At 62.1% G+C, this 54,231-nt stretch carries 55 protein-coding genes, 4 tRNA genes and 1 pseudogene (1 of these 60 only partly in view); 37 read left to right on the forward strand and 23 right to left on the reverse strand.

Annotation, left to right across the window (positions count from 1 at the left end; all coding sequences use genetic code 11):
* Positions 1–120 precede the first annotated feature (120 nt).
* Positions 121–2,292: a polyphosphate kinase 1 gene (gene ppk1 / locus PSUB009319_RS10555; protein WP_124382192.1), complete on the reverse strand. Its 2,172-nt coding sequence runs from the start codon at positions 2,290–2,292 to the stop codon at positions 121–123.
* A 168-nt stretch (positions 2,293–2,460) separates the two neighbouring features.
* On the opposite strand from ppk1, the gene ppx reads away from it, so the two are divergent.
* Positions 2,461–3,999, forward strand: a complete 1,539-nt coding sequence (ppx, locus tag PSUB009319_RS10560; RefSeq protein ID WP_124382193.1) for an exopolyphosphatase — start codon at positions 2,461–2,463, stop codon at positions 3,997–3,999.
* A gap of 84 nt (positions 4,000–4,083) precedes the next feature.
* On the opposite strand, the gene PSUB009319_RS10565 is transcribed toward ppx, so the two are convergent.
* From PSUB009319_RS10565 to PSUB009319_RS10585, 5 genes are all read right to left on the reverse strand, one after another.
* On the reverse strand, positions 4,084–4,929 hold the full coding sequence (locus PSUB009319_RS10565; RefSeq protein WP_124382194.1) for a GNAT family N-acetyltransferase: 846 nt from the start codon (positions 4,927–4,929) through the stop codon (positions 4,084–4,086).
* 126 nt (positions 4,930–5,055) lie between these two features.
* Positions 5,056–5,529, reverse strand: coding sequence for a phosphohistidine phosphatase SixA (gene sixA / locus PSUB009319_RS10570; protein WP_124382195.1), 474 nt, complete (start codon positions 5,527–5,529; stop codon positions 5,056–5,058).
* A 128-nt stretch (positions 5,530–5,657) separates the two neighbouring features.
* Positions 5,658–5,734 (reverse strand) — tRNA-Pro (locus tag PSUB009319_RS10575).
* A 35-nt stretch (positions 5,735–5,769) separates the two neighbouring features.
* Positions 5,770–6,591, reverse strand: coding sequence for a sulfite exporter TauE/SafE family protein (locus PSUB009319_RS10580; protein ID WP_124382196.1), 822 nt, complete (start codon positions 6,589–6,591; stop codon positions 5,770–5,772).
* Between the two features lie 2 nt (positions 6,592–6,593).
* Positions 6,594–6,977: a metalloregulator ArsR/SmtB family transcription factor gene (locus PSUB009319_RS10585; protein WP_124382197.1), complete on the reverse strand. Its 384-nt coding sequence runs from the start codon at positions 6,975–6,977 to the stop codon at positions 6,594–6,596.
* 109 nt (positions 6,978–7,086) lie between these two features.
* Here PSUB009319_RS10585 and PSUB009319_RS10590 point away from each other — a divergent pair, with 109 nt between their 5' ends.
* Both PSUB009319_RS10590 and PSUB009319_RS23245 read left to right on the forward strand, forming a co-directional pair.
* Positions 7,087–7,947 (forward strand): MBL fold metallo-hydrolase, encoded by an 861-nt coding sequence (locus PSUB009319_RS10590; protein ID WP_124382198.1) that lies wholly within the window; start codon positions 7,087–7,089, stop codon positions 7,945–7,947.
* A 26-nt stretch (positions 7,948–7,973) separates the two neighbouring features.
* Positions 7,974–8,075: pseudogene (locus PSUB009319_RS23245) on the forward strand (amino acid transporter); the annotation flags it as partial.
* Positions 8,076–8,081: 6 nt separating this feature from the next.
* On the opposite strand, the gene PSUB009319_RS10600 reads toward PSUB009319_RS23245, so the two are convergent.
* Together PSUB009319_RS10600 and PSUB009319_RS10605 are read right to left on the reverse strand one after the other, a co-directional pair.
* Positions 8,082–8,318 carry a hypothetical protein gene (locus tag PSUB009319_RS10600; RefSeq protein ID WP_124382199.1) on the reverse strand — a complete coding sequence of 79 codons (237 nt, stop codon included), beginning with the start codon at positions 8,316–8,318 and terminating at the stop codon, positions 8,082–8,084.
* A gap of 337 nt (positions 8,319–8,655) precedes the next feature.
* Positions 8,656–9,114 carry a MerR family transcriptional regulator gene (locus tag PSUB009319_RS10605; protein ID WP_124382200.1) on the reverse strand — a complete coding sequence of 153 codons (459 nt, stop codon included), beginning with the start codon at positions 9,112–9,114 and terminating at the stop codon, positions 8,656–8,658.
* A gap of 98 nt (positions 9,115–9,212) precedes the next feature.
* On the opposite strand from PSUB009319_RS10605, the gene PSUB009319_RS10610 reads away from it, so the two are divergent.
* Positions 9,213–10,448: an NADH:flavin oxidoreductase/NADH oxidase family protein gene (locus tag PSUB009319_RS10610; protein ID WP_124382201.1), complete on the forward strand. Its 1,236-nt coding sequence runs from the start codon at positions 9,213–9,215 to the stop codon at positions 10,446–10,448.
* A 90-nt stretch (positions 10,449–10,538) separates the two neighbouring features.
* Entirely contained in the window at positions 10,539–11,372 is an 834-nt protein-coding gene (locus PSUB009319_RS10615) for an aldo/keto reductase (protein ID WP_124382202.1), read from the forward strand.
* Between the two features lie 4 nt (positions 11,373–11,376).
* Here PSUB009319_RS10615 and PSUB009319_RS10620 read toward each other — a convergent pair whose 3' ends face one another.
* Both PSUB009319_RS10620 and PSUB009319_RS10625 read right to left on the reverse strand, forming a co-directional pair.
* Complete coding sequence (locus tag PSUB009319_RS10620) at positions 11,377–11,796, reverse strand: hypothetical protein (RefSeq protein WP_124382203.1); 420 nt, start codon at positions 11,794–11,796, stop codon at positions 11,377–11,379.
* A gap of 156 nt (positions 11,797–11,952) precedes the next feature.
* Positions 11,953–12,969 (reverse strand): 1-aminocyclopropane-1-carboxylate deaminase, encoded by a 1,017-nt coding sequence (locus tag PSUB009319_RS10625; RefSeq protein WP_124382204.1) that lies wholly within the window; start codon positions 12,967–12,969, stop codon positions 11,953–11,955.
* A gap of 145 nt (positions 12,970–13,114) precedes the next feature.
* Between PSUB009319_RS10625 and PSUB009319_RS10630 the strand changes: the two genes are divergently transcribed.
* Complete coding sequence (locus PSUB009319_RS10630) at positions 13,115–13,636, forward strand: Lrp/AsnC family transcriptional regulator (protein WP_124382433.1); 522 nt, start codon at positions 13,115–13,117, stop codon at positions 13,634–13,636.
* Between the two features lie 4 nt (positions 13,637–13,640).
* Here PSUB009319_RS10630 and PSUB009319_RS10635 read toward each other — a convergent pair whose 3' ends face one another.
* Positions 13,641–15,119, reverse strand: coding sequence for an aminotransferase class V-fold PLP-dependent enzyme (locus PSUB009319_RS10635; protein WP_124382205.1), 1,479 nt, complete (start codon positions 15,117–15,119; stop codon positions 13,641–13,643).
* A 144-nt stretch (positions 15,120–15,263) separates the two neighbouring features.
* Between PSUB009319_RS10635 and PSUB009319_RS10640 the strand changes: the two genes are divergently transcribed.
* The gene (locus tag PSUB009319_RS10640) at positions 15,264–15,734 is read left to right on the forward strand and encodes an Lrp/AsnC family transcriptional regulator (RefSeq protein WP_124382206.1); all 471 of its coding nucleotides are present in this window, start codon (positions 15,264–15,266) and stop codon (positions 15,732–15,734) included.
* A gap of 337 nt (positions 15,735–16,071) precedes the next feature.
* Here PSUB009319_RS10640 and PSUB009319_RS10645 read toward each other — a convergent pair.
* Positions 16,072–16,148: transfer RNA gene (locus PSUB009319_RS10645), tRNA-Arg, on the reverse strand.
* 657 nt (positions 16,149–16,805) lie between these two features.
* On the opposite strand from PSUB009319_RS10645, the gene PSUB009319_RS10655 reads away from it, so the two are divergent.
* A complete protein-coding gene (locus PSUB009319_RS10655) occupies positions 16,806–17,009 on the forward strand; it encodes a hypothetical protein (protein ID WP_124382208.1) in 204 nt (67 codons plus the stop codon).
* Between the two features lie 9 nt (positions 17,010–17,018).
* Here the strand turns inward: PSUB009319_RS10655 and PSUB009319_RS10660 are convergent, their stop codons facing one another.
* The 3 genes from PSUB009319_RS10660 to wrbA are packed head-to-tail and all read right to left on the reverse strand — an operon-like array spanning position 17,019 to position 19,420.
* Positions 17,019–18,431: an FAD-binding oxidoreductase gene (locus PSUB009319_RS10660; protein ID WP_124382209.1), complete on the reverse strand. Its 1,413-nt coding sequence runs from the start codon at positions 18,429–18,431 to the stop codon at positions 17,019–17,021.
* 6 nt (positions 18,432–18,437) lie between these two features.
* Positions 18,438–18,830: a DUF2069 domain-containing protein gene (locus PSUB009319_RS10665; RefSeq protein ID WP_124382210.1), complete on the reverse strand. Its 393-nt coding sequence runs from the start codon at positions 18,828–18,830 to the stop codon at positions 18,438–18,440.
* Positions 18,827–19,420: an NAD(P)H:quinone oxidoreductase gene (gene wrbA, locus PSUB009319_RS10670; protein ID WP_124382211.1), complete on the reverse strand. Its 594-nt coding sequence runs from the start codon at positions 19,418–19,420 to the stop codon at positions 18,827–18,829. The genes PSUB009319_RS10665 and wrbA overlap by 4 nt, the downstream gene beginning before the upstream one ends.
* Before the next feature lie 79 nt (positions 19,421–19,499).
* Between wrbA and PSUB009319_RS10675 the strand changes: the two genes are divergently transcribed.
* Complete coding sequence (locus tag PSUB009319_RS10675) at positions 19,500–20,831, forward strand: YihY family inner membrane protein (RefSeq protein ID WP_124382212.1); 1,332 nt, start codon at positions 19,500–19,502, stop codon at positions 20,829–20,831.
* 4 nt (positions 20,832–20,835) lie between these two features.
* On the opposite strand, the gene PSUB009319_RS10680 is transcribed toward PSUB009319_RS10675, so the two are convergent.
* The 3 genes from PSUB009319_RS10680 to PSUB009319_RS10690 are packed head-to-tail and all read right to left on the reverse strand — an operon-like array spanning position 20,836 to position 23,346.
* Positions 20,836–21,153 (reverse strand): Mpo1-like protein, encoded by a 318-nt coding sequence (locus PSUB009319_RS10680; RefSeq protein WP_124382213.1) that lies wholly within the window; start codon positions 21,151–21,153, stop codon positions 20,836–20,838.
* 22 nt (positions 21,154–21,175) lie between these two features.
* A complete protein-coding gene (locus tag PSUB009319_RS10685; protein ID WP_124382214.1) occupies positions 21,176–22,012 on the reverse strand; it encodes an alpha/beta fold hydrolase in 837 nt (278 codons plus the stop codon).
* Complete coding sequence (locus PSUB009319_RS10690) at positions 22,012–23,346, reverse strand: O-acetylhomoserine aminocarboxypropyltransferase (protein ID WP_124382215.1); 1,335 nt, start codon at positions 23,344–23,346, stop codon at positions 22,012–22,014. The genes PSUB009319_RS10685 and PSUB009319_RS10690 overlap by 1 nt, the downstream gene beginning before the upstream one ends.
* 239 nt (positions 23,347–23,585) lie before the next feature.
* On the opposite strand from PSUB009319_RS10690, the gene PSUB009319_RS10695 reads away from it, so the two are divergent.
* From PSUB009319_RS10695 to aroC, 4 genes are all read left to right on the forward strand, one after another.
* The gene (locus PSUB009319_RS10695; protein ID WP_124382216.1) at positions 23,586–24,041 is read left to right on the forward strand and encodes a CBS domain-containing protein; all 456 of its coding nucleotides are present in this window, start codon (positions 23,586–23,588) and stop codon (positions 24,039–24,041) included.
* Between the two features lie 82 nt (positions 24,042–24,123).
* Positions 24,124–26,031: an MFS transporter gene (locus PSUB009319_RS10700; RefSeq protein ID WP_124382217.1), complete on the forward strand. Its 1,908-nt coding sequence runs from the start codon at positions 24,124–24,126 to the stop codon at positions 26,029–26,031.
* A 90-nt stretch (positions 26,032–26,121) separates the two neighbouring features.
* Positions 26,122–26,538, forward strand: coding sequence for an FKBP-type peptidyl-prolyl cis-trans isomerase (locus PSUB009319_RS10705; protein WP_124382218.1), 417 nt, complete (start codon positions 26,122–26,124; stop codon positions 26,536–26,538).
* 84 nt (positions 26,539–26,622) lie between these two features.
* Positions 26,623–27,723 carry a chorismate synthase gene (gene aroC / locus PSUB009319_RS10710; RefSeq protein WP_124382219.1) on the forward strand — a complete coding sequence of 367 codons (1,101 nt, stop codon included), beginning with the start codon at positions 26,623–26,625 and terminating at the stop codon, positions 27,721–27,723.
* A 75-nt stretch (positions 27,724–27,798) separates the two neighbouring features.
* Here the strand turns inward: aroC and PSUB009319_RS10715 are convergent, their stop codons facing one another.
* A complete protein-coding gene (locus tag PSUB009319_RS10715; protein ID WP_124382220.1) occupies positions 27,799–29,484 on the reverse strand; it encodes an electron transfer flavoprotein-ubiquinone oxidoreductase in 1,686 nt (561 codons plus the stop codon).
* A 210-nt stretch (positions 29,485–29,694) separates the two neighbouring features.
* Here PSUB009319_RS10715 and PSUB009319_RS10720 point away from each other — a divergent pair, with 210 nt between their 5' ends.
* A complete protein-coding gene (locus tag PSUB009319_RS10720; protein WP_124382221.1) occupies positions 29,695–30,480 on the forward strand; it encodes an SDR family oxidoreductase in 786 nt (261 codons plus the stop codon).
* 10 nt (positions 30,481–30,490) lie between these two features.
* On the opposite strand, the gene PSUB009319_RS10725 is transcribed toward PSUB009319_RS10720, so the two are convergent.
* Entirely contained in the window at positions 30,491–31,036 is a 546-nt protein-coding gene (locus tag PSUB009319_RS10725; protein WP_124382222.1) for a LuxR C-terminal-related transcriptional regulator, read from the reverse strand.
* 167 nt (positions 31,037–31,203) lie between these two features.
* Here PSUB009319_RS10725 and PSUB009319_RS10730 point away from each other — a divergent pair, with 167 nt between their 5' ends.
* The 15 genes from PSUB009319_RS10730 to PSUB009319_RS10800 all read left to right on the forward strand — a co-directional run bounded on the left by PSUB009319_RS10730 (position 31,204) and on the right by PSUB009319_RS10800 (position 45,375).
* Entirely contained in the window at positions 31,204–31,905 is a 702-nt protein-coding gene (locus PSUB009319_RS10730) for a CoA transferase subunit A (protein ID WP_124382223.1), read from the forward strand.
* A gap of 10 nt (positions 31,906–31,915) precedes the next feature.
* A complete protein-coding gene (locus PSUB009319_RS10735; RefSeq protein ID WP_124382224.1) occupies positions 31,916–32,551 on the forward strand; it encodes a 3-oxoacid CoA-transferase subunit B in 636 nt (211 codons plus the stop codon).
* Between the two features lie 14 nt (positions 32,552–32,565).
* Positions 32,566–33,345, forward strand: a complete 780-nt coding sequence (locus PSUB009319_RS10740; RefSeq protein WP_124382225.1) for a 3-hydroxybutyrate dehydrogenase — start codon at positions 32,566–32,568, stop codon at positions 33,343–33,345.
* A 145-nt stretch (positions 33,346–33,490) separates the two neighbouring features.
* A complete protein-coding gene (locus PSUB009319_RS10745) occupies positions 33,491–34,360 on the forward strand; it encodes an alpha/beta fold hydrolase (protein ID WP_124382226.1) in 870 nt (289 codons plus the stop codon).
* 27 nt (positions 34,361–34,387) lie between these two features.
* Entirely contained in the window at positions 34,388–34,756 is a 369-nt protein-coding gene (locus PSUB009319_RS10750; RefSeq protein WP_124382227.1) for a RidA family protein, read from the forward strand.
* A 27-nt stretch (positions 34,757–34,783) separates the two neighbouring features.
* Positions 34,784–37,021: a bifunctional (p)ppGpp synthetase/guanosine-3',5'-bis(diphosphate) 3'-pyrophosphohydrolase gene (locus tag PSUB009319_RS10755; protein ID WP_124382228.1), complete on the forward strand. Its 2,238-nt coding sequence runs from the start codon at positions 34,784–34,786 to the stop codon at positions 37,019–37,021.
* Between the two features lie 22 nt (positions 37,022–37,043).
* Positions 37,044–37,120, forward strand: a tRNA-Val gene (locus tag PSUB009319_RS10760).
* 378 nt (positions 37,121–37,498) lie between these two features.
* Positions 37,499–39,406 (forward strand): threonine--tRNA ligase, encoded by a 1,908-nt coding sequence (gene thrS, locus PSUB009319_RS10765; RefSeq protein WP_124382229.1) that lies wholly within the window; start codon positions 37,499–37,501, stop codon positions 39,404–39,406.
* 42 nt (positions 39,407–39,448) lie between these two features.
* Positions 39,449–39,970, forward strand: a complete 522-nt coding sequence (gene infC / locus PSUB009319_RS10770; RefSeq protein WP_185453454.1) for a translation initiation factor IF-3 — start codon at positions 39,449–39,451, stop codon at positions 39,968–39,970.
* Between the two features lie 179 nt (positions 39,971–40,149).
* Positions 40,150–40,347, forward strand: a complete 198-nt coding sequence (gene rpmI, locus PSUB009319_RS10775; RefSeq protein WP_004636003.1) for a 50S ribosomal protein L35 — start codon at positions 40,150–40,152, stop codon at positions 40,345–40,347.
* A 28-nt stretch (positions 40,348–40,375) separates the two neighbouring features.
* The gene (gene rplT, locus PSUB009319_RS10780; protein WP_012762124.1) at positions 40,376–40,732 is read left to right on the forward strand and encodes a 50S ribosomal protein L20; all 357 of its coding nucleotides are present in this window, start codon (positions 40,376–40,378) and stop codon (positions 40,730–40,732) included.
* 130 nt (positions 40,733–40,862) lie between these two features.
* A complete protein-coding gene (gene pheS / locus PSUB009319_RS10785; protein WP_124382231.1) occupies positions 40,863–41,897 on the forward strand; it encodes a phenylalanine--tRNA ligase subunit alpha in 1,035 nt (344 codons plus the stop codon).
* A 63-nt stretch (positions 41,898–41,960) separates the two neighbouring features.
* Positions 41,961–44,390: a phenylalanine--tRNA ligase subunit beta gene (pheT, locus tag PSUB009319_RS10790; protein ID WP_124382232.1), complete on the forward strand. Its 2,430-nt coding sequence runs from the start codon at positions 41,961–41,963 to the stop codon at positions 44,388–44,390.
* Between the two features lie 78 nt (positions 44,391–44,468).
* Entirely contained in the window at positions 44,469–44,885 is a 417-nt protein-coding gene (locus tag PSUB009319_RS10795; RefSeq protein ID WP_124382233.1) for an integration host factor subunit alpha, read from the forward strand.
* A 58-nt stretch (positions 44,886–44,943) separates the two neighbouring features.
* Complete coding sequence (locus PSUB009319_RS10800; RefSeq protein WP_124382234.1) at positions 44,944–45,375, forward strand: MerR family transcriptional regulator; 432 nt, start codon at positions 44,944–44,946, stop codon at positions 45,373–45,375.
* Positions 45,376–45,469: 94 nt separating this feature from the next.
* On the opposite strand, the gene PSUB009319_RS10805 is transcribed toward PSUB009319_RS10800, so the two are convergent.
* Positions 45,470–45,546: transfer RNA gene (locus PSUB009319_RS10805), tRNA-Pro, on the reverse strand.
* Positions 45,547–45,709: 163 nt separating this feature from the next.
* On the opposite strand from PSUB009319_RS10805, the gene PSUB009319_RS23250 reads away from it, so the two are divergent.
* A complete protein-coding gene (locus tag PSUB009319_RS23250; RefSeq protein ID WP_124382235.1) occupies positions 45,710–45,985 on the forward strand; it encodes a hypothetical protein in 276 nt (91 codons plus the stop codon).
* Here PSUB009319_RS23250 and PSUB009319_RS10815 read toward each other — a convergent pair whose 3' ends face one another.
* The gene (locus tag PSUB009319_RS10815; protein ID WP_124382236.1) at positions 45,986–46,927 is read right to left on the reverse strand and encodes an AraC family transcriptional regulator; all 942 of its coding nucleotides are present in this window, start codon (positions 46,925–46,927) and stop codon (positions 45,986–45,988) included. It abuts the gene before it with no gap.
* A 118-nt stretch (positions 46,928–47,045) separates the two neighbouring features.
* On the opposite strand from PSUB009319_RS10815, the gene PSUB009319_RS10820 reads away from it, so the two are divergent.
* Positions 47,046–47,381, forward strand: coding sequence for a carboxymuconolactone decarboxylase family protein (locus tag PSUB009319_RS10820; protein WP_124382237.1), 336 nt, complete (start codon positions 47,046–47,048; stop codon positions 47,379–47,381).
* Between the two features lie 20 nt (positions 47,382–47,401).
* Here the strand turns inward: PSUB009319_RS10820 and PSUB009319_RS10825 are convergent, their stop codons facing one another.
* Complete coding sequence (locus PSUB009319_RS10825; protein WP_124382434.1) at positions 47,402–48,340, reverse strand: aldose epimerase; 939 nt, start codon at positions 48,338–48,340, stop codon at positions 47,402–47,404.
* A 314-nt stretch (positions 48,341–48,654) separates the two neighbouring features.
* Here PSUB009319_RS10825 and PSUB009319_RS10830 point away from each other — a divergent pair, with 314 nt between their 5' ends.
* The 6 genes from PSUB009319_RS10830 to PSUB009319_RS10855 form a co-directional block, all read left to right on the forward strand.
* The gene (locus PSUB009319_RS10830) at positions 48,655–49,032 is read left to right on the forward strand and encodes a hypothetical protein (protein ID WP_124382238.1); all 378 of its coding nucleotides are present in this window, start codon (positions 48,655–48,657) and stop codon (positions 49,030–49,032) included.
* Between the two features lie 131 nt (positions 49,033–49,163).
* Positions 49,164–50,288 (forward strand): DNA polymerase IV, encoded by a 1,125-nt coding sequence (gene dinB / locus PSUB009319_RS10835; protein WP_124382239.1) that lies wholly within the window; start codon positions 49,164–49,166, stop codon positions 50,286–50,288.
* A 190-nt stretch (positions 50,289–50,478) separates the two neighbouring features.
* The gene (locus tag PSUB009319_RS10840) at positions 50,479–51,909 is read left to right on the forward strand and encodes an amino acid permease (protein WP_124382240.1); all 1,431 of its coding nucleotides are present in this window, start codon (positions 50,479–50,481) and stop codon (positions 51,907–51,909) included.
* 531 nt (positions 51,910–52,440) lie between these two features.
* Complete coding sequence (locus PSUB009319_RS10845; RefSeq protein ID WP_124382435.1) at positions 52,441–52,731, forward strand: DUF1488 family protein; 291 nt, start codon at positions 52,441–52,443, stop codon at positions 52,729–52,731.
* 189 nt (positions 52,732–52,920) lie between these two features.
* A complete protein-coding gene (locus PSUB009319_RS10850) occupies positions 52,921–53,682 on the forward strand; it encodes a fumarylacetoacetate hydrolase family protein (RefSeq protein ID WP_124382241.1) in 762 nt (253 codons plus the stop codon).
* On the forward strand, positions 53,679–54,231 hold the 5' portion of the coding sequence (locus PSUB009319_RS10855) for a fumarylacetoacetate hydrolase family protein (RefSeq protein WP_124382242.1). Its footprint extends 218 nt past the window's final position; 553 of the gene's 771 nt are visible here — the first part of the coding sequence; its start codon is at positions 53,679–53,681; the stop codon falls past the right edge of the window. Before PSUB009319_RS10850 ends, PSUB009319_RS10855 begins: the two co-directional genes overlap by 4 nt.

A 54,231-nucleotide genomic window follows, 5' to 3' on the forward strand; every position in this document is an offset into this window, starting at 1 on the left:
AGGGCTGAGTCCTGTGCAATACAGAACTCAGCCCTGTCAGGCCTAGCCTTACGAACCGTCCAACTTTACGGGGTCAGTTCAGTTGAGCGTGCGTTTTTCATTTGCAGGCCAGCCGGCCGATCAGCCCGCAGAAATCTCGACCGGCGCCCGCACCGTCGGTTCAGCGGCCGTTGCCGCTGCCACCGCAGCGGCCGTCTCTGCCGCAGCAGCGGCTTGCGGCGAGAAGTGGTTGAGCAGTTCCAACTGGCTGATGCGCACGTGCTTGCCGCGTGTCTGGCGTTGCACATAGCGGCCATCCTGTTGCATGACCCACGCCGATGCGTTGTCGCGCAAATGCACCTGCAGACTTTCTTTGATGACGCGTGCCTTGAGCTTGCGATCAAGCACAGGGAAGGCCACTTCCACGCGGCGGAACAGGTTGCGGTCCATCCAGTCAGCGCTGGAGAGGTAGACGACCTCTTCACCGCCCGCATGGAAGTAGTAGACGCGATGATGCTCCAGAAAACGCCCGACGACGGAGCGCACGCTGATGTTCTCCGACAGCCCTGGCACGCCCGGCTTGAGCGCGCACACACCGCGCACGATCAGGTCGATCTTCACGCCGGCGCGCGATGCCTTGTACAGCTCATCGATGATGGTAGGTTCCAACAGCGCGTTCATCTTGCCGATGATGCGTGCACGTTTGCCTGTACGGGCGGCGCGTGCTTCGGCGCGGATGTGCTCGATCAGGTTGTCGTGCATCGTGAACGGCGAGTGCCACAGATGATGCAGCTTGATTTGCGCGCCGGTGCCGGTGAGCAACTGGAACACGTGATGCACGTCTTCGCAGATCTGCTCGTTGGCCGTCATCAAGCCGAAATCGGTGTAGAGCCGGGCGGTCTTGGGGTGGTAGTTGCCGGTGCCCAGGTGCGCGTAACGGCGTAGCTTGACCGCCTTGCCCTTGCCTGACACTTCGCGGCGGACCACCAGCAGCATCTTCGCGTGGCACTTGTGGCCAACCACGCCGTATACCACGTGTGCACCGGCCGATTCGAGCTGGTCTGCCCAGTTGATGTTCGTTTCTTCGTCAAAGCGCGCGAGCAGCTCGACGACTACAGTCACTTCCTTACCGTTGCGAGCCGCCTTGATGAGCGCTTCCATCACCGTGGATTCGTTGCCGGTGCGGTAGACCGTCTGCTTGATGGCGACCACGTCAGGGTCGCGCGCCGCTTGCTGCAGCAACTCCAGCACGGGCGTGAAGCTTTCGTATGGATGGTGCAGCAGGATGTCGCCCTGACGAATGGCGTCGAACACGTTTGAGCTGTTCGCCACCTGCTTGACCGTTGCCGGCACGTGCGGCGGGTACTTCAGCACAGGCTTGTCAACCATGTCAGGCACCTGCAGCAGGCGCACCAGGTTCACCGGACCTTTCACGCGGTAGCAGTCTGTTTCGGTCAGGCCAAACTCCTGCAGCAACCGAAGCACCAATGTCGGCGACGTGTCATGCGCGATTTCCAGGCGCACCGCATCGCCAAAGTGGCGCGTGGACAGTTCGCCCTGCAGTGCCTCGCGCAAGTCTGTGATTTCATCTTCCGACACGAACAGATCGGAATTGCGCGTCACGCGGAATTGATAGCAGCCATGGACGTCGATCTGCGGGAACAGCTCGTGCACAAAGCCCTGCATAAACGACGACAGCAGCACGAACCCATACGGATAACCCGACAGCTCCGGCGGCATCTGCACGAGCCGGGGCAGGGCACGCGGCGCCTGCACGATGGCCAGTTCAGCCTCGCGGCCGAAGGCGTCCTTGCCCGACAGCTCGATGATGAAGTTCAGACTCTTGTTGAGCACGCGCGGGAAGGGGTGCGCGGGGTCCAGCGCCATCGGCGTCAGAATGGGCACCAGTTCGTGCTGGAAGAAACTGCGGCACCAGGCGCGCTGGGTTTCATTCCAGTTGGTGGTCATGTGGAAGAAGACGCCTTCCTTCTCCAGCAAAGGCAGGATGTTGTCCTGCAACATGGCATACTGTTGCGCGACCAGTTGCCGTACCTGCTCAGAGACCACGCCAAACGCCTGCTGCACTGACAGCCCGTCGGGCGTGACCGACGAAGGGTTGTCGCGCATCTGCTCCTTCAACCCGGCAACGCGGATTTCAAAGAACTCATCGAGATTGCTCGACACGATGCAGATGAATTTCAGCCGCTCCATCAACGGCACGCCCGGGTCAGCAGCCTGGGCAAGCACGCGGGCGTTGAATTCCAGGATGCCCAGTTCGCGATTGAGCAGATCGCCCGCGGGCAATGTCGACATGTTGTGTTCAGACGGATGGCGATCGGGCCACTTTTTCATAGTTCGGTGTCAAATTTGTGACACATTGGAATTGTCACGTTAGGGACACAATAAATACATATTTTGTTGCGCATCGTTTCGAACGACAATACTCCGCGCTACGATTTTGCTCCTCACCCGTTTTCATTCATGAGTCCCACCCCCCGTCTGCTGGCCGCTGTCGACATGGGCTCCAACAGCTTCCGGCTGATGATCGGTCGCGTTGACGAAACCACTGGCGCCAATGGCGTCAGCAGTACCCAGATTTTCCAGGTCGATGCGCTGCGCGAACCGGTGCGTTTGGCCGCCGGCCTTACGCAAGATAAATACCTGGATCAGCCGGCGCGCCGGCGCGGTGTTGACGCCCTGCGCCGCTTTGGCGACCGCCTGCGCGACTTCGCCCCCGAACATGTGCGTGCCGTGGCCACCAACACCTTGCGCGTGGCCAAGAACGCGCAGGAATTCCTGATCGAGGCCGAGGCCGCGCTCGGGTTCCCCATTGAGGTGATTGCGGGTCGTGAAGAAGCGCGATTGATCTATCTCGGTGCATCGCATGATGCACCGGCGTGCCAGGGCAACCGGCTCGTTGTCGACATCGGCGGCGGCTCCACCGAGTTCATCATCGGCAATGGCTACAAGCCCAAGCTGATGGAGTCGCTTTACATCGGCTGCGTTTCGCACAGCCGGCATTTCTTCCCGAACGGCAACGTGGACGAGTACGCGATGAAGCAGGCCGAGCTGGCCGCGCGTCGCGAGATCCAGGTGCTTGTGCAGCAGTACCGTACGGCGGGCTGGAACCAGGCGGTGGGGTCATCGGGCACGGCCCGCGCGCTGGCTGAGCTGATCGAGCTGAACGGCTTCAATGACAAGAGCAACGAACACGGCATCACGCGCGAAGGGCTGGAGCGCCTCAAGCGGGCGCTCGTCAAGTCCGAGAACACCAACCGCCTGAAGCTTAATGGCCTGAAGTCGGATCGGATTCCGGTGCTGCCGGGCGGGCTGTCGATCATGCTGGGCGTATTTGCCGAACTCGATGTCGACCGTATGGACGTGACCGACGGTGCGTTGCGCCTGGGCGTGCTGTATGACCTGCTCGGCCGCACGCATCATGAAGACATGCGCACGGTGACGATCGAGCAGTTCATGCGCCGCTACAGCGTTGACCGCGCGCAGGCGAGCCGCGTACGTGATGCGGCGACGGCGCTGTTGTCGCAGTTTCCCGATCCGCCCGACGAGCGTCGCGAAGACAATCTCGCGCTGCTGGGCTGGGCGGCAAGCCTGCACGAGATTGGCATGAGCATTTCACACAGCGGATATCACAAGCACTCGGCGTATATCTCCAGCCATGCGGATATGCCGGGCTTCTCCAAGACGGATCAGGCGCGCCTGGCAACGCTGCTGCTGGGCCATGCCGGCAAGCTGGGCAAGCTCTCGGGCGGCGGCAAGTTCCCGGATTGGCGGATGCTGTTCAGCCTGCGTCTGGCGTTCGTGCTGTGCCGTCGGCGTGGCGCGATCCAACTGCCGGGCCTGCGCGTGCGTCACAGCGAGGGCGAACTCAACGAAGGCGGTTTCGAGGTCGAACTGCCCAAGAGCTGGATCGAGCAGAACCCGCTGGTGGAATACAGCCTCATGAAAGAAGCGGACGAGTGGCAGCGTATTGGCCGCCGCTACAAGGTCGTGTACGTGTAACGGTGCGTCGCAGCACCCAATGCAAAACGGCCCGGAGTGTTCCGGGCCGTTTGCTTTGGTGCGGCGACTGTTTGTCGTGCTACATCAACCGCGCAGGAAGTGGCGTGCGTAGCGGGGGTTGATGTCCGACAGACGCAGCAGCGTGAGAAAGTCGGCGACGTTGAAGTCAGGGTCCCATGCCGGTGCGCCGCAGATGCGTGCGCCCAGGCGCAGATAACCCTTCACGAGCGCAGGCGGCTCGACCTCGAGATTCTGGTTCAACTCGTCTACCGGCAGCGCTACGCGCGGGAAGGCGTGGTACTCGATCGGCGCAAGCGACCCGTCGTCGACGAAGCTGCGATACAGGCTTGCGGCAAAGTGGCCGCCATCGCCCATCGACACGCTTGCGCAACCCAGCATCGATTCGAAGCCGTAGCGCTGCATGTATTCGCCCAGGCCGGCCCACAGCGCCATGATGACGCTGCCCGAGCGGTAGTCGCGGTGCACGCACGAGCGGCCCAGTTCGACCATCTTCGGGCGCAGGTGTGTCAGGCGCACGAGGTCGAATTCGGATTCGGAGTACAGGCAACCGATTTTCTTGGCGGCATCCGGGCGCAGCACGCGATAGGTGCCGACCACGCGCAGCGTTTTCTGGTCGCGCACGATCAGGTGATCGCACACGGCGTCGAACATGTCGACGTCCAGTTCGGTATGCGCCGAGGGCAGGCGGGCGCCCATTTCCTCTGCAAACACCTTGTAGCGCAGGCGCTGCGCTTCGGTCACTTCATCCTGGTGGCGCGCCCACGAAATGGCCAGAACAGGCTTGTCACGCGTCGGAACAGCTTCGGGTGAGCGAGGAAGGCCCCTCCGTGCAGATTGACCGAGATTCGCCAGATTCAGGCTCGGCAGTGCATCGATCAACGGCTGGGTGGGCGTCGGCAGGTCTCGCATTCGGATCCCCAAGGGTGGATTTCGAGGCGATTCTAGAGACACTACATGACAGATCGCTGACAAAAGCGTGTCAATCGTGACTGTTGCGTGAATTTTGCATGGCGATACTGTGACGAGAGCGATGTGTCACGCAAACTCGGGATTCACCACGGCGCGTAGCACCGTTTGTGCTTCGTCTTCGCGCATGCGACGGCATAGCCACCATACGGCGGCTTTCTTTACGCTCCAGTCCATTTCCGTGCCCGCAATGAGCAGGCTGGCCAAGCGGCCCAGCCATGGCTGATGACCGACCAATAGCAGGTTGGTGTTCGACGGCCAATCGAGTGCGTCGAGGATTGCGCTCACGTCGGCCCCGGGCGCAAGCGCGGTCAGCGTTTGAAAATGCTCGGTGAGCGCGCGTGCGGTCTGCTGGGTGCGCACGGCGGGGCTGGCGAGGACGAGCGTGTCTTCGGGCAGGCGAGGGCGCAGCCAAGCGGCCATCTTCTCCGCCTGCTTGTGGCCGCGCTTGGTGAGTTCGCGCTGGAGATCGGTGTTGCGCTGAATGCGCAAGGACGCGGCTACGTCTTCGGCTTCGGCGTGGCGCCACAGGATGAGATTCATGGGGACGGTGAGCGGCGTTGCATGATGCGGATGCCGTCTTTATAGCACCGTCAGATGACATCGCCAGCCGCCTCAAAACAAAACGGCTTACGTGGTGAACGTAAGCCGTTTTGTTTGCTGCTGAATGCTGGTCGGGGCGGCAGGATTTGAACCCGCGGTCTTCCGGTCCCAAACCGGACGCGTTACCAGACTACGCTACGCCCCGAAGAACGCGATTGTACCGCTTTCGCAACAACTCGGTCAAATCAGTGTTCGGACGATCATGCCCAAGGCTACAGCGCCCGCAAACGCGGCAAATCCTTGCTGCAGCGCCGGCCCTGCCAAATGCCGTGCAAAGCGCCGCCCTAGCAGCATGCCGGTCAGCGCACCTGCGGCGAATGGCAACGCGATATGCCAATCGACATGCCCGCCGATGGCCGAGGCGACCACGCCGCCGGCGGACACCAGCGCGATCACCGCCAGCGAGGTGGCGACGATGGTCTGCATCGGCAGATCGGTTGCGCGGCGAAGGGCGGGCACGATGACGAAGCCGCCGCCCACGCCCAGCAATCCGGAGAGGAACCCCGCACCCGCGCCGGACGCGGCCAGTGCGCGTGCGCACGGTAGCGTCCAGACCAGCTTGGCGGTGGTGGTATCGAGATGACAGGGCGGTGCCATCCGTCTTGGCTGGGGCTCGGTTGACGGTACGGCGCGCGCTTGCCGGAACATGCGCATCGCCACATAGGCGAGCACCGCTGCGAACAGCAGCGTCAGCGGCGTGTTGGGCACGCGGTGCGCAACCCAGATGCCGAATGGCGATACCACCACACCGCACAGCGCCATCAGTCCCGCAGCCTTGTAGCGGACCTTGCCCTCACGCAAGCCGAGCATCGCACCGAGTCCGGCGGACAGCCCCACAGCCAGCAGTGCAATCGGCGCGGCTTGCGACACCGACAGATGCAACCCAAAGATCAGCAGCGGCACCGCGACAATGGCGCCGCCCGCGCCCGTCAACGCCAGGATGAGCCCCACCACCGAGCCCAGCCCTGCGCTGATGATCCAACCCGCTTCCATTGGTGACATGGTCAACGCTCCGCCGGGGTGGATATCTTCTTCAAGACCTTGCCGCAATACAGTTCGGAGAGCGTCTGCATGATCTGGATGACCTCGAAGCTGGCGAGCCGGTAGTAGATGTATTTGCCTTCGCGCCGTGTGGTGACCAGACCTTCGTCGCGCAGCACGCCCAGTTGCTGGGACAGGCTGGGCTGGTGCAGGCCCACCAGCGCTTCCAGTTCACCGACGTTGCGCTCGCCTTGCGTGAGTCGGCAGAGCAGCAGCAGGCGGTCTTCGTGGGCCATGGCCTTGAGCACGGCACACGCCTGCGATGCAGACGCGCGCAGCATGGAAATGGCCGCCTCGGGCAGCGGCACAACGTTGGGGTCGGTAGTCGGGGCGATCGAATCGGTCATTGGGGCACGGTACTGCGTTCTCTGCTTCTCTTCGTTCTATTTGCGCTATTGGCAGACAGAATGCCAGGCGATATTCTATAAAAATATAGATTGTTTGCGAAAGCCCGCCATGCATGCCCAGATCGAACCCTTCTACGACCCCGATACCTGCACCATGACTTATGTGGTGCACGCAGGGCCCGGCACACCATGCGCTGTGATCGATTCGGTACTCGACTACGATCCAAAATCGGGCCGTACGACGACCCGTTCAGCAGATCGCGTTGCCGCATTTATCGAAGCGCAGGACTTGCGCATCGAGTGGCTGCTGGAGACCCACGCGCATGCCGATCACCTGTCGGCCGCTCCGTACCTGCGTGGGCGCTTCGGCGGGCGCATTGCCATTGGCGAGCGCATTAGCGTGGTGCAGGGCGTGTTCAAACCGGTCTTCAATCTCGAGCCGTCGTTCCAACTTGATGGCTCGCAGTTTGATCACCTGTTTGCGCCTGACGAGGTCTTCCATATCGGCAATCTGGAAGCAAAGGCGCTGGCCGTGCCGGGTCATACGCCGGCCGACATGGCTTATCAGGTGGGCGACGCGGTGTTTGTGGGCGACACGCTGTTCATGCCGGACGTGGGCACCGCGCGCTGCGATTTTCCCGGCGGGGATGCTGGCACGCTGTACCAGTCGATTCGCAGTCTGCTGGACTTGCCGCCGCAAACGCGGCTCTACATGTGCCACGACTATCCGCCCGCCGGCCGTGAGGCCATATGCCACACCACGGTGGCCGAGCAGCGCCGCGCCAACATCCACGTGCGCGATGGCGTGACCGAAGCCGAGTTCGTGCAGATGCGCACCACCCGCGACGCGACGCTCGGCATGCCGACGCTGATGCTGCCGGCCATCCAGGTCAACATCCGCGCAGGCATATTGCCGCCGGCTGAGCAGAACGGCGTGCAGTACCTCAAGATTCCGCTGAACGCGCTGTAGCCGCTTAGGGGGGCGAATAGCGCGGGTTTGCCCGGCCGAAGGCGTGGCAGGTGTTGGATGGGCTGATTGGCATAACGATGCCGGCGCTGTCTGCCTTGCTGCTGCGCCACGCCGTGGGTGGACTCTAACTCCGTCTACCGCAGAGCCACCGTCGCCAGCGTGTCCTTGCGCGCGCGGAGCACCCCCAGCGATTTCAACAACGCATGCCCCTGCTGCGTGACGCGCGGCTCGCTCACGCCAGGGCTCGGGCGTTCCAGCGTAATGAGCTGAAGCGCCAGCAGCGTTTCAATATCCACCGTATCCAGATCGCGCGGCTGCGAGTCGCCACACACCAGAACCAACGTCGCAATTTCGTGGGGGCTCAACATCATTGTCTCCAGCTGTTCTGTCGCGCAAATGGCTTTTATACAAAGCCGCGCGTAAGCGCTACTGCATGGCTCGTGTCAGAAACGCCAACAGCGGTCCTGCGGGTGCTGTCAGGCGATCTAAAGTGCGTTGCCTTTTGCCCCGATGCCAGCGCTTCCGGCATCGGGCGCGGGGGAGGACGCAATTGCCATTCCCACGACGAGAATATGGTGCTCGCGAAGGGGTACGTGTTCTCCCTGCCCACAGCAGGCTCAGCAGGGCAAGGGGGCGAGATAGCCACCCGGACGGCCCCACGCGGTGATGACCAACACAGATACATTCAAACGGATCCAAACAGGCCACTCAGCCGCGCCCTCTTGCAGGGCGCGCTTGCGGCTCTGCGGCGGGCTGCTTGAGCGGCCTCAGATTCATCTTGTTGATTACGCGGCGGGCGCGCTCGGTGCAGTCTTCACCGTCGGGCTGGTGATCGACTTCGCGAATCAGCGCAAGCAGATCACGCTTGTTTTGCGCCAGGCGCTGTTCCAGCACATTGATTTCTTCGACTTTGTTGCGCAGCGCTTGCAGGAGTTCTTCGCGTGGCCACTCGCCCAGATGGGCGGGCAACAGGGCGCGGATCTCGTCCAACGAGAAGCCCGCGCTCTGCGCGCGCAGGATGATTTCCAGCCGCGTTAATGATTCGGGCGCGTATTCGCGATAGCCATTGGATTGCCGCTCGGCCGGCTGCAGCAGACCGCTCGCTTCATAGAACCGGATACGGGAGGCGGCCACGCCGCTCAGGCGGGCCAGTTCACCAATCTTCATTTGCGTACTCCGCAGGCTTGACATTCAAGTTGACTTTAAGCTTAGGGTTCGGGTGTCGTCAAACGTCAAACGTCAATAGTCAAATGTGGATGCCACCCATGAAGCTCTTCACGCCCCTCGTTTTGCCCAACGGCGCGGTGATTGCCAATCGCCTTGCCAAGGCCGCCATGGAAGAGAACATGGCCGATGCCGATCACGCACCGTCCGACGCGTTACTGCGCTTGTATGAAGCATGGGCGGCAGGCGGCGCCGGCTTGATCCTGACCGGTAACGTGATGGTTGACCACCGAGCCATGACCGGCCCGAGCGGCGTCGTGCTGGAAGACGGCGTACATCTGGAACGCTTTCGCCGCTGGGCGCAGGCCGCGCGTGCGCATGGCGCGCATGCGTGGGTCCAGATCAACCATCCGGGGCGCCAGATGCCGGCGGCACTGGGGCAGGCCACGCTGGCACCGTCGGCGGTTCCACTTGCGCTCGGCGCGCTATCCAAGCAGTTTCCAGTGCCCAGAGCGATGACCGAGGCGGACATCTTCGACGTTCAGCAACGCTTTATGCGTAGCGCGCAACTGGCCGAGCAGAGCGGTTTTAGCGGTGTGCAGATCCATGCTGCCCATGGTTATCTGTTGAGCCAGTTTCTGTCGCCCATCTCCAATCGGCGGCAGGACCAATGGGGTGGCCCGATCGAGAATCGCGCGCGGCTGTTGCTCGACATCGTGCGTGGTGTGCGAGCGGCCGTGTCGCCGCAGTTTGTGGTGTCGGTCAAGTTGAACTCGGCCGATTTTCAGCGCGGCGGTTTTAGCCCCGATGACGCGAAGCAGGTGGTTGAACTGCTCAACCCGCTCGGCGTTGATCTGGTCGAGCTGTCTGGCGGCAGCTATGAAGTACCTGCCATGCAAGGGCACGCGCGCGATGGCCGAACGCTGGCCCGCGAGGCGTATTTCCTGGAGTTCGCGCGTGACATCGCTGCCATTGCGCGCATGCCCCTGATGGTCACGGGCGGCATCCGGCGCCGGGCGGTGGCGGAGCAGGTCATCGACAGTGGGGTCGATATGGTGGGCATTGCCACCGCGCTATCCATTGATCCGAACCTGCCGCGCGATTGGGCTGGCGGCAAGAACAGCGCGCCGGTGCTGCCGCCCATTACGTGGAAGAACAAGGCGCTGGGGGCGTTGGCCAACATGGCGGTCGTCAAGTTCCAGCTCAACCGGCTGAGCAAAGGGCGCACGACGGCCCCGCGTGTATCGCCGCTGCGGGCGCTGATACAGCAACAACTCGCGGCATCTTGCCAGTCGCGGCGCTATCGACGATGGACGGCACAACGTCAGGCACGCTAGGGCGTATTTTCTGACGGGACTGGCACAGCCTTACCGGTGCGCCGCGTCTCTTGTAGATTCATGTTTTGCCCCCCAACCGGAAAGCACGACATGAAACAAGTCACTTTGCCCGACGGCGAACGCGTCTCAGCGCTCGGCATGGGCACGTGGAACATGGGCGACGACCGTACTACGCGGGCCGAAGAAATCGCCACGTTGCGCCTGGGCCTCGACCTGGGTTTGCGCCTGATCGATACGGCCGAGATGTACGGTGAAGGCCTCTCCGAATCGTTGATCGGCGAGGCCATTGCCGGGCGCCGTGATGAGGTCTTTCTCGTCAGCAAGGTCTACCCGCACAACGCCAACCGACGCGGCATTGCCGCGGCATGTGAGCGCAGCCTGCGCCGGCTTGGCACCGACCGGCTCGATCTGTACCTGCTGCATTGGCGCGGCGATGTGCCCTTCGATGAAACGGTGGAAGGTCTGCAGGCCCTGCAGCGCGAAGGCAAGATCCGCCACTATGGCGTGAGCAACCTCGACTTGTCGGATATGGACGAATTGTGGGGCATGCCGGGCGGCGATGGGATCGCCGTTAACCAACTGCTGTACAACCTCAGCCGGCGCGGCATCGAGTGGGACTTGCTACCCTGGCTGCGCGAGCGCCGCGTGCCGGTAATGGCCTATTCGCCCATCGAGCAGGCGCGGTTGGTTCGGCATCCGAAGCTGGTGCGTTTTGCGCAGGAGTGCGGTATGACGCCGGCACAGGTGGCGCTGGCGTGGTTGCTGGCGCGTGACGGCATCATCGCGATTCCGAAGACGGGCCATCGTGAGCGCTTGCGCGAGAACATCGGCGCGCTGTCGCACACGCTCACGGCTGAGCAGCTCGCTACGTTGGACAGCATCTTCCCGCCGCCCAAAGGGCCGCGCGCGTTGGAGATGCTGTAACGGGTCAGCGCGATTTGGCCAGGTAGCGTTCGTGGTCGACGTAGCTGGTCAGGTAGACGCGCGCTTTGTCGCGAGTGTCTGTGGTGACGCGATCGGCCACCTTGCGTGCGCCGGAAGACGACATTGATGCGCTGAGGTAATCGCGGAAGCCATCGTGCATGGTGCGCAGATCCGCCTCGCAGGCATTGAGCGCGGACGACACGACGGCCTTCGTCTGCGTAGTGCCCGGGACACCGTCGTCGGCATGGCGCTGGACGCAAGCCATGTATCGGGCGCGCAGTGTTTGCCAGCCTTGGTCAGCGCTGGCGGCACCAGTTGTGTTGGTAGCGCTGCTGGTATCGGCGGGCGGTTGTTGCGGGGCCGAGCCGCATGCACCGAGCAGGGCCAGCAGGACGAGAGACGGGCAAATCAGGGCTTTCTTCATGGCATGGACTGTACTGCACGGCTCTGCTGCTTGCGGCCTCCGAAGTCGGTTCTGGCTCACCCGGTAACATTTGGAAACGAAAAATTTCGGGCCACGTTTTGCGGCCGCGCTGCCCACCTCGAAGAACTTACGCAGCGCTCGGCGCGAGCCGCTGCCTCAGCCGTTGCGGAAGATGAAGCTGTACGCATTAAGGGCTGGTACGCCGCCCAGATGGGCATAGAGCACGCGCGAGCCTTCGGGGAATTCGCCGTTGCGCACCATGTCGATCATGCCGTGCATGGATTTCCCTTCGTACACCGGGTCGGTCAGCACGGCTTCCTGGCGTGCGCACAGGCGAATGGCTTCGAGCGTGCCCTCGTTGGGCAGGCCGTATTCCGGGCCGCCGTAGCGCGTGTCGAGCACCACGTCTTTCTCGGTGATGTCGCGGCCGAGGTCGACCAGTTCGGCCGTGTTCTGCGCAATGCGCAGGATCTGCGCGCGCGTCTGAGCGGGCTTGGCCGACGCATCGATGCCGATCACCTTGTCGGCGCGGCCATCCGCCGCAAAGCCCACGACCATGCCGGCCTGCGTGCTGCCCGTAACCGAGCACACCACGATGTAATCGAACTTGAAGCCCAGTTGCGCTTCCTGCTGCCGCACTTCTTCGGCAAAGCCCACAAAGCCCAGGCCGCCGAGCGGATGTTCCGAGCAACCGGCCGGAATCGGGAACGGCTTGCCGCCGCGCTTGCGCACGTCCTCCATGGCCTGTTCCCAGCTCGGGCGGATGCCAATGTCGAAGCCAGCCGCATCGAGGCGTACATCCGCGCCCATGATCCGCGACATTTCGATGTTGCCGACGCGGTCGTACACGGCGTCGGAATAGTTCACCCAGTTCTCCTGCACCAGCACGCACTTGAGCCCGAGGTGTGCTGCCACGGCAGCGACTTGGCGCGTCTGGTTCGACTGAATGCCGCCAATGGAAACCAGCGTGTCGTATCCGCCTTCCAGCGCTTCCGGAATCAGGTATTCCAGCTTGCGCGTTTTGTTGCCGCCGAAGGCCAGGCCGCTATTGCAGTCCTCGCGCTTGGCATACAGCTCCACTTTGCCGCCCAGGTGTGCGCTCAGCCGTTTCAGTGGCTGGATGGGCGTTGGCCCAAACGTCAGGGGATAACGAGGAAATCTCTGCAGGTTCATGAACTGGCTCCTTCCGTGCCGCACGTGGCGGGATGTCGGAAACCAATGGTACGCAGAACAACGAGAAATGGGATTGCAAAAATAAACTAATATTCAAAACGAATCCAATCGAAATTTATTTTTGAATTCTATTTGTTTCTTGGAAATGAAAAAAGGCGGAACAAAATTGCAGGATGCGTCCGGCGATGCGGTGGCTTCTGCGCGCCACGCCTTGGATCGCACCGATCGGGCGATTCTCAGGGCACTTCAGCGCGATGCGTCCATCTCCAACGTCGCGCTCGCGGCCAAGGTGAGCCTGAGCCCGCCGGCCTGTCTGCGCCGGGTGGAACGGCTCAAGGCGCTGGGGCTGATCAAGGGGATCGTTGCGCTGCTCGATCCGCGTGCGCTGGATCTGGGGTCACTGGTGATGATCGGCGTCGTGCTGGATCGCTCGACGCCGGAATCCTTCGCGGCATTTGAGAAGGCGGCGCAGAAGGTCTCAGGCTGCCTGGAATGCCATGTCGTGACCGGCGAGTTTGACTACTTCATGCTCGTGCGCACGAAAGACAGCGAGGGTTACAACCGCCTCCATGCCGAACAGTTGCTGTATCTGCCAGGCGTGCGGCAAATCCGGACGTTCATGGTGCTCAAGCAGGTGCTGTCCACGACGGAACTGCCGGTGGCGTAAGGCTTCAGGCCTTGCGTTGATCCGTCAGGCGGTTCCAGAGCATTCCAGCCCGGTTCCCGCTTTTGCAATAGGCGAGGATGGGCTTGGGCAACGTGTCGACCAATGCGCCAAATGCCTCGACATCTGCATCGCCAATGCCATTCGGTTCGACCGGCAGGTAGCGCGCCTGCATACCCAGTTCGCGGGCAGCAGCGGCAATGTCTTCAAACGTGGGCTGATCAATGCTCTCGCCGTCAGGACGATTGCAGATCACCGAGCGGAAACCTGCACTGCGGATGGCTTTCAAGTCCGCCGGAGTGATCTGCCGCGAAGCGGTCAGGCCACTGGATGCCGTGGCCTGGCATTGCTCGATCGCGCGCTCAAAGCAGGCGATCGCAAAGTCGATGTCCTGCTCCGTCGCAAAGCGGCCAAGGCTGATGCGCACGGTGCGGCCCGCCGCATCTGCATCCAGGCCGATGGCCGACAACACATGAGAAGGCGTGCCCGCGGCGGAGTTGCACGCCGATGTGGATGACACGGCAAGATCGTCGCCCAGCATCATCGGGAAGAAGCCGGGCGCATTGACCGTCAGGCTCAAGGTATGGGGAATGCGCCGTGCTACGTCGGCGTTCTGCACCACATCGCCAAGCGCAAGAACCGATGCCTTCAGCCGCTGGCTCAGCGCCGAAATGCGGGCGATTTCCTGTGCAAGGTCTTCCGCCGCCAACTCGCACGCGACGCCCATGCCGACAATCTGATGCGTTGCCAGCGTGCCCGAGCGCAGGCCGCGCTCGTGTCCGCCACCGTGGATTTGCGGCGCAATTTGCGCTGCGATTTCGCGGCGGACGAACAGCGCGCCGATCCCCTTGGGGCCATACACCTTATGGGCAGACATCGACAGCATGTCGATGCCGAGCGCACGCACATCTATCGGCGTTTTGCCGAGCGCCTGTGCAGCATCGACATGGAGCAGCGCGCCTGCGGCGTGCACGATCTGCGCAATCGCACGAATGTCAGTCAGCGTGCCAAGTTCATTGTTCACCAGCATCAGCGATACGAGGCCGGTTTCGGGGCCAATCGCCGCGGCTACTGCATCAGCGCTGATTTCGCCCTCGCGGGTCGGGCAGAGATAGGTCACCGAGCAGCCGCGCGCCGAGAGGTTCGCCATCGTGTCCAGAACGGCCTTGTGCTCAATGCGGCTGGTGATGAGGTGGCGCTTGCTTGTGGCCGTGTCAGCGTAGCCTTTCAGCGCAAGGTTGTTGGATTCGGTCGCGCCCGACGTCCAGATGATTTCGTCGGCATCCGCACCAATGAGCTTGGCGACCTGCTCGCGTGCGTGCTCAACTTTGTTCCGTGCAACACGGCCGGTTGCGTGCGAACTCGACGCCGGGTTGCCGAACGCGCCTTCCATGCCAAGGCAGGCTGTCATCGCTGCAATCACGCGAGGGTCGGCCGGCGTTGTGGCTGCGTAGTCGAGGTAATGCAAGGTGTTGGTGTCGCTCATTTTGTTTTCTTGCTGCGGTAGGGGCAGGAAAATGATACGGCGGATGATCCAGAAAAATAATTTAAAGTTTCCTTCGAATTTGGAAACTTTGCGGAAAGTTTTCTCTAAAATTGAGATTTTATAGAAGCTGATTTCTGAATCGAAATGGATGCCATTGACCGCGAATTACTGAGGCTGTTGCAGGCCGACGCAACGCTGCCTATTGCAGAACTCGCGCAGCGCGTGAATCTCTCGCAGACACCGTGCTGGAAGCGGGTGCAACGGCTCAAGGACACGGGGGTCATCCGCGCGCAGGTGGCGCTGTGCGATGCGCGCAAACTGGGTGTCGGTACGACAGTGTTTGTTGCTGTTCGAACTGACCAGCACACGGAAAAGTGGGCGCAGCGTTTCACGCAGGTGGTGCGCGACATGCCGGAAGTGGTTGAGGTCTACCGGATGAGCGGCGAAATGGACTATCTGTTGCGCGTTGCCGTAGCCGGCATTGAAGACTACGACCGCGTCTACAAGCACCTCATTAAGGCCGTGCCGCTCTCGGATGTGAGTTCATCGTTCTCGATGGAGCAGATCAAGTATTCGACTGCGTTGCCGGTGCGCGATGGTGGTCAGGCGGATTGAACGCAACCCTCGATTGTCGTCATGAGAGCTTGCATCGCTTTGCCATGGTGATCGGGGCTTACACAGACTGGACTGGGGTTGCGCCGCCATGACGGTCACTATCTGGCGAACTCCTATGCGGACGGCTGTGATCGCCGTATATCGGCCAACCCGATCGGAATCGAAGACCTCTACGAGCTGCCGCTGCATTCACAGTTGACGTGAGCTATGGGCGCGCAGCTCTCCATTGGATGTATTGCGGCGGCGGTATTGGCGTTGCGTGGGATAACCCGGGAATCGCCTTCCAAGGCTATTCCGATGCAGCGGTTACCCACGTTCTTGATTTTCAGGGGGAATGTGGCCTGCCCAGAGGGATTCGAACCCCCGACCGTCGGCTTAGAAGGCCGATGCTCTATCCAACTGAGCTATGGGCAGATTTGCAGACTGCCCAGACACACCAAAACGCACGGCCTCCGGGTGCCTGGGAGGTCGCGATTCTAACAGATGGGATGTTGCCCAGCGCTAGTGCTGGGGCGGGATTTCCGGCGGTAGCTCGCCGGGCGGCAGTTCGATAGGAGGTGTGCTGGGCTCGGGGTCGTGCACGGGGTCGTGGGCTGGCTCGTCGGGCGGCGGCATTTCCGGCGGCGGGTGCGGGGGCTGCTCCGGCGGCTGCGGTGGCGTGATGTGGGCGTGCTTGGTCAGATCGGGCAAGGCGGGCATGGACTGCCTCCATACATAGGTCGATTTTCGGGTTTGCCCTAATCGAGCCCGCAAGCGTCGTTCCTGCGCATCATCCAAATGGTGATACCTAAAATACGTACCCCCCATTCGGGGGGATTTTTGATACATTTCGTGGCGTCGGGTAGTGCCACACAACAACAACGTTTCATTCGAAATTCCGCGCAAAGACGCGGAACGCCGTGCCTACGCACGCCAGATGGGCGTGACGACGCTTTTCCGGTTCCGACCAGACGGGGAAATTAAGGGAGTCTTGTTTGGGCAGCCATGGAGCAATCCATGGAGCTGCTGTGTTTCGTCATGGTTGCAGGGGGCCGGGCGAGGCGCTAGTCATGGGGCAGGGAGGAAACAACAATGAGCACACGTCATGCACGACGCCCGGCAGGGTCGTCCCGCAGCACCTACATCCGTAACGCGCAGAGCGGCCGCATTGGCGATCGTTCCAACGCCAACGACCATCGTCTGCCGCCCAGCGGCGTACCGCGCATGCTGCTATGGCTGCTGGCCGCGACGATCCTCTTCGCGGTGGCGAACTACACGTTCAGGCTGTTCGGCTGAAGCGGCGCCTTATAACACTTTCCCCGGATTCATCAGGTCGCGTGGGTCCAGCGCCTGCTTGATCGCACGCATGGCCGCCAGTTCAACGGGGCTCTTGTAGCGTGCATTGTCTTCGCGCTTGAGCTGGCCGATGCCATGTTCGGCCGAAATCGAACCGCCATGCGCATGCACGCTGTCGTGCACGATGCGGTTGATGCCATCCTGGTTTGCCAGGAACGATTCGTGCGCGTGGCCTTCCGGGGGCGACACGTTGTAATGCAGGTTGCCGTCGCCAAGGTGGCCGAACGTCACCATGCGGATGTCGGGGTAGGCCGCGGCCAGCGCGCGGTCGGTCACGTCAATGAAATCTGCGATGCGCGAGATCGGCACACCAATGTCGTGCTTGATGTTCTTGCCCTCGTCAGCCTGTGCCAGCGGAATGTGTTCGCGCAGGTTCCAGAAATCGCGCGACTGCGCCACAGATTCCGCCACCGCCGCATCGTCGATCACGCCGCGCGCCAGCGCATCTTCCATGAGCGTTTCGAACAGCGTGCGGGCGTGCTCCTCGCTTTCCAGATCGGATAACTCCAGTAGCACGTACTGCGGATGCGCCTGCGTGAACGGCATGCGCAATTGCGGATAGTGCTTGCGCACCAGTTCCAGGCAGAACGCCGACATCAGCTCAAAGCCTGTCAGCAGCGTCCCGGCATGGCCTTGCGCCAATGACAGGAACTCCAGCGCCTGACGCGGCGATTGCAGGGCCGCCAGCGCCGTCACCTTGGCGCGCGGCTGCGGAAACAGCTTGAGCATCGCCCCGGTGATGATGCCCAGCGTGCCTTCCGCGCCGATCAACAGGTCACGCAGGTCATAACCCGTGTTGTCTTTGCGCAGGCCGCGCAGGCCATTCCACAGTTCGCCGTTGGGCAGTACCGCTTCGATACCCAGACACAGTTCACGTGCGTTGCCGTAGCGCAAGACGGCGGTGCCGCCGGCGTTGGTCGCCAGATTGCCGCCGATGGTGCAACTGCCTTCTGCCGCCAGGCTGAGCGGGAAGAGTCGGTTGGCCTCGGCTGCGGCCTGCTGCACGTTGGCCAGAATGCAGCCCGCATCCACGGTGATGGTGTTGTTGATGGGGTCGACCGCGCGTACGTGCTGCATGCGCTGCAACGAGATCACGACGGCGCTGCCGTCCATATCGGGCGTTGCGCCGCCACACAGGCCGGTATTGCCGCCTTGCGGAACGATGGGCACGCTGTGTTCGCCGCACAAGCGCACGAGTGCAGCCACCTCATCGGGCGTGGCCGGGCGCAACACGGCGCGTGCGCGGCCCGAGAAACGCTTGCGCCAATCGGTCAGGTAGGGCGTCTGGTCTGCCGGGGCGGTCAGGACATGCGTTGCACCGATGGTATCAACGCAGGCTTGCAGAAACGCATCGTGGGTCATGGCGGGTCAGGTTTGCTGATTGGCGCGTGCTTTGGCGGCGCGCTTGAATGGACGCAGGTACAGGATGGTCGTGAAGAAAAACACCATGCTGAGCACCACCTCGGCCCAGGCCAGCGAGCGCGAAAGCCCAACGTCCGATGTCGCTCGCACGACGCCTTCGGTCAAGAACAGCAGGATGAACATCGACGCCCATTGCATCGTGTAGCGGTTCTTGCGCAGCACGCCGGGCAGCGGCCACGCCAGCAGCAGCGCCTTGAGCGCCAGCCACGAACCGCCCTGACGCACGGGCGCAAGCCACAACTCCCAAGCAGCACACAGGACGATCAACGCGATGAGGCTGCCGGCGCTCAACAGAGACAGCGTGCGGGATTCAGTGACGACGTTGTTGGTGGCAGTCATGCGGCGAGCTTGAGAGCGGTCTGAGCAAGCCGTCGGCCCATGGCTGTGGCAAGCGTGCGTTCGTGCGCGGTGAGCGGGGCGGTATCGCCGCGATGCGCGACGTGAGACGGCCCATACGGCGTGCCGCCGGCATCGGTGGAAAGCAGTTCGCTCTGCTGATATGGCAGACCGAGCACGACCATGCCATGGTGCAGCAACGGCAGCATCATCGAGAGCAGGGTGGTTTCCTGCCCGCCGTGCATGCTGCCTGTGGAGGTGAATACGCATGCCGGTTTGCCGGTCAGTGCGCCTGCCAGCCATTGCGGCGTCGTGCCATCCAGAAAGTATTTGAGCGGCGCAGCCATGTTGCCGAAGCGCGTGGGGGAGCCCAGCGCCAGGCCCACACATTCTTCCAGGTCGCGCACTTCCACGTAGGGCGGCCCGCCGTCGGGTACGTCGGGCTGCGTGGCTTCGCAGACGGTGGAGACGGCCGGTACGGTGCGTACCCGCGCCTGGGCGCCGTCGACGCTTTCAATGCCTTGCGCGATGGCTTCAGCCAATGCGCGCGTGCTGCCGTGACGGCTGTAGTACAGAACCAGGATATCTTTCATGACAAAGCGTTGAGAGCGTCGCGGTATTATAGTTGCGCCCCTCAAGCCACCTCGTTTGCCTTACTCCGCCTCATTTTTCATGCGTTTTGACACCCGTGTGCTTCGTCAATGGAATGCCGCCAAGCTGCGTGCGCTGGCGCGTTATGCCTTGCGCCGCGCCGGTGAGGACCACCTGCCGCAAGTGGCCGGCAGCCTGACATTCACGACCGTGCTGTCGCTGGTGCCTATTCTGACGGTGGCATTTGCGCTGTTCACGGCGTTCCCGATATTCAAGAGCTTTCGGGCAGACATCGAAGGCTACATGTTCAGCAACCTCGTGCCGGGCAGCATCAGCCGGCCGATCCTGACGTATCTCAACCAGTTTTCCAGTAATGCCAAGGGGCTGACGGCAGCGGGCCTGATCGGTTTGGTTGTGACGTCGGTCATGACGATGCTCACGGTCGAAAACGCGCTGAACGCCATCTGGCGCGTGCGCCATCGGCGGCCGCTGGCGCAGCGTGTGCTGGTGTTCTGGGCGCTGATGACGTTCGCGCCAGTGCTGATTGGCGCGAGTCTGTCGGTCAGTTCGTATCTTGTGTCGATTTCCGCGGGCTATGTACACAAGCTGCCGTTCGGCCTGGGCGTGGTGGTGGGCTTGATCCCGATCCTGCTGTCGGCCATTGCGTTTGCGATGCTGTATGTGTTCGTGCCGAATACCAATGTGGAGCGGCGCGATGCATTCATCGCTGGCTTGATCGCCGCAGCGGCGTTTGAAATCGCCAAGCGCGTCTTCGGCTCTTACGTTGCGCACATTCCCACATACACGGCCGTCTATGGCGCGTTTGCGACGCTGCCGATTTTCCTGACGTGGATCTACGTGAGCTGGCTGGTGACATTGCTGGGCGCGACCATCGCGTCGACGCTGCCGGTCATTCGGCAGGGCTATTGGCGGCGGCGCACGTTTCCGGGCAGTGAATTCTTTGATGCGCTGGGCATTCTGCTGTTGCTATATCGCGCACGTGAGCAGGCGCCGCGTACGGTTGCCGAGCGCGACGTTGGTCGGCGCCTGCAACTGGAAGCCGACTACCTGGTTGACTTGCTGACCAAGCTGAAGGCGTTGCACCTGATCGGCAAGCTGCAGCAGGATCGCGGCGAGGCCCATTGGGCGCTGCTGTGCGACGCCCACACGACCACGCTGCGGCCGCTCTATGAAAAACTGGTGCTGAATCTGCCGCGCTTGTCGCGCACCGCGCTGGCGCACCAGCTGGGGGACACGCACGCGCTGGTCAGTCAGTTGCAGAATCCCGCGCTCGATGCCACGTTGGAGCGTATTTTCACCACCGGTGAACGCGGGGTGGCGGCTGCCGTCCAGGCTGCTGCGGCGCCGGTGCCGGCCTCGGCAATGCCCGCCGCTGCCAGCGCTGGCGCCTGATGCTTCAGAACGGGATCTTGCCCGTCCAGATGTCGCGGTACATTACCCAGTCGCCCATCAGGCTGTAAAAGGGGTGGCGGAAGGTGGCGGGCCGGTTCTTCTCGAAGCCGAAGTGCCCGACCCACGCGAATGCATAACCGCTGACAGCCGCCCCCAGCAGCCACCACAGGTTGCCCGTGAAAACCAGCAGGATCAGGCTCACCAGCGCCACCGTCGAACCGGCAAAGTGCAGGCGCCGGCAGATGCGATCCTGGTGCTCGCTCAGGTAATACGGATAGAACTCGGCAAAGCTGCCGAAGCTGTGGGTGTCGGTGGTGGCCATGATTGCCTCCTGTGCGGGACGCCTATCGAGACACTTCCGCGGCGACCACGTCGTGTTCACGCGCAAAGGCGATCAGTGCGTCGAGTGTGCCGTCTGGGCATTCTCCCATGATGGCATGCCCGCCCGGCAGGCCGACAATGCGGCTGCCCGCCAGTCCCGCCGCGACTTGGCGGCCGGCTTTTGCGGGCGTCATCTGGTCTTTCTCACCCACGATTACAAGTGATGGGCACTTCACTGATGCCATGGCCTCGGCGCCGCGCGCGTAGGCATTGCAGGCGGAGAAATCTATGTGAAAGACCGGAGCGTCTGTGCCGTTTGCTACGCGTTCCATCAGCCGTTGGCTGCCGCCGTGCATCCAGAAACCCGGCCCGGGTGATGACGGCTTATTGGCCAGGCTGGAATGCGACCAGACATTCACCATATCGATAGCCACTGGTGTGTTGTTGAGCGCGGCGTCGAGCAGCGCATCCGACACCTTCATCGGCCAGGCTGTGGCCACCAGCGCGATCCGGCGTACGCGATCGGCGTATCGTGAGGCGCACTCCAGTGCAATCAGCGAACCCATGCTATGCCCCACCACCATCACCGGTTGCCTGACGCCCGTTGCCTGAACGAGCGCCATCACCCAGTCCGCCATGGCTTCCACCGTCTGCAGCGGTGTGCCAGCGCTGCGGCCGTGTCCGGGCAGATCAACCGCGAGCACGCTGAAACCGTGGTGTGCGAACCAGCGCGTCTGCAGACCCCAGACCGAATGATCATTCTGCGCACCGTGCACGAACACGACACACGGCAGTTCCGCATTGAACGGTTTGCCGCCGGTATAGGCGTAGGCGCGCTCGCCTCGTACGGTCCATTCCATCAACGGGCTCCGGTTGCGTTGGGAGCGGCCTTTCCGGGCGCGGCGGACATCGCGCGCTCGGCAGCTTTCAGGCCGCGCTTGAGATCGTCGATCAGGTCGTCGGCATCCTCCAGGCCGATCGACAGGCGGATCGTGCCTTCACTGATGCCGGCTGCGGCCAGCGCATGCGCATCCATGCGGAAATGCGTGGTTGATGCCGGATGGATGACCAACGACCGCGCGTCGCCCACATTGGCCAGGTGCGAGAACAAACCGAGCGATTCAATGAACTGCTGGCCCGCACGCCGATCGCCACGCAGGTCGAAGCTGAACACTGCACCGCTGCCGCGCGGTAGCAGGCGTTTCGCAAGCGCGTGATCCGGGTGCGATTCCAGTTCAGGGTAGGCGACTGACGCCACCATCGGATGGCTCGCCAGGAAAGCGACGACGCGGCGCGTGTTTTCCACATGCCGCGCCATGCGCAGCGGCAGCGTTTCGATGCCTTGCAGCAGTTGCCATGCGGCCATCGGGTTCATGCACGCGCCGAAATCGCGCAGGCCCTCGCGCCGAGCGCGCAGCAGAAAGGGGGCGACAGTGCTTTCCTCGGCAAACACCATGTCGTGGAAGCCCGCGTACGGCTCGGTCAGCTCGGGGTGCTTGCCGGCGGCCACGTAGTCGAACGTGCCGCCGTCGACCAGCACGCCGCCGATGGTTGTGCCATGCCCGCCCAGGAACTTGGTGGCCGAGTGATAGACGAGGTCTGCGCCGTGGGCGAATGGCTGCAGCAGCCACGGTGTGGTGAAGGTCGAATCGACTAGCAGCGGCACGCCCGCATCATGCGCAATCGATGCAATGGTCGGGATGTCGAGCACATCCAGCCCCGGGTTGCCGAGCGTCTCACCAAACAGCAGCCGTGTGTTTGGGCGGATGGCAGCGCGCCAGCCGTCGATATTGCCGGGCTTGACGAAGGTCGTCTCGATGCCGAAGCGGCGCAGCGTGTAATGCAGCAGATTGTGCGAGCCGCCATAGAGCGCAGAGGAGGCGACGATATGCGAGCCCGCGCCCATCAACGTAACGATGGCCAGATGCAGCGCTGCCTGGCCCGAAGCCGTAGCAATGGCGCCAACGCCGTTCTCAAGCGACGCCGTGCGTTCTTCGAACACGGCAACGGTCGGGTTGGAGATGCGCGAGTAGACGTGGCCCGCGCGTTCCATATTGAACAATGACGCCGCGTGTTCGCTGTCGCGGAACACAAAGGACGTGCTCAGGTGGATGGGCGTGGCGCGCGCGCCGGTGGCCGGGTCGGGCGCGGCACCGGCATGCAGGGCCAGCGTGTCGAAGCGGGCTTTGGACATGGATTCAAGCACCCAGACAGGATGCGGGAGCGGGTTTGGACGGGGCATGCTAGCACCGCTCCTGTTGCGGCGCATTCCGGGCAAACGCCGAGCGGGCGCGGTTTTTGACAGGTTTTTTCTGCGCTGCGAGCTTGTCGAAGCCATCCGGTTTGGGCTAGGATCGAAACACAACCATAACCACAACCCGCGCGCGGTCGCCCCCCGGCAGACTGGCACCCCGATACTCTGGGAGACGCACTATGAAAGTCAGCGACATCCTTCACGTGAAGGGCAACACGCTCTACACCGTGGCACCCGAAACCAAGCTCCAGGTGGCCGTGCAGACGATGGCGGAAAAAGACATCGGCTCGCTCGTCGTCATGGAATACGGTGAACTGGTCGGCATGCTGACCTTCCGGGAAATCATCAAGGTTGTCGCCAAGAACCACGGTTCCGTTGGCGATGGCACCACCATCCGCAAGGTGATGGACGATCATCCTGTCACCTGCACGCCCGAAACCGAAGTCAACGAAGTGCGCCGCATCATGCTGGAGCACCATGTGCGCTACCTGCCGGTGCTCGACAGCCGCACGCTCATGGGCGTGATCTCCTTCTATGACGTGGCCAAGGCCGTGTTCGAAGACCAGAGCTTCGAAAACAAGATGCTCAAGGCGTACATTCGCGACTGGCCCGAAGAAAAGGCCAACGAAGACTGATCTGTACCACCTCTGCACCGCATTCCTGAAACCCGCCCGCTGCTGCGAGCGGGTTTTTTGTTGAACCCCCAATATCCTGCCGATGAGTCAATCGAGCCAGTTTTCCCTGCTCAAGCAGCGCCGCTTCGCACCGTTCTTCTGGACCCAGTTTCTGGGCGCGATGAACGACAACGTTTTCAAGGTGGCGTTTTCCTCGCTGGTCACCTACCACGCCGCGCTGTTCGGCAACGCGGACCCGGCCTCGGCGGCGTTCCTCATTTCGGCGATTTTCATTGCGCCGTTCGTGCTGCTGTCGGCTACCAGCGGGCAGATTGCCGATCGCCTGGACAAGGCTCGGCTGATCCGCGTGGTCAAGACGCTGGAAATTGCCATCATGGCGATCGGCTGTGCGGGCTTTGCGCTGCGCCACGTTGAATTGCTCTATCTGTGCACCTTCCTAATGGGCGTGCATTCCACGCTGTTCGGGCCCGTCAAGTACGCGTATCTGCCGCAGCATCTGCAATCGACCGAGCTGGTGGGTGGCAATGGGCTGGTGGAAATGGGCACCTTCGTCGCCATCCTGATCGGCACCATTGGCGGCGGGGAGCTTGCCAACTACACGCGCAACGGCGAGCTGATCGGCCCGACGTTCACCGGCATTGCCTGCCTGGTCATCGCCGTGGCCGGTTGGCTGACGGCGCGCAGTGTGCCCGTGTCGCCGGCTTCGCAGCCGGACCTGCGCATCAATTGGAATCCGATCTCCGAGACTTGGCGAAACCTGAAGCTGGCCAGCAATCAGCGCGCGGTGTTCCTGAGCCTGATGGGCATCTCGTGGCTGTGGTTTGTAGGCGCGACGTTCCTGACGTCGTTCTTTGCCTTTGCGCGTAATGTGCTTGGCGGCGACCAGAACGTGGTGACGCTGCTGCTGGCAGTGTTCTCAGTCGGTATCGGGTTGGGCTCGGTGCTGTGCGAGAAGCTCTCGGGCCGTACAGTAGAAATCGGTCTCGTGCCGTTTGGGTCGATTGGTATGACGGTGTTTGCGGTTGACCTGTACTTCGCATCGCACGCCGAGGCGCTGGTCGCGCACGACGTGTTGACGGGAATTTCCGGCTTCCTGCAGAACCACCGCCATTGGCGCGTGCTGGCCGACCTGTTCCTGCTGGCGATGTTCGGCGGTTTCTACAGCGTGCCGCTTTATGCGTTGATCCAGAGCCGTTGCGAGCCGACCCACCGCGCACGCATCATTGCCGCCAACAACATCCTCAATGCGCTGTTCATGATTGCTTCGGCGGTGTTGGCGATGGTGCTCACACGCTCCGGTTTTACGATTCCGCAGTTGTTTCTGGTGACCGGCATTCTCAACGCTGTGGTGGCCCTCTACATCTACACGCTGGTGCCAGAATTCCTGATCCGCTTCGTGATGTGGCTGCTGATCCATACCGTCTACCGCGTGAAAGTGGAAGGCGCCGAACAGATTCCCGATGCGGGCCCGTGCTTGCTGGTCTGCAATCACGTGAGCTTTGTCGATGCCGTGGTGGTGGGGGCCTTCGTGCGCCGGCCCGTGCGCTTCGTGATGGACCACCGCATCTTCAAGGTGCCGGTGTTGTCGTGGTTCTTCCGCACGGTCAAGGCGATCCCGATCGCGCCGCTGCACGAAGATCCTGAGATGCTCAAGCGCGCCTACGGCATGATTGCTGCCGCGCTGGCCGAGGGCGAGGTCGTTTGCATCTTCCCTGAGGGCAAGATCACCGCGACGGGCGAGATGAACCCATTCAAGGAAGGCGTGCGCCGCATCATCGAGCAGTCTCCGGTGCCGGTGGTGCCGATGGCGTTGCGCGGGCTCTGGGGCAGCTTCTTTTCGCGCAAGGATGGAGCGGCGATGTCGCGCCCGTTCCGTCGTGGCTTTCTCAACAAGCTCGAACTTTGCATCGGCACGCCGGTGTCGCCGCAAGCGGCATCGCCCGAAGGGCTGCAGGCTGCCGTGCTGGCGCTGCGCGGTGAGCGGCTATAGCAGCAGGCGCCAGACCGGAATTCGATACACTGCCGGTCGGCCTGCAACCGGCCAGTGTTTTTCTATCCCCAAACTCTCCCGTTACCTGCCATGAAACACGTTTCCCTGCTGCTGTGCGCGTCGTCGCTTGCCCTGGCTGCTGTTACCGCACAAGCTGCGTCGCCTGCATCGAGCGAAACCTTGCCCTCCGGCGTGGTTGTCCAGACGCTGACCAAGGGCACGGGCCCGTCGCCCAAGGCCAGCGATTCGGTCAAGGTGCATTACCGCGGGACGCTGACTGACGGCAAGGAGTTCGACAGTTCCTACAAGCGCGGCCAGCCGATCTCGTTCCCGCTGAACCGTGTGATTCCGTGCTGGACCGAGGGCGTGCAGAAGATGCAAGTTGGCGGCAAGGCGAAGCTGACCTGCCCGGCGGCCACCGCTTACGGTGCCAACGGCGTGCCTGGCACGATTCCGCCCAACGCCACACTGAACTTCGAGGTCGAGCTGCTGGGCATCGGCGGCTGATTGATCGGCTTACAATAGCGGTTTCCCGATGTACCGTGCCGCCGCTTTGGCGGCACATTTCTGCGCACAATCGCGAGCACGATCATGTCTGGCAATACCCTGGGCCTGCTGTTTTCCGTCACCACCTTCGGCGAGTCGCATGGCCCGGCCATCGGCGCCGTCATCGACGGCTGCCCGCCGGGCATGGCACTCTGCGCGGAAGATATCCAACCCGATCTGGACCGCCGCAAGCCCGGCACCTCGCGCCACGTCACGCAGCGCAAGGAAGACGACCTGGTCGAAATTCTTTCCGGCGTCTACGAGGGCAAGACCACTGGCACACCCATTTGCCTGCTGATCCGCAACACCGACCAGCGCAGCAAGGACTACAGCAACATTGCTGAGACCTTCCGTCCCGGCCATGCTGACTACACCTATTGGCACAAATACGGCATTCGCGACCCGCGTGGCGGTGGCCGTTCTTCGGCACGATTGACGGCGCCGACCGTCGCCGCCGGTGCAGTCGCCAAAAAGTGGCTGCGCGAAAAATTTGGAATCGAAATCCACGGCTTCATGTCGCAACTCGGCGATATCCAGATCCCGTTCGTCGACTGGAACGAGGTGCCGAACAACCCGTTTTTCGCGCCCAATGCCGAGGTCGTTCCTGAACTCGAAACCTACATGGATGCGCTGCGCAAGGACGGCGATTCCGTCGGTGCCCGCATTGAAGTGGTGGCCACCGGCGTACCGGTTGGCTGGGGGGAGCCCCTGTTCGACCGCCTGGACGCCGATATCGCCCACGCCATGATGGGTCTGAACGCAGTCAAGGGCGTTGAGATCGGTGCGGGCTTCCACGCCGTGGCCCAGCGCGGCTCCGAGCACGGCGATGAACTGACGCCGGAAGGTTTCGTCGGCAACAACGCGGGCGGCATCCTGGGCGGCATTTCGACCGGGCAGGACATCTCCGTGTCGCTGGCGATCAAGCCGACGTCGAGCATCCGAACGCCGCGCCGCTCGATCGACAAGGCAGGCGATCCGGCAATGGTGGAAACGTTCGGTCGTCACGATCCGTGCGTGGGCATTCGTGCCACGCCGATTGCTGAGGCGCTACTGGCGCTGGTGCTGATTGATCACGCGTTGCGCCACCGCGCGCAATGCGGCGATGTGTCGGTCGAGACGCCGGCCATCGCAGCAAAAGCCTCGTAATTCAGTTCAGGTAGGCAACAAAAAAGACGGCTTGGAGCCGTCTTTTTTGTTGGGCGCTTGCCCGCGTCCGCCGGCTTACATGCCGACGTAGTTGGGGCCACCACCGCCTTCCGGCGTGACCCAAACGATGTTCTGGGTCGGGTCCTTGATATCGCAGGTCTTGCAGTGCACGCAGTTCTGCGCGTTGATCTGCAGGCGCTCCGTGCCTTCATCATTCTTGACGAATTCATACACGCCGGCCGGGCAGTAGCGCTGCTCGGGGCCGGCAAACTGCGTCAGGTTGATGCGCGTCGGGACGGTCGGGTCCTTCAGCGTCAGATGAGCCGGCTGATTTTCTTCGTGGTTGGTGTTCGAGATGAACACCGACGAGAGGCGATCGAACGTGATCTTGCCGTCCGGCTTCGGATACTCGATCTTCGCGCATTCCGATGCGGGCTTGAGCGACTGGTTGTCCGACTTCGTGCCGTGCAGCGTCCACGGCGGGTTGCTGACGCCGATCTTGGGCAGCAGCCATTGCTCGATGCCGGTCATGATCTTGCCCAGCGTCGGGCTCTTCTTAAACCACAGCTTGAAGTTGCGCGACTGGTCCAGCTCTTCCTTCAGCCAGCTTTGCTCGAAGGCCGCAGGGTAGGCGGATAGCTCATCCGCCGAACGGCCGGTCGTCACGGCTTCGAACACGGCGTCGCCGCACATCATGCCGCTCTTGATGGCCGCGTGACTGCCTTTGATGCGCGCGGCATTCAGGTAGCCGGCGTCGCAGCCGACCAGTGCGCCGCCCGGGAACACCGTCTTGGGCAGAGCCTGCGGCGTGCCGTTGTTGATCGCGCGGGCGCCGTAGCCGATGCGCTTCCCGCCTTCGATGTGCGCGCGGATGGCCGGGTGGGCCTTCCAGCGCTGCATTTCCTCGAACGGGCTCATCCACGGGTTCTTGTAGTCCAGCCCGATCACAAAACCGAGCGTGATCTTGTTGTCTTCCAGGTGATACAGGAAGCCGCCACCGAAGGTGTCATCTTCCATTGGCCAGCCGGCCGTGTGTACCACCAGGCCGGGCTTGGCTTTGGCTGGGTCGATTTCCCACAGTTCCTTGATGCCGATGGCGAAGGTCTGAGGGTCTTTGCCCGCGTTGAGCTTGAATTTTTCCAGCAGTTGGCGGCCCAGGTGGCCGCGTGCACCTTCAGCAAAGATGGTGTACTTGCCAAGCAGCTCCATGCCGAGCTGGAAATTCTCCGTCGGTTCGCCGTCCTTGCCGATACCCATGTTGCCGGTGGCGACGCCGCGCACGGCGCCCTTGTCGTCATAGAGCACTTCCGCTGCGGCAAAGCCGGGGAAGATTTCCACGCCGAGCGCTTCGGCCTGCGTGGCCATCCACTTGACCACGTTCGACAGCGAGACGACGTAGCAGCCGTGGTTGTGGAAGTTGCGCGGCACAAGCCAGTCGGGCGTACGCTTGGAATCGGTTTCGCTCAGGAAGAGCACATCGTCGCCGGTCACGGCCTGGTTGAGCGGGGCGCCGTCGGCTTTCCAGTTGGGCAGCAGCTCGGTGATGGCGCGCGGGTCCATCACGGCGCCCGAAAGAATATGCGCGCCCGGCTCGGAGCCTTTTTCCAGCACGACAACGGACACTTCCTTGCCCGTCTCGGCGGCCAGTTGTTTGATGCGGATCGCAGTCGCCAGGCCGGCAGGGCCGCCACCGACGACAACGACGTCATACTCCATGGACTCTCGTGGGCCGTATTGCTCAAGGAGCTGCTGCTGGTTCATAAGTGCCTCTTCGCTTGTAGGGCGTTTGCTTATTGGTATGACGGATTGCTGCATTAGAATTTCCCGCATTGTCCGGGACGCGCCCGGATGCGGCAAGGGGAATTTCTGAACGATCGTTCGATTTTTTGCTACGCTGCGCTCAAATCACATGCCGGAGCCGCTTCGAGTCGCCCCGGCGCATGCCAAACCAACATACGGGGATCACGCATCATGGGTTTGTCGATCAATCTGGAAGGCAAGGTCGCGCTGATCACGGGCGCATCGAGTGGCCTGGGCGCGCGTTTCGCGCACACGCTCGCTGCGGCCGGTGCCAAGGTCGTGCTGGCGTCGCGCCGCGTCGAGCGCTTGAAGGAACTGCGCGCCGACATCGAATCAAAGGGCGGCAGTGCGCACGTCGTCCGCCTGGACGTGACGGATCCGGATAGCATCCGTTCAGCCATTGCCCACGCTGAAACCGAGGCGGGCACCATCGACATACTGGTCAACAACTCGGGCGTTTCCACCACGCAGCGCATGGTGGACGTTACGCCGGATGACTTCGATTTCGTGTTTGATACCAATACGCGCGGCGCCTTTTTCGTGGCCCAGGAAACCGCCAAGCGCATGATTGCGCGGGCCAAGGGCGCGGAGAAGAACGGCTCACCGCTGCCGCAATCGCGCATCATCAACATTGCCTCGGTGGCGGGGCTCAAGGTGCTGTCGCAGATCGGTGTGTATTGCATGAGCAAGGCGGCGGTGGTGCACATGACCAAGGCCATGGCGCTGGAGTGGGGCCGTTACGGCATCAATACCAACGCGATCTGCCCGGGTTATATCGATACCGAAATCAATCATCACCACTGGGAAACAGAGCCGGGCCAGAAGCTTGTGCAGATGCTGCCTCGCAAGCGTGTTGGCAAACCGGAAGACTTGGATGGGCTGATTCTGCTGTTGGCGTCGGATCAATCTGACTTCATCAATGGCGCCGTCATCAACGCTGACGACGGCATGGTCTAAGCACCGTCGCCTAGTGCCCCATTAGCCGCTGCACCAACTCAAGCGAGGTGCCGGCGGCGTACTTCTTCATCAGCCGCGCGCGATAGATCTCCACCGTGCGCGGGCTGATTTCCAACTGCTTGCCGATCTGCTTGCTGGTCTTGCCTTCGACCAGTTGCGCGGCGATATCGCGCTCGCGCGGCGTGAGCGCTGCTGTGACGGGGCGGTGTGCTGACAGGTCTTCGAATGTCCAGATGCCTTCCCCTAGCGGCTTGGTGCGATCAAGTGCGCGACCTGTGACGTGGCACCAGAAGAGCTCACCGCTGGCGCGTTTCATGATGCGTTCGTCGGAGTAGCTGCCGCGTGCGTTCATGACGGGGATGATGCGGGCGCCGGTGCGCTCGTATTCGTCGTGTGTCGGATAGAGCAACTCAAACGATTGTCCGATCATTGCGGTACGCATCTGGCCAAAGATGCGGGCGGCTTCATCGTTGACGTCGAGCATGATGCGCTCGCGGGACATCACCATGCCAACCGGGGCAAGCTGGAACGCAGTCTGATAGTCGAGGGCGGGCATATGTATTCGTACGTATTGCTGCGTCGCGCGACGCTTGCGTATTCTCGCCGGATTGTACCGTTACAATTTTCCGGCGCCGCACGCACGTATTCCCCAACTGTGCGCACGGTCAAAAACCCAGCCGCGAAACCCAGCCGGACTTGTTGGACCACCAAGGAGAAGCACGCATGAACAAAATCTTCGCCAGCGCCAGCGAGGCGCTTGCGGGCGTCGTCAAAGACGGCCAAACCATTGCCGTGGGCGGCTTCGGCCTGTGCGGCATTCCGGAAGCGCTGATTGCCGCGCTGCGTGATTCGGGTGCCAAGAACCTCACCTGCATCTCCAACAACGCGGGCGTCGACGGCTTTGGCCTGGGCCTGCTGCTGGAAACCCGCCAGATCAAGAAAATGATTTCGTCCTACGTGGGCGAGAACAAGGAGTTCGAACGCCAGTATCTGGCTGGCGAACTCGAGTTGGAGTTCACCCCGCAAGGCACGCTTGCGGAGAAGCTGCGCGCTGGCGGCGCCGGCATCCCCGCGTTCTTCACCAAGACCGGTGTCGGCACGCTGGTGGCCGAGGGCAAGGAACTGCGCGAGTTCGACGGTGAAACATACGTCATGGAGCGCTCGCTGGTGCCCGATGTGTCGCTGGTCAAGGCTCAGGTGGCTGACAAGTCCGGCAACCTGCGTTTTAACCTGACCGCACGCAACTTCAACCCGGCTGCTGCGACTGCTGGCAAGATCTGCATCGTCGAAGTGGAAGAGATCGTTGAGGTGGGCGAGCTTGCTCCGGACGACATCCACCTGCCAGGCATCTACGCGCATCGCATCGTGCTGAATGCGGCGCCCGAGAAGCGCATCGAAAAGCGCACCATCCGAGCCGCCAACTAAGGAGACCGACATGGCCTGGACTCAAGACCAAATGGCGGCGCGTGCTGCTCAGGAATTGCAAGACGGTTTCTACGTCAACCTCGGCATCGGCATCCCGACGCTGGTCGCCAATCACACAGGCGACAAGGAAGTCTGGCTGCAGAGCGAAAACGGCATGCTTGGCATCGGCCCGTTCCCCACGGAAGACGAAGTGGACGCCGACCTCATCAACGCCGGCAAGCAAACCGTGACCACGTTGCCGGGCAGCGCCATCTTCGGCAGCGATCAGAGCTTTGCGATGATCCGCGGCGGCAAGATCAACCTGTCGATTCTCGGCGCGATGCAGGTGAGCGAGACGGGTGACCTCGCCAACTGGATGATCCCCGGCAAGATGGTCAAAGGCATGGGCGGCGCGATGGACCTCGTGGCCGGCGTCAAGCGCGTGATCGTGCTGATGGAGCACACCGCCAAGAAGAAGGACGGGACCGAAGACCTGAAGCTGCTGCCCAAGTGCACGCTGCCGTTGACGGGCGTGGGTGTGGTCGACCGCATCATTACCGATCTGGGCGTGATCGACGTGACAGAGCAGGGCCTGAAGCTGGTCGAAACCGCGCCCGGTGTGTCGCGCGAAGACATCCAGGCCAAGACTGGCGTGAATTTGCTGTAATCCGGAGAACCTGCATGCTGCAAGGAAAAACCGCCCTTGTTACGGGCTCGACCAGTGGGATTGGTCTGGGTATCGCCTGCTCGCTGGCCGCGCAGGGCGCCAATATCATCATGAACGGCTTTGGCGATGTGGAAGCGCCAAAAGCGCAGATCGCGGCCGCAGGCAAGAGCGCCATCCGCATCGGCTACCACGGCGCCGACATGAGCAAGCCGACCGAGATCGAAGCGATGTTCGCCTACGCCGACGCTGAATTCGGCGGCGTGGACATTCTCGTGAACAACGCCGGCATTCAGTACGTGGCCAACGTGGAGGATTTCCCGACCGAACGCTGGGACGCCATCATCGCGATCAACCTGACTTCGGCCTTCCATACGACGCGATTGGCCGTGCCGGGCATGAAGCGCAAGAACTGGGGCCGCATTATCAACATCGCTTCGGCGCATGGTCTGGTGGCATCAGCGCAGAAGTCGGCATATGTGGCGGCCAAGCACGGCATCGTTGGCTTGACCAAGTCGGTGGCGCTGGAAACGGCGCAGACCGGCATCACGTCTAACGCAATCTGCCCGGGCTGGGTGCTGACGCCGCTGGTGCAGAAGCAGATCGATGCGCGTGCCGAGAAGGAGGGTATCCCGGCATTGCAGGCCAAGAAGGAGCTGCTGATGGAAAAGCAGCCTTCGGGCGAATTCGTTACACCCGATCAGCTCGGCGCGCTGGCGGTGTTCCTATGCAGCGACGCAGCCGAACAGGTGCGCGGCGTGGCCTGGAACATGGACGGCGGCTGGGTGGCCCAGTAACACGGCTGTTGTTTCGGAAAGGCCTCGCTTCGGCGAGGCTTTTTTGTTTTGCGAAGACTGGCACGTCTGCTGCGCCGCCGCATGCTTGCCGAGCCGCGTACAATCGGGCTTCGCTGTCTCCGTCATTCCTGTGTAGGAGTTGTTCATGCCCGTTTCGCCGCGCCTTGCCTTCGTGCAGTGCCTGAGCCCGTCCGGCTTGCACCGGATGGCGTATCACGAGTGGGGCGATCCGCAGAATCCGCGCGTGCTGGTCTGCGTGCACGGGCTCTCGCGCACGGGGCGCGATTTTGACGTGCTGGCGCAAGCGCTGCGCAATGACTATCGCGTCATCTGCCCCGACGTGGTCGGCCGCGGGCGTTCCGATTGGCTGCTCGATCCGAAGGGCTATGTGCTGCCGCAGTATGTGGCCGACATGGTGACGCTGCTGGCGCGCCTGAATGTGGAGTCGGTCGACTGGTTTGGTACGTCGATGGGCGGGCTGATTGGCATGAGCCTGGCGGGTCTGCCGAAATCGCCGGTCCGCAAGCTGCTGCTCAACGATGTGGGCCCGCGCGTGACGGAGTCGTCGTTGACGCGCATCGGTGCGTACCTGGGCCTGAACGTCCGCTTCAAGACCTTTGATGAAGGGCTGACGTACCTCAAGACGATCAGCGCTTCGTTTGGCCCCCACACGCCGGAGCAGTGGCGCGAGTTGAACACCGCGATTCTGAAGCCGCAGGGCGGCGAATGGATCCTGCACTACGATCCGCGCTTGGCCGAGCCTTTCAAGAGTGCCACCCCCGAACTGATCGCCGCCGGCGAAGCCACGCTGTGGAAGCTGTTCGAGGCGATCCCCGGCGAGGTACTGATCGTGCGCGGCGCGCAATCGGACCTGCTGACGCGCGAGACCGTCGAAGCCATGACGCAGCGGGGCCAGCATGTGAGCACGGTGGAGATTCCCGACGTAGGCCACGCGCCGACCTTCATCCAGCCGGATCAAGTGGCGATTGCCCGCAAATTCTTCCTCGGTCAATGACCGTTTTGACCCTATTCGATTTGCAAGATGAGCACTGAACTGAAGCGTTACAACGTAGAACATCGCTATTCCGACGCGGCTGTCTACAACGGTGTCGTCTATGTGGCCGGCCAAGTGCCAGAGACCACGCTGGATTCTGGTATTGCCGAGCAGACGGCAGAAGTGCTCGCCATCATCGATCGCGTGTTGGCAGCCAATGGCAGCGACAAGACGCGCATCCTGATGTGCCAGATCTTCCTGGCGGACATCAGCGAGATTGGCGAGATGAACAAAGTGTGGGATCAATGGGTCGCCGCCGAGTCGAAGAATTCGCCGCCGCGTGCCACGGTTGAGGCCGCGCTGGCCAATCCGAAGTACCGCATTGAAATCGTCGTGACGGCAGCGCAAAAAAGCTGAGCCCGTCGCGTCACAGCAGGACGCATCATGGAGAACAAGACCGACCGGCCAGCCGAAGGGGCTGGCAAGTTGGCAACACTCGCGGCAGAGCAGGTCGCACGGGCGATCGAGTACCTCGCAGCCAACGCCGCAGACCGCGTCACGCTGACCGGCGAGCCGCTGGAGTCGCACGCACGCGGCACGATTGCCATTCTTGAAGGATTGCGCGTCGATGCGCCGTCGCTGCAGGCTGCCGCGCTGTTCCTGCTGCCTACGCTGGCGATGGACAACGAAAAGGCGCTCGAACCTGCGTTCGGCGCCGAGGTCGCCAGGCTTGTGCACGACGTGCGGCAGTTGCTGCGCATCGGCGCGATTGCAGGTCTCGTCAGCCCCACCGATGCCAGCATCACGCGCAAGAACGAAGCCGAGGCGCGCCGGGCGCAAGTCGAGGCGCTGCGCAAGATGCTGCTCGCGTTCGCGCAAGACATTCGCGTGGTGCTGATCCGGCTGGCGTCACGGCTGCAGTCGCTGCGCTGGCTCGCGCAGACCAAGCGCCCCGTGCCCGAAGGCATAGCGCGCGAAACGCTCGACATCTACGCGCCGCTGGCCAACCGCCTGGGTATCTGGCAACTCAAATGGGAGCTTGAAGACCTCGGTTTCCGCTTCGACGACCCCGACACCTATAAGCGCATCGCCCGCCTGCTTGATGAAAAGCGCATCGAGCGAGAAAAATTTATCGGCCAGGCCATCGCGCAACTGCAGAAGACACTGCACGACGCCGGCATCCAGGCCGAGGTAAGCGGGCGGCCCAAGCACATCTACAGCATCTGGAAAAAGATGCGCGGCAAGGAACTCGACTTTGCCGATCTGTACGACGTGCGCGCCTTCCGCGTCATCGTCGACGACATCAAGGATTGCTACACCGTGCTCGGTTTCGTACACCACATGTGGCAGCCGATCCCGAAGGAGTTCGACGACTACATCTCGCGTCCGAAGGCCAACGGCTACATGTCGCTGCATACGGTGGTGATCGGTGACGATGGCCGCGCGCTGGAGGTGCAGATCCGCACGCGCGAGATGCACCACTTTGCCGAATACGGTGTGGCGGCACACTGGCGCTACAAGGAAGCTGGCAATAAGGGTTATGCCGGCCAGTTTTCTGCCAGCGAGCGCTACGACGAGAAAATCGCCTGGCTGCGGCAGTTGCTCGCCTGGAAGGATGACGCCGAACACACCGTCGCGCACGAGGATTCGCCCTGGGAGCAGCTCAAGCACACCGAACTGGATGACCACATCTACGTGCTGACGCCGCAGGCACGCGTGATCGCGTTGCCGCAAGGCGCGACGCCGGTCGACTTCGCCTATTACCTGCACAGCGATCTCGGTCATCGCTGCCGCGGCGCGCGGGTCGACGGCACGATGGTGCCGCTGAATACACCGCTCAAGAACGGGCAGACCGTCGAGATCGTTACAGTCAAGCAGGGCGGACCGTCGCGCGATTGGTTGAACACTGAGCTGCATTACCTGGCCAGCCCGCGCGCGCGCACGAAAGTGCGTGCGTGGTTCAACGCAATGGAGCTGGAAGAGACGCTCGCACAGGGCCGGGCACTCATCGACAAGACGCTGCAGCGCGAGGGCAAGACCGCCGTCAACCTGGAAGAGCTGGCGGCCAAGCTCGGCTATAAGACGCCGGACGATCTCTATGCCGTGGTCGCCAAAGACGAGCTGAGTCTGCGCCGTATCGAGGCCGTTCTGCGCTCCGATGGCGCGCCGCCGCCAGCGCCCGTCGATGATGAGGCGGCCATCACCAAGAAGAGCCGCGCGACCAGCGTGGCCCGTGGCGCAAAAAGCGGCGTGCTGGTGGTGGGCGTCGATTCACTGCTCACGCAGATGTCGCGCTGCTGTAAGCCCGCGCCGCCGGATCCGATCGTCGGCTTCGTCACGCGTGGGCGTGGCGTGTCGATTCACCGGCAGAGCTGCGCGACGTTCCAGCAACTGGCCGCCCGCGCGCCGGGTCGCGTGATTCAGACGGAGTGGGGGCAGCGTAGCGATTCGGTCTACCCGATTGACATTCAGGTCGAGGCGCTGGACCGGCAGGGTTTGTTGCGCGACATCTCGGAAATCCTCTCGCGCGAGAAGATCAACGTGACCGGCGTGCGCACGCTGTCGAGCAAGGGCGTTGCCAAAATGCAGTTCACGGCGGAGGTGGCAGAGGCCACACAACTGCAGCGCGCGCTGACTTTGATCGAAGAAGTGCAAGGGGTATTGACAGCGCGGCGGAAGTGACGGTATAGTCTTGTTCTTCGGCAGGCTCGTAGCTCAGCTGGTTAGAGCACCACCTTGACATGGTGGGGGTCGTTGGTTCGAGTCCAATCGAGCCTACCAACGCATTTAGCAGGACGCGTCGGGTAGGATGTCCAAGCCGTCATCCCTCGGGTTTGTCCCGTGCAATTAACACAAGGCGAATATGATTCGAGCACCGCGAACTACAACCGCTTCGGAGCGACAGTAGTCAAGGTGCGTCGGGGTTGTGTTCCTGCCCTTTGCGGTCTGCCCAAGCGGTAGATAGCGCAAATGAAAACGCGGCCTTGGCCGCGTTTTTTTTCGTCCGCAGTTTCGTATCGCGCGTGACGATCGAGCTGAAAGCGCTTCGAAGCATTTGATTCGACAACCTGCTGCGCTGGTTTGGCGTGGCGCACGACAGAATAACGACCGCCGCGTATCTATCTCTAAATGCGCGATGGTGACTCCACAGGAGCAAGCATGATCGCAATCACGTTGCCGGACGGTTCCCGGCGCGAGTTTCCCGGCCCGGTGACGGTGGCTGACGTGGCGCAAAGCATCGGTGCGGGTCTGGCCAAGGCTGCGCTGGCGGGCCGTGTGGACGGCCAGATGGTCGACACCAGCTACACGATTGATCGCGACGCCAAGCTCGCCATCATCACGGACAAGGATGCTGACGGGGTCGATGTGATTCGTCACTCGACGGCGCACTTGTTGGCATACGCCGTCAAGGAGCTGTATCCGGACGCGCAGGTCACGATCGGCCCGGTGATCGACAACGGCTTTTACTACGACTTTGCCTATAAGCGTCCTTTCACGCCGGAAGACCTCGTTGCCATCGAAAAGAAGATGGCTGAACTCGCCAAGAAGGACGAGAAGGTCACGCGCGAAGTCTGGAACCGCGACGATGCCGTCAAGCTGTTCGAGGGCATGGGCGAGAAGTACAAGGCTGAGATCATCGCCTCCATTCCGGAAGACCAGGAAATCGGCCTGTACCGTGAAGGCAATTTTGTTGATCTTTGCCGTGGCCCGCACGTGCCGTCCACGGGTAAGCTCAAGGTCTTCAAGCTGATGAAGGTTGCTGGCGCCTATTGGCGCGGCGACCACAACAACGAGATGCTCCAGCGCATCTACGGTACGGCCTGGGCCAAGAAGGAAGACCAGGAAGCCTACCTGCACATGCTGGAAGAAGCCGAGAAACGCGACCACCGCAAGCTCGGCCGTGAACTCGACCTGTTCCATATCGATGAATACTCGCCCGGCACGGTGTTCTGGCACCCCAAGGGCTGGACGCTGTGGCAGGAGGTCGAGCAGTACATGCGCCGCGTCTATCGCGAGAACGGCTACCAGGAGGTGAAGGGGCCGCAGATTCTCGATAAGTCACTGTGGGAGAAAACGGGCCACTGGGACAAGTACCGCGAGAACATGTTCATCACGGAATCGGAAAAGCGCGAATACGCGCTCAAGCCGATGAACTGCCCCGGCCACATCCTTATCTACAAGCAGGGCATCAAGAGCTACCGCGACCTGCCGCTGCGTTTCGGCGAATTTGGCGCCTGCCACCGCAATGAGCCCTCGGGCGGCCTGCACGGCATCATGCGTGTGCGCGGTTTCACCCAGGACGACGGTCACATCTTCTGCACGGAAGACATGATTCAGGCCGAGGTGACGGCGTTTACGACGCTGCTGCAGAAGGTCTACAAAGATTTCGGCTTTACCGACATTCTGTACAAGCTGTCCACGCGCCCCGACAAGCGCATCGGTACCGAGGAAAGCTGGGACCGCGCCGAAGCGGCGTTGGCCGACGGTTTGCGTGCGTCGGGCTGTGAGTTCGAGTACCTGCCGGGCGAAGGGGCGTTCTACGGTCCGAAGATCGAATATGTGTTGAAAGATGCACTCGGCCGCCAGTGGCAGTGCGGCACGATTCAGGTCGATCCGAACCTGCCGGAGCGCTTGGATGCCGAATTTGTTGGCGAAGATGGCGCGCGCCATCGGCCGATCATGCTGCACCGTGCCATCGTCGGTAGTCTGGAGCGCTTTATCGGTATCTTGATCGAGCAGTACGCGGGCGCGCTGCCCACGTGGCTTTCGCCGGTGCAGGTTGCGGTGCTCAGCATTACCGATTCGCACGCCGAATACGCACAATCCGTTGCGCAATCCCTGCAAAAACAAGGATTTAGGGCGGTTGTTGATTTGCGGAATGAGAAGATTGGGTATAAAATCCGCGAGCATTCCGTGCAGAAGGTCCCTTACCAGGTTGTGGTGGGCGACAAAGAACGGGATGAAAATCAGGTGGCCGTGCGTGCCCGTGGCAACGTCGATCTAGGCTCTATGCCAGTTTCGGCGCTCGTTGAGCGACTGCAGAACGATCTCGCCAACAAGTCATGAGCTGGGCACGGCCTGTTTTTTTGATTCTTTGAGGACATCAACATCGCTACTGAGAAATCTCACCGCATCAACCGCGAGATCAGCGCACCGGAAATCCGGCTGACCGGGGTTGAGGGAGAAGCGCTCGGCATCGTCAAGCTGTTCGACGCACTGCGTCTGGCAGAAGAGAAAGACGTCGACTTGGTCGAGATCGCGCCGACCGCGCAGCCGCCCGTCTGCCGCCTGATGGACTATGGCAAGTTCAAGTATTCGGAGCAGAAGAAGGCTCACGAAGCCAAGCTCAAGCAGAAGGTCATCCAGGTGAAGGAAGTCAAGTTCCGCCCTGGTACCGACGACAACGACTACGGCGTCAAGCTGCGCAACGCGACGCGCTTCCTGGAGGATGGCGACAGGGTGAAGGTTACCTTGCGTTTCCGAGGCCGCGAAATGGCTCACCAGGAGATCGGTATGCGCGTACTGGAGCGTATCAAGGCTGACCTGGAAGAATTCGGTCAAGTTGAGCAGATGCCGAAGATGGAAGGTCGCCAGGCAGTGATGATGTTGGCGCCCAAGAAGAAAAAGTAATGCAGTGGCGGCCGGGCGATTCCGGCCGCGCTGAGCAGGTTCCGGACGGAAACGTCGGAAAACGCGGCGGGTCAGGTGTGCAAACCCCGAATCTGTCGCGATACAACAAGTGAGCCCGGGTCTTGCAAGTGTCGGCGCCAGCCGTCCACCTGGCTTCATGTCAAAAACGGAGTTGTTCCATGCCGAAGATGAAGACGAAGAAAAGCGCCTCCAAGCGCTTTACTGCCCGTCCTGGTGGCACGATCAAACGTGGCCAAGCCTTCAAGCGTCACATCCTGACCAAGAAGACCACCAAGAACAAGCGTCACCTGCGCGGTACCGAGGGCGTCCATGAGACGAACCTGAAGTCCGTTCGCGCGATGATGCCTTACGCCTAACCCTAACTAACTACGAAAGGAGCATTTCATGCCTCGAGTAAAACGTGGGGTCACAGCGCGGGCCCGTCATAAGAAGGTTATCAGCGCAGCCAAGGGTTACCGCGGCCGTCGCAATAACGTTTATCGCATTGCCAAGCAAGCGGTCATGCGTGCCGGCCAGTACGCCTACCGCGATCGTCGCAACAAGAAGCGCGTGTTCCGCGCACTCTGGATTGCACGTATCAACGCTGGCGCACGCGAGCACGGCCTGACCTACAGCAAGTTCATGAACGGCCTGAAGAAGGCGTCCATCGAGCTGGACCGCAAGGTGCTGTCGGACATGGCCATTCACGACAAGGTGGCTTTTGCCGCCATCGTGAACCAGGTGAAAGCCAACGTCGCCTGATTGGATTGGCCGGGCAGGCCGCTGGGATTGCCCAACAGTTTGCCGGCTAGTCACCCTGACGGGGCTCACACCGAGCCCCGTTTTTTATTCCGTAGTTCCGAATCACCCGAATTTTTTCGCTCGCCTTCCCATGTCACTGGATCTGGATCAAGTCGTCGTCGATGCCCAAACCGCGTTTGCCTCTGTGGAGGACAACGCCTCGCTGGAAAACGAGAAGGCGCGCTTTCTCGGCAAGTCCGGCGTATTGACCGACTTGCTCAAGGGCCTCGGTAAGCTCGATCCGGAGACGCGCAAGTCCGAAGGCGCGCGCATCAACCAAGCCAAGAGCCGCGTTGAAGAGGCACTGAATGCCCGCCGCCAGGCGCTGGCCGATGCGCTCATGAACGCGCGTCTGGCCGCCGAGGCGATCGACGTGACGCTGCCCGGCCGCGACGTGGCCGAGGGCAGCTTGCACCCGGTGATGAATACGTGGGAGCGCGTCGCCAAGATCTTCGGCTCGATCGGTTTCGATGTGGCCGATGGCCCCGAAATCGAATCCGACTGGATGAACTTCACGGCGTTGAACAACCCGGATAACCATCCAGCGCGCTCGATGCAGGACACTTTCTACATCGACGGTCGCGACAGCGAAGACAAGCTCCTGCTGCTGCGCACGCACACCAGCCCGATGCAGGTGCGCTACGCCCGCATGCACGTCGAGAAGTACAAGCATCTCGACCGCATCCCGCCGATCAAGGTTATCGCGCCGGGTCGCACGTACCGCGTTGACAGCGATGCGACGCACTCGCCGATGTTCCATCAGGTCGAAGGCCTCTGGATTGCTGACAACATCAGCTTTGCTGACTTGAAGGGCGTCTACACCGACTTCCTGCGCAAGTTCTTCGAGCGCGACGACATCAACGTGCGCTTCCGCCCGTCGTATTTCCCGTTCACGGAGCCGTCGGCTGAAATCGACATGGCCTTCGGCAACGGCAAATGGTTGGAGATTTCTGGTTCCGGCCAAGTGCACCCGACCGTGGTGCGCAACATGGGTCTGGACCCGGAGCGTTACATCGGCTTTGCGTTCGGCTCCGGCCTGGAACGCCTGACGATGCTGCGCTATGGCATCAACGACTTGCGCCTGTTCTTCGAGGGCGATGTGCGTTTCCTGCGCCAGTTCGCGTAAAGCGCGTTTGCTCGCAGTTTCGTCACTTTGCCTCGTTAATCGAATTCTCTTTTCTGTCGCGCCATGCAATTTCCGGAATCCTGGCTTCGCAGTTTCGTCAATCCGCCGATCACCACCGATGAACTCTCCCATCGCCTGACGATGGCTGGCCTCGAAGTGGAAGAGGTCGATCCCGTCGCGCCGCCGTTCTCGCAGATCGTTGTCGGCCACGTGGTCGAGGTGAGCAAGCATCCGGACGCGGACCGCCTGAACGTCTGCAAGGTCGATGCGGGGACGGGCGAGTTGCTGCAGATCGTCTGCGGTGCGCCGAACGTGTCGGTGGGCATCAAGGTGCCGTGCGCGATGGTGGGCGCTGAACTGCCGCCGGGCGAAGACGGCAAGCCTTTCAAGATCAAGATCGGCAAGCTGCGCGGCGTGGAAAGCTACGGCATGCTGTGCTCGGCGCGCGAGCTGAAGCTGTCGGAAGACCACGGCGGCCTGCTGATCCTGCCGAAAGACACGCCGGTGGGCGAAGACATCCGCAAGGTGCTTGATCTGGACGATCAGATTTTCGTCATCAAGCTCACGCCTAACAAGGCGGACTGCCTGTCGATCCACGGTGTGGCACGTGAAGTGTCCGCGCTGACGGGCGCGCCCATCACGCTGCCGTCGATGGCACCGGTGGCAGTGACGTTGTCCGACAAACTGCCGGTCAAGGTGGAGGCGCCCGACTTGTGCGGCCGTTTCTCGGGTCGCATCATCCGCGGTGTGAACGCGCATGCGAAGACGCCGGCATGGATGGTCTCGCGCATCGAGCGTGCAGGCATGCGCAGCGTGTCGGCGCTGGTCGATATCTCCAACTACGTGATGCTGGAGCTGGGCCGTCCGTCGCACGTGTTCGATCTGGACAAGATCCACGGCGGCCTGACGGTGCGCTGGGGCAAGGCGGGTGAGGCCCTCAAGCTGCTCAACGGCGACACCATCACCGTCGATGAAAAGGTCGGCGTGATTTCGGATGAGCAGGCCATCGAAAGCCTGGCCGGCATCATGGGCGGCGACAAGACGGCCGTCACGCTCGACACGCAAAACATCTACGTCGAAGCCGCGTTCTGGTGGCCTGCCGCCATCCAGGGCCGTGCGCGCCGCTACAACTTCTCGACCGATGCTGGCCATCGCTTTGAACGCGGCGTTGATTACGCCACCACCGTTGAACACATCGAGCGCATCAGTGCATTGATCCTCGAAATCTGCGGTGGCCAGGCTGGCCCGATCGATGATCAGATCGTTAATCTGCCCAAGCGCGAGCCCGTACGCATGCGTGTCGCACGTGCGGCGCGTGTGCTGGGCATTCCTTTGTCGCACGACGTCGTGGCCGATGTGTTCAAGCGCCTCGGCCTCACGTTCGGCGTGGACGGCGATGTGTTCATCGTTGAGCCGCCGTCGTACCGTTTTGACCTTGAGATCGAGGAAGACCTGATCGAAGAAGTCGCCCGCATCTACGGCTTTGAGCAGATCCCCGCCAAGCCGCCGGTCGCCGAGAGCGCAATGCGCCCGACCGACGAGGCGCGCCGCACGATGCACGATGTGCGTCATGCCGTGGCTGCGCGCGACTATCACGAGGTCGTCAACTTCGCTTTCGTTGAGACCGAATGGGAAGCCGACTTTGCCGGCAACACCAACCCGATTCTGCTACTGAACCCGATCGCCAGTCAGTATTCGGTGATGCGCAGCACGCTCATCGGCGGTCTGCTCGACAAGGTGCGCTACAACCTGAACCGAAAGGCTTCGCGCGTGCGGATGTTCGAAGTGGGCCGCGTGTTCCACCGCGACGCGAGCGTCGCAGATGGTGGCCTGTCGATTGCCGGCTATGCACAGCCGATGATGGCCGGCGGTATCGCCTATGGTCCGTCCAAGGAAGAGCAGTGGGGCGTGCAGACGCGTCCTGTCGACTTCTTTGACGTGAAGGGCGATGTCGAGTCGCTGCTGTGGCCGCTGCAGGCGCGCTTCGAACGCGCGGAGCACCCCGCGCTGCATCCGGGCCGCGCCGCACGCGTGATGCTGAATGACCGCGCAATCGGCTGGATTGGCGAGCTGCATCCGCGTTGGCTGCAGAAGTACGATCTGCCGACCGCACCGGTAGTGTGGGAAGTGGAGCTTGACGCTATCACTGCAGTGGGTTTGCCGAAGTATCGCGAAGTCCCGCGCGTGCCGGCCGTGACGCGCGATATCGCGCTTGTCGTGCGCCAGGATGTGGCGGTGCAGGACCTGGTCGATACGTTTGAGAAAACGGCTGTCGGCACCCCGTGGCAGCGTTATCTGCAAGGCGTTGTGCTGTTCGATGAGTTTCGTCCGAAGGCCGCCACGGCGGCCATTGGGGCGCAGGAGAAAAGCCTTGCCTTCAGAATTACGTTGCAAGATACTGACAGCACCCTTCAGGACGACATTGTCGAGGCCGCCACACAGCAACTGATTCGAGCGGCCGGCGATGTATTCGGCGCGCGCCTGCGCGCCTGACGTCTTTAACGTCCGCACTCCGCTAGAGACAGCTCGAACGAACCTCCGCATTCGGATCGAATACGCCAAGCGAATCCTATGAACGATCAACACGCGCCTGCGTTGGCGGCACCCTTGGGCGACGCGCTCGGTTCTTCTTCGTCAGCATTGGCCGACGCACGTGATGCGCGCGGTCAGGATGTGCCGACGCTTACCAAGGCCGAGCTTGCCGAGATGCTGTTCGAGCAGGTCGGTCTGAACAAGCGTGAATCGAAGGACATGGTCGAAGCGTTTTTCGACGTGATTCGTGAGGCGCTTGAACAGGGTGATAGCGTCAAGCTGTCCGGCTTTGGCAACTTCCAGTTGCGCGACAAGCCGCAGCGTCCGGGCCGCAACCCGAAGACGGGGGAGATCATCCCCATCACCGCACGCCGCGTCGTGACGTTCCATGCCAGTCAGAAGCTCAAGGCGCTCGTTGAAGAGCGTGTCGAGCCGCTGCCGGTGGATGTCGCGTAATCCGGCTGCGTGATTTCGTTCAATCGTCCGTTCAATCCGTTTCTTTCGCCAGCCCCGTATGGCCGCCGATAAACACACGGAGCGGGTCAACCTGCCACCGATTCCTGCCAAACGCTACTTCACCATTGGTGAGGTGAGCGACCTGTGCGCCGTCAAGCCGCACGTGCTGCGCTATTGGGAGCAGGAGTTTACGCAGCTCAAGCCGGTCAAGCGGCGTGGCAATCGTCGTTACTACCAGCATCATGAAGTGCTGCTGATCCGGCGTATTCGTGAGCTGCTGTACGAGCAGGGTTTCACGATCAATGGCGCGCGCAATCGGCTGGATGAACTGCGGCATGGTGCGAGTGCCGCACCATCGGTTGAAGACGAATTGCCGGAGGTGGAGGCCGTGGCGTCGGCGCCTGTCGCTGCGAATGGCCAGGTCGATGTGCCTGGCGTGAGACGTGCGTTGTTGGCGGTGCTGGAAGTGCTGCGTACCGACAAGCCGTAAAGCCGATACTGCACGCAGGATGTGTGCAAAAGGATGCGCGCAAATAGAAACGAAAAAGCCCGCGTAACGTGATCCGTTACGCGGGCTTTTGTTTTGGTCGGGGCGAGAGGATTTGAACCTCCGACCACCTGCACCCCATGCAGGTACGCTACCAGGCTGCGCTACGCCCCGAAGCCTGAAAGTATAACAGAGGCATGGCGCCGATGACTAGTGGGTCGCTTGCAGTTCCTTCAAGTCTGCGTGGTCACATTTGCATCGGGATGCGGTGAAGAAAATCCTTGCACTAGAGTGCGCTCTAGCACCTGTAATCAGAGCGTTCATTTCAGTGGGCTCCATGACCGCACTCGAGAACAAGCAGTTGTTGCAGGCCGCTTTTGCCGAACTGGCAGTGAGCAACGCCAAGCCTTTCGTGGCCCTCATGGCGGATGATTTTTGTTGGGTGTGCACCGGCACGACGCGTGATGGCGTTTCCTATAACAATCAGTACTGCTTCGTCAGCAAGATCGATTTCTACGGCGAATGGGTGGCCACGGGAACACGCCCGGCCCGCGAGCCCGCCCTGTCGCAAAGCAACACGAAAACGTCCGCTCGCCGTAAATCCGAGCGCTAGCTAGTTGGTGGCAGCGTTGTTGGAAGGCTTATCCGCTGCCCGCCGATACCGCGCGGGTGTCATCCCCAGTTGCTGCTTGAATGCCTTGCCGAACGCCGCTTCGGATTGATAACCGATGCGCGCACCGATTTCGCCTGCACTGAGTCGCGTATGGATCAGTGCGTCGCACGCGAGCGTCATGCGCACACGCGTGAGGAAATCCCACACCGTCATGTCAGCGCGCGCCTTGAAGTGGCGCGCGTAGGTGGCGCGTGACATGGCGGCCAGGTCGGCGAGGGCGTCGATGGTCCACGCACGTTCGGGCGCGCTGAGCATGGCCTGTACGGACAGACCGAGGCGCGCGTCTGAGAGCAACGTTAGCGTGCCGGGGGCAGCGCTTTCGCGCTGGCCGTAGACGCGCAGGGCCATCGTCAGCAACGCCTGGCTCAGCGAGGTGACGACCGCCAGTGCACCGGGGGCACGCGTTCCTGCTTCGTCGCGCATCAGCCCAATGAGTGCTTGCAGCGCCGGAAACGACGCGCTATCACTCAATGACACATGCAGTGGATCGGGCAACGTACGCACCAGCAGCGTGGTCGAGCCGGGCTCGTGAACAAAGCGGCCGCAGAGCAGATCGACCTCGGCCGTGCCCCGGCCGGTTTGGCGAAGCGGCAGCATGCCGTCGTGCGACGCGCGGGGCTTGCGGGCGGGCGTGTCTGCGGCGCTGAGGTCGTGAATGGTGTGTGCCCCACCGCGCGGGAACAGGATGAAATCGCCCCCGCGCAGCGTGAGCGTGCGGCCGCCGGCGTCAATCAGGCAACTGCCCGACAGCACCAGGTGGAACAGCACTTGGCCATTCGGCTCCGGATCGTGCGGGACCGAGAACCGCCCCTGGAACAGGCAGCGCAAATCGAGGCTGGCCTGCGGCCGGGTGAGCTGGATGAATTGACTGAGCGCGTCCATTGAGACGATTTCGACAAAATTTGCGTAAATCGAGTATTCAGTGGATCGCCCGTCAAGGCAATACTCTTTCCAACGGCGCGGGCATCGGGCCAGCGCCACGCCACCGGAGCACATCATCATGTTGAACTGGGTTGAGTATCGGAAGGAACTGCTGGGGCGCATTGGCGAGATTGGTCAGGTCACGCCGGATACGGTCAAGGGCTACAAGACACTGTCGGGTGCGACGACCGGCAGCCTAGATGCGAAAACGCGCGAACTGATCGCGCTGGCCGTGGCGGTAACCACGCGTTGCGATGGTTGTATCACCGTGCACACGGCCGAAGCGATCAAGCATGGCGCGACGCATGAGGAGATTGCCGACGCACTGAGCGTGGCGATTTCGCTCAATGCCGGGGCAGCGTTGGTGTACTCCGCGCGCGTGATGGACGCAGTGCAGGCCTACGAGAAGGCCTGACGACTGGCCTGATGGGGCTGCTAGCGTGCGATCCGCAGGCGGCAAGTTGCCTGCCGGGTCTCGCCGGGGGCGAGCAGGTGCAGGCCCTCGCCATGATGGATCGCATTGGGCAGGCCCATCCACGGTTCGACGCAGTAGAAATCGGACGTGGGGTTTTCCGTCCAGGTGGTGATGGCATGCCAGGGCACCGGCGCGCCGTCTACCTCGACACGAATGCGTCGACCAAGCGGCGCTTCTGCATGCGGCGGGATGACGAGCGTGACCGCACCAGCGTCATCTAACAGGTGATAACGGTCTTGCAGTGCCGGGTCGTTGAGCTGGTAGGTCCTGCGCCCCGGCTCCGGCCTGTCGAGGCTGCCGTCGGGCAGTTGGCGTGATAGCCGCGCCGGCGGCGTCAACAGCTCGGTCGTGCCACGCAAAGCGTGCGGTAGTGCTAAGTAGAAATGATGACCGGCGTAAAAGGGCATCGGCGCATGCGCGTCGCCTTCGTTCAGATGCTTGACGGAGAACGTTGCCTCAAGTCCATCGTGAATCAGCCGGTACGTCACGCGAAATTCAAAGGCAAACGGATAACTTTCGTGCGTCTGCGGGCTGTCGCGCAGCAACAGGACGACGTGCGCGTCGCTTGCGTCTTCCACCTCGAACGGTAGGTCGCGAGCAAAGCCGTGTTGCGGCAGCGCGTGAAGTTGCCCACGCGCGTCGCGCCAGCGGCCGACCTCGCCATCCACGAAATGCCGGCCGATGAAGGGAAACAGAAGCGGATTGCCGCCGCGGACTTTGGCCGGGTTGGACCAATCAGCGGACGCGGGCCAGAAGAGGATGTCTTCACCGCGATGGCGCCAGCGCACAAGGCGGCCACCGGCTTCGGGTGCGAGCAGCAGCATGGAGCCGTCGGCGTGCGTGTCGCCAATGCGAATGAGTGTGCGGTCCTGAAAGCGAGCGGTGGGCAGGTCTTGCATGGGCTGGGCGGGGTGGCTTGTTGGCATGGGAATCGCGTACTAGATTGTCAATGCGTTTTGACCGGAGGGAAACCATGTCCATCCATTGCGTGCTGCCCGCACATACCGTTCCCCCACCCGACGAACCTGCGCCGCCGGGGATTCCTCCTGATCTGCCATCGCCCGATGAACCTCCGCCGCCGGTTGAGCCGCCGGAGGTGTTGCAGAAGGCATGTGCCGTTACCAATCGTCACAGCTTTGCGTGAAGCGGTTCGTAAGATAGCGCCAGTTCCCGCGCGACTGCGCTTTTCTATAACGACAATACGAGCCCAATCATGTCGATTCTTCCGCGTCTGACCCTGTGCGCTGTGCTGGTGGCCTCCATGGCCGGTTGTGTCGTGGCGCCGCCGCAGCAAACACGCACGGTGGTGGTGCACGAGCCGGTTCCGGTTGCGGCGCCTGCGCCGACGGACCCGCGCGCCCGCTTCGATCAAGTGCAGGGCCGCCTCGCGGAAGAATTCCACCGCGTCGACGTTCGCCAATCGCAGGGCTATATCGACCCGTATCGTGCTGACGGCCTGCGCGATCGCCTGCGCCGCATCCGCCAGGAAGCCAGCGACATGGCCAGCCAGCATCGCGGCGGCTTGTCCGGCGATGAGCAGCGCGCGCTGAACGACGAACTTGGCGCTGTGGGGCACGATATCGGCCGCTAAACCGTTTTCTCCTGCCGGCCTCATTTGCCCCGATGCTGCGTTGCGGTATCGGCGAAATGCATTGTTGCGCCGCCAGGCATGCGTATTCAGTGGGCAGCGGGCGGAAGCTGATACGCTTGCGTTCGTCCTGAATGAGCAAGCCCGATTCCAACGCGGCTTCCTGCGGCCGGTTCTGGCCTTGTGCCGTGCGAAAGATCATCCACTGCGACTGCGATTGCTTTTACGCCGCCATCGAAATGCGCGACGATCCGCGCTTGGCCGGCAAGCCGTTGGCCGTGGGCGGGCGGCCGGAGCGGCGCGGTGTGGTTGCAACCTGCAACTACGAGGCGCGCAAGTTTGGCATCCATTCGGCGATGCCCATGGCGCAGGCCGTCAAGCGCTGCCCGGACTTGCTGATCGTGCCGCCGTCCATGGACAAGTACCGCCAGGTCGCGCGCCAGATCTTCGCCATTTACCACAGCTACACGCCGCTGGTGGAGCCGCTTTCATTGGACGAGGCTTACCTGGACGTGACCGGCAGCCCGATGCTTGCCGGCAGCGGCACGCGCATCGCTGAAGACATCCGCCGCCGCGTGCGCGAAGAGATTGGTATCACCGTGTCGGCGGGGGTTGCGCCCAACAAGTTCATCGCCAAGATCGCCAGTGATTGGAACAAGCCCGATGGCCTGTTTGTTGTGCGGCCAGAGCAGATCGACGCGTTTGTTGCGGAGTTGCCCGTTGATCGCCTGTTCGGCGTCGGTAAGGTGACGGCCGCCAAGCTGCGCCGCTTGGGCGCCGAAACTTGCGGCGACCTGCGCGCCTGGGGCACCGACCGCTTGCAGCAGCATTTCGGCGTGTTTGGTTTTCGGCTGCACGATCTCTGCCGGGGCATCGACCACCGGCAGGTGCAGTCTTCGCAGATTCGCAAGTCCGTCAGCGTGGAAGAAACCTACGCCACCGATCTGCGAACACTCGACGATTGCCAGCGCGAGTTGATCATCCTCGTTGAGCAATTGGCCGCTCGCGTTGAACGTGCCCGCGCCGGAAGCATGATCCACAAGACGTACGTCAAGCTGCGTTTTGCAGATTTTCATGGCACGACGGTAGAGTGCATCTCGCCGCAGGTGTCGTTGCCGGTGTTCTTCAAGTTGCTGGCGCAGGGGTTTGAGCGCCGTGGCATTCCTGTGCGATTGCTTGGTGTGGGCGTGCGGTTGTATGAATCGGATGCGCACGCGCGTCAGCAGCCGCTATTTGCCGAAGACCGTGCCGCCGAGTGAGCGTGGCGCTTCGACCCTGCAAGCGGGTACGAATTGTCCTATTTTCCTGTCTGCATGACGGCGATAGAAGGGTGGAGTGTCGCCAGCGGGTAAAATGCCCGCTTTTTTGCACAATCCGCCGCCGCGCACTACACGTGCCCGACAGTGCATGCCGTCACATTCGGCAGCGCGCAGACAGGAGCCGCAGTCAATGAGTTTGTTTCGCACCAAAAACGTGGATCACATGATCCGCACGGGCCACGGTGATACTGGCCTGAAGAAAGTCCTTGGCCCCCTGGACCTGACCTTCCTGGGCGTTGGCGCCATCATCGGCACTGGCATTTTCGTGCTGACCGGCACGGGCGCGCTGACCGCCGGGCCTGCGCTGACGTTGTCGTTCATCGTCGCAGCGCTTGCCTGCGGGTTTGCCGCACTGTGCTACGCCGAATTCGCCTCGACCATTCCCGTGTCGGGCTCCATCTATACATATGCCTACGCCACGATGGGCGAGCTGGTCGCCTGGATCATCGGCTGGGACCTGATGCTCGAATACGGCTTGGCCACGTCCGCTGTGTCGGTGGGCTGGTCGGGCTACTTCCAATCGCTGCTATCGGGTTTCGGCTTTCATCTGCCGGTGGCGCTCAGTGCAGCACCGGGCGCGATCCCGGGCGTGCAGACGCTGTTCAATCTGCCGGCGCTGGTCATCATGCTGCTGATCACGACGCTGCTGTCGTTTGGCATTCGTGAATCAGCGCGCGCCAACAACATCATGGTGGCGATCAAGGTGACGGTGGTGTTGCTGTTTATCGTCGTGGGCGTGCGCCATGTGCAACCGGCCAACTGGCAACCGTTCATGCCGTTCGGCATGGAAGGCGTGTTTGGCGCGGCGGCCATCGTGTTCTTCGCCTTCATCGGCTTCGATGCGGTGACGTCCGCCGCAGAAGAGGTGCGCAACCCCAAGCGTGATTTGCCGATCGGCATCATCGGTTCGCTGGCGATCTGCACGATTCTGTATGTGCTGGTGGCAGCGATCATGACCGGCATCGTGCCGTTTGCGAAATTTGCAGGCGTGGATCACCCGGTGTCGCTGGCGCTGCAGGTGGCCGGTGAAGGCTGGGTGGCAGGTTTCGTCGATCTGGGCGCCATCATTGGCATGACGACCGTGATCCTGGTGATGGCGTATGGCCAGACCCGCATCATTTTCGCCATGTCGCGCGATGGGCTGCTGCCCAAGCGCTTGTCGCACATTCATCCGCGCTATGCGACGCCGTTCCTGAATACGTGGGTAGTCGGCATCGTGTTCGCGGTGATTGCCGCCTTCGTGCCGCTGAATGTGCTGGCCGAGCTGATCAACATCGGCACGCTCGCAGCGTTTTCGCTGATTGCCGTTGCTGTGCTGGTGCTGCGCCGTACGCGCCCGGACTTGCATCGCGGCTTCCGTTGCCCCGGTGTGCCAGTGGTGCCGCTGCTGGCCATCGGCATGTGCCTGTTCCTGATGAGCCATCTGCAGGCTGTGACCTGGATCGCCTTTGTGGTGTGGGTTGCGATTGGCCTGCTGGTCTACTTCGGCTATGCGCGCCGTCGCTCGCTGCTGCACACGGCGGAACAGGGCGCTGCACCGGTTTCCGAAACGGTACGCTGATCGAGAGCAGCGCGACCATTCCCTGACGACATGGCTGCCGCGCAGCCAAGCACCGTCATTCAGGCCGCCGGCTGAGCGGTTCCCCCTCAGCCGGCGCGCAACTATTACAACGTTGGTGTATTGCGTTCAACCGCCGCGCCTTTCTGGCGATGATTTCAGTGCATCCGGCGTTGACATCAACGTGTCGCAAACCATGTGGTTGCATTAGCGGGCGCGCGTCGGCCAATACGTCCGGCACGCGCCTTGCATGTGGCCTTCGCTTTGCTCAAACCGGCAGACGCGCGACCCTGACAAAAAAGCATAGCTGCGATGATGGGCGCGCGAGGCCTGATGCTGCCTGGGATGGCGGCTTCGAGCCGCCGTCCAAAGGCCGCGATGCGGCAAATGACGTTCGCACGCGCATCGCAAGCTGTGGTTAAAATGATCTGTGCAGTCAGACAGAATGTCTGACGAAGCCTTGCCGGCCCCCCCGCACGGTTTCCACGCAACAGCGTGTGCGTTGTTGTCCATTGCAATCGGAGGGCTTTGATGATGGAAATCAAGTTCGAAAAGAAAGAAGCGTACGACATCAACAACGAAGGCCTGCTATTCGACGCCTTGGTCGATGGCGAAAAGGTGACTTGCGTGGCAACGCGCGAGGCGCTTTGGGAAGGTCTGGAAGGTGATCAGGTGTTGTCGCTTCAGGCGGCCTTCGAGGCTGGTCAAGAGCGGATCCAGGATGCCGCCCGCGTACTCATCGCAGACGGCGTGCAGCGATCTCATGGATTAGATGAGTTGCCGCAACCGGTCGTGGTCAAGCGCGCGCATATTGCCGTGGCGTGAATCTGATCGATTGCCTGCGTAGACATCGGTGTGTCCGATGCCTCTGTGTGGCGGACACATCGTCCGTTGCCTGAAAAAAGCCGGTCCGCGTGGCCGGCTTTTTCATTGCGCCGGAGTTTCCCGACTTGACATGGCCGTGATCCGATCTGATGATTAACATGTTAATTATATGGGGTGACAGGAGACACGATGCGGCGAGGCAGAGTGGCATTGCCGGATGGCTGGGTAACGGACATGGCGGTTGCACCCGCCGACGCAGAGGCCTGCATGGCAGATTTGCTGTGCTGGCTGCCGCCGATTGAAGGCACGGTCGTCGGCGCACTGTTGAACTACCGTGGCGAACTGGAAGCGTTGGGCGACACGCTCTCTGCGCCGCCTTACCAGGCACCTCCCAAGGCGCCCATCCTCTATCTCAAACCGGCCAACACCCGTATCGGCCATGGCCACGAAGTCTTGCTGCCGGCAGACGTCGATGTCGTCTGGGCGGGTGCTTGCCTGGGCGTGGTGGTCAGTCGTACTGCCGCGCGCGTGCCTGCAAAGCGCGCCGCAGATTTCATCTCCGGCTACACCATCGTCAATGACTTGACCGTGCCGCACGCGAGTTACTACCGCCCGGCGATCCGTCACAAGTGTCGTGATGGTTTCTGTCCGATTGGCCCATGGGTGGTTGACCGTGAAGACGTGCCGGATGCCGACGGGCTGGACATCACGGTGCGCATCAACGGCGCGATCAAGCAACGCGCGAACACATCGACGTTGGTGCGGCCGGTCGCGCAGTTGCTTGCCGACGTGACGGCGTTCATGACGCTGGAAGCCGGTGACGTGCTGCTTGTTGGCATGCCGGAGAATCCGCCACTGGCACGTGCAGGGGACCGCATCGATATCGAGATCGCCCACATCGGCACGCTGACAACGCGGCTGGTTTGCCACGCGCAGGAGGCTTCGCGATGAAGCACGCGCGTATTGCCTATGACGGTGCGATACACCGTGCCACCGCAGTGCCCGGCGACGACACCTATCTGCAACTGGCCGACGGCCGCGTGCTGCATGAGACCGAAGTCGTGTGGCTGCCGCCGGTTGTGCCACGCACGATTTTCGCGCTGGGTTTGAACTATGCCGATCACGCCAAGGAACTCGCCTTCAAGGCACCCGTTGAGCCGCTTGCCTTTCTGAAAGGCTCGAACACGCTGATCGGTCATCGTGCGCGCACCGTGCGCCCGGCGGGCGTTGACTTCATGCACTACGAGTGCGAACTGGTGGTCGTGATCGGCAAGACCGCGAGCAACGTGCCGCGTGAGCGTGCGTACGAGGTCGTATCCGGCTACACAGTGGCCAACGACTATGCCATTCGCGACTACCTCGAGAACTATTACCGCCCGAACCTGCGCGTGAAGAGCCGCGATACGTGCACGCCCATTGGCCCATGGCTGGTCGACCGGGACGATGTGCCCGACCCGATGAACCTTGCGTTGCGCACCACCGTCAACGGCCGCGTGACGC

Source organism: Ralstonia sp. SET104, assembly GCF_003851545.1.
In the GTDB taxonomy this organism is placed as follows: Bacteria; Pseudomonadota; Gammaproteobacteria; order Burkholderiales; family Burkholderiaceae; genus Ralstonia.

What these genes read in the sequence shown, in the direction of transcription:
- ppk1 (WP_124382192.1), bottom strand. Translation starts at nt 2,292, where the DNA reads ATGTCGACATTGCCCGCGGGCGATCTGCTCAATCGCGAACTGGGCATC.
- ppx (WP_124382193.1), top strand. Translation starts at nt 2,461, where the DNA reads ATGAGTCCCACCCCCCGTCTGCTGGCCGCTGTCGACATGGGCTCCAAC.
- PSUB009319_RS10565 (WP_124382194.1), bottom strand. Translation starts at nt 4,929, where the DNA reads ATGCGAGACCTGCCGACGCCCACCCAGCCGTTGATCGATGCACTGCCG.
- sixA (WP_124382195.1), bottom strand. Translation starts at nt 5,529, where the DNA reads ATGAATCTCATCCTGTGGCGCCACGCCGAAGCCGAAGACGTAGCCGCG.
- PSUB009319_RS10580 (WP_124382196.1), bottom strand. Translation starts at nt 6,591, where the DNA reads ATGTCACCAATGGAAGCGGGTTGGATCATCAGCGCAGGGCTGGGCTCG.
- PSUB009319_RS10585 (WP_124382197.1), bottom strand. Translation starts at nt 6,977, where the DNA reads ATGACCGATTCGATCGCCCCGACTACCGACCCCAACGTTGTGCCGCTG.
- PSUB009319_RS10590 (WP_124382198.1), top strand. Translation starts at nt 7,087, where the DNA reads ATGCATGCCCAGATCGAACCCTTCTACGACCCCGATACCTGCACCATG.
- PSUB009319_RS10600 (WP_124382199.1), bottom strand. Translation starts at nt 8,318, where the DNA reads ATGATGTTGAGCCCCCACGAAATTGCGACGTTGGTTCTGGTGTGTGGC.
- PSUB009319_RS10605 (WP_124382200.1), bottom strand. Translation starts at nt 9,114, where the DNA reads ATGAAGATTGGTGAACTGGCCCGCCTGAGCGGCGTGGCCGCCTCCCGT.
- PSUB009319_RS10610 (WP_124382201.1), top strand. Translation starts at nt 9,213, where the DNA reads ATGAAGCTCTTCACGCCCCTCGTTTTGCCCAACGGCGCGGTGATTGCC.
- PSUB009319_RS10615 (WP_124382202.1), top strand. Translation starts at nt 10,539, where the DNA reads ATGAAACAAGTCACTTTGCCCGACGGCGAACGCGTCTCAGCGCTCGGC.
- PSUB009319_RS10620 (WP_124382203.1), bottom strand. Translation starts at nt 11,796, where the DNA reads ATGAAGAAAGCCCTGATTTGCCCGTCTCTCGTCCTGCTGGCCCTGCTC.
- PSUB009319_RS10625 (WP_124382204.1), bottom strand. Translation starts at nt 12,969, where the DNA reads ATGAACCTGCAGAGATTTCCTCGTTATCCCCTGACGTTTGGGCCAACG.
- PSUB009319_RS10630 (WP_124382433.1), top strand. Translation starts at nt 13,115, where the DNA reads ATGAAAAAAGGCGGAACAAAATTGCAGGATGCGTCCGGCGATGCGGTG.
- PSUB009319_RS10635 (WP_124382205.1), bottom strand. Translation starts at nt 15,119, where the DNA reads ATGAGCGACACCAACACCTTGCATTACCTCGACTACGCAGCCACAACG.
- PSUB009319_RS10640 (WP_124382206.1), top strand. Translation starts at nt 15,264, where the DNA reads ATGGATGCCATTGACCGCGAATTACTGAGGCTGTTGCAGGCCGACGCA.
- PSUB009319_RS10655 (WP_124382208.1), top strand. Translation starts at nt 16,806, where the DNA reads ATGAGCACACGTCATGCACGACGCCCGGCAGGGTCGTCCCGCAGCACC.
- PSUB009319_RS10660 (WP_124382209.1), bottom strand. Translation starts at nt 18,431, where the DNA reads ATGACCCACGATGCGTTTCTGCAAGCCTGCGTTGATACCATCGGTGCA.
- PSUB009319_RS10665 (WP_124382210.1), bottom strand. Translation starts at nt 18,830, where the DNA reads ATGACTGCCACCAACAACGTCGTCACTGAATCCCGCACGCTGTCTCTG.
- wrbA (WP_124382211.1), bottom strand. Translation starts at nt 19,420, where the DNA reads ATGAAAGATATCCTGGTTCTGTACTACAGCCGTCACGGCAGCACGCGC.
- PSUB009319_RS10675 (WP_124382212.1), top strand. Translation starts at nt 19,500, where the DNA reads ATGCGTTTTGACACCCGTGTGCTTCGTCAATGGAATGCCGCCAAGCTG.
- PSUB009319_RS10680 (WP_124382213.1), bottom strand. Translation starts at nt 21,153, where the DNA reads ATGGCCACCACCGACACCCACAGCTTCGGCAGCTTTGCCGAGTTCTAT.
- PSUB009319_RS10685 (WP_124382214.1), bottom strand. Translation starts at nt 22,012, where the DNA reads ATGGAATGGACCGTACGAGGCGAGCGCGCCTACGCCTATACCGGCGGC.
- PSUB009319_RS10690 (WP_124382215.1), bottom strand. Translation starts at nt 23,346, where the DNA reads ATGTCCAAAGCCCGCTTCGACACGCTGGCCCTGCATGCCGGTGCCGCG.
- PSUB009319_RS10695 (WP_124382216.1), top strand. Translation starts at nt 23,586, where the DNA reads ATGAAAGTCAGCGACATCCTTCACGTGAAGGGCAACACGCTCTACACC.
- PSUB009319_RS10700 (WP_124382217.1), top strand. Translation starts at nt 24,124, where the DNA reads ATGAGTCAATCGAGCCAGTTTTCCCTGCTCAAGCAGCGCCGCTTCGCA.
- PSUB009319_RS10705 (WP_124382218.1), top strand. Translation starts at nt 26,122, where the DNA reads ATGAAACACGTTTCCCTGCTGCTGTGCGCGTCGTCGCTTGCCCTGGCT.
- aroC (WP_124382219.1), top strand. Translation starts at nt 26,623, where the DNA reads ATGTCTGGCAATACCCTGGGCCTGCTGTTTTCCGTCACCACCTTCGGC.
- PSUB009319_RS10715 (WP_124382220.1), bottom strand. Translation starts at nt 29,484, where the DNA reads ATGAACCAGCAGCAGCTCCTTGAGCAATACGGCCCACGAGAGTCCATG.
- PSUB009319_RS10720 (WP_124382221.1), top strand. Translation starts at nt 29,695, where the DNA reads ATGGGTTTGTCGATCAATCTGGAAGGCAAGGTCGCGCTGATCACGGGC.
- PSUB009319_RS10725 (WP_124382222.1), bottom strand. Translation starts at nt 31,036, where the DNA reads ATGCCCGCCCTCGACTATCAGACTGCGTTCCAGCTTGCCCCGGTTGGC.
- PSUB009319_RS10730 (WP_124382223.1), top strand. Translation starts at nt 31,204, where the DNA reads ATGAACAAAATCTTCGCCAGCGCCAGCGAGGCGCTTGCGGGCGTCGTC.
- PSUB009319_RS10735 (WP_124382224.1), top strand. Translation starts at nt 31,916, where the DNA reads ATGGCCTGGACTCAAGACCAAATGGCGGCGCGTGCTGCTCAGGAATTG.
- PSUB009319_RS10740 (WP_124382225.1), top strand. Translation starts at nt 32,566, where the DNA reads ATGCTGCAAGGAAAAACCGCCCTTGTTACGGGCTCGACCAGTGGGATT.
- PSUB009319_RS10745 (WP_124382226.1), top strand. Translation starts at nt 33,491, where the DNA reads ATGCCCGTTTCGCCGCGCCTTGCCTTCGTGCAGTGCCTGAGCCCGTCC.
- PSUB009319_RS10750 (WP_124382227.1), top strand. Translation starts at nt 34,388, where the DNA reads ATGAGCACTGAACTGAAGCGTTACAACGTAGAACATCGCTATTCCGAC.
- PSUB009319_RS10755 (WP_124382228.1), top strand. Translation starts at nt 34,784, where the DNA reads ATGGAGAACAAGACCGACCGGCCAGCCGAAGGGGCTGGCAAGTTGGCA.
- thrS (WP_124382229.1), top strand. Translation starts at nt 37,499, where the DNA reads ATGATCGCAATCACGTTGCCGGACGGTTCCCGGCGCGAGTTTCCCGGC.
- rpmI (WP_004636003.1), top strand. Translation starts at nt 40,150, where the DNA reads ATGCCGAAGATGAAGACGAAGAAAAGCGCCTCCAAGCGCTTTACTGCC.
- rplT (WP_012762124.1), top strand. Translation starts at nt 40,376, where the DNA reads ATGCCTCGAGTAAAACGTGGGGTCACAGCGCGGGCCCGTCATAAGAAG.
- pheS (WP_124382231.1), top strand. Translation starts at nt 40,863, where the DNA reads ATGTCACTGGATCTGGATCAAGTCGTCGTCGATGCCCAAACCGCGTTT.
- pheT (WP_124382232.1), top strand. Translation starts at nt 41,961, where the DNA reads ATGCAATTTCCGGAATCCTGGCTTCGCAGTTTCGTCAATCCGCCGATC.
- PSUB009319_RS10795 (WP_124382233.1), top strand. Translation starts at nt 44,469, where the DNA reads ATGAACGATCAACACGCGCCTGCGTTGGCGGCACCCTTGGGCGACGCG.
- PSUB009319_RS10800 (WP_124382234.1), top strand. Translation starts at nt 44,944, where the DNA reads ATGGCCGCCGATAAACACACGGAGCGGGTCAACCTGCCACCGATTCCT.
- PSUB009319_RS23250 (WP_124382235.1), top strand. Translation starts at nt 45,710, where the DNA reads ATGACCGCACTCGAGAACAAGCAGTTGTTGCAGGCCGCTTTTGCCGAA.
- PSUB009319_RS10815 (WP_124382236.1), bottom strand. Translation starts at nt 46,927, where the DNA reads ATGGACGCGCTCAGTCAATTCATCCAGCTCACCCGGCCGCAGGCCAGC.
- PSUB009319_RS10820 (WP_124382237.1), top strand. Translation starts at nt 47,046, where the DNA reads ATGTTGAACTGGGTTGAGTATCGGAAGGAACTGCTGGGGCGCATTGGC.
- PSUB009319_RS10825 (WP_124382434.1), bottom strand. Translation starts at nt 48,340, where the DNA reads ATGCAAGACCTGCCCACCGCTCGCTTTCAGGACCGCACACTCATTCGC.
- PSUB009319_RS10830 (WP_124382238.1), top strand. Translation starts at nt 48,655, where the DNA reads ATGTCGATTCTTCCGCGTCTGACCCTGTGCGCTGTGCTGGTGGCCTCC.
- dinB (WP_124382239.1), top strand. Translation starts at nt 49,164, where the DNA reads ATGAGCAAGCCCGATTCCAACGCGGCTTCCTGCGGCCGGTTCTGGCCT.
- PSUB009319_RS10840 (WP_124382240.1), top strand. Translation starts at nt 50,479, where the DNA reads ATGAGTTTGTTTCGCACCAAAAACGTGGATCACATGATCCGCACGGGC.
- PSUB009319_RS10845 (WP_124382435.1), top strand. Translation starts at nt 52,441, where the DNA reads ATGGAAATCAAGTTCGAAAAGAAAGAAGCGTACGACATCAACAACGAA.
- PSUB009319_RS10850 (WP_124382241.1), top strand. Translation starts at nt 52,921, where the DNA reads ATGCGGCGAGGCAGAGTGGCATTGCCGGATGGCTGGGTAACGGACATG.